The sequence below is a fragment of the Peribacillus sp. FSL H8-0477 genome (assembly GCF_038002765.1).
Classification (GTDB): Bacteria; Bacillota; Bacilli; order Bacillales; family DSM-1321; genus Peribacillus.
The window spans coordinates 2,304,376-2,348,781 of the sequence record NZ_JBBODE010000001.1; the positions used below are offsets into that span (position 1 = coordinate 2,304,376).

At 40.0% G+C, this 44,406-nt stretch carries 39 protein-coding genes, 3 tRNA genes, 3 rRNA genes, 1 other RNA gene and 1 other annotated feature; of the genes, 25 read left to right on the top strand and 21 right to left on the bottom strand.

The annotated features are described in order from the left end of the window. Positions 1–300: 300 nt before the first annotated feature. From rpsR to MHI18_RS11545, 6 genes are all read right to left on the bottom strand, one after another. Positions 301–540: a 30S ribosomal protein S18 gene (rpsR, locus tag MHI18_RS11520; RefSeq protein ID WP_040374706.1), complete on the bottom strand. Its 240-nt coding sequence runs from the start codon at positions 538–540 to the stop codon at positions 301–303. Positions 541–585: 45 nt separating this feature from the next. Next, positions 586–1,128: a single-stranded DNA-binding protein gene (ssb, locus tag MHI18_RS11525; protein WP_340847478.1), complete on the bottom strand. Its 543-nt coding sequence runs from the start codon at positions 1,126–1,128 to the stop codon at positions 586–588. A gap of 53 nt (positions 1,129–1,181) precedes the next feature. Then, positions 1,182–1,469: a 30S ribosomal protein S6 gene (rpsF, locus tag MHI18_RS11530; protein ID WP_040374708.1), complete on the bottom strand. Its 288-nt coding sequence runs from the start codon at positions 1,467–1,469 to the stop codon at positions 1,182–1,184. Between the two features lie 198 nt (positions 1,470–1,667). Continuing rightward, positions 1,668–2,768 carry a redox-regulated ATPase YchF gene (gene ychF / locus MHI18_RS11535; protein WP_340847480.1) on the bottom strand — a complete coding sequence of 367 codons (1,101 nt, stop codon included), beginning with the start codon at positions 2,766–2,768 and terminating at the stop codon, positions 1,668–1,670. A gap of 170 nt (positions 2,769–2,938) precedes the next feature. Then, positions 2,939–3,136 (bottom strand): DUF951 domain-containing protein, encoded by a 198-nt coding sequence (locus MHI18_RS11540; protein WP_040374710.1) that lies wholly within the window; start codon positions 3,134–3,136, stop codon positions 2,939–2,941. Between the two features lie 27 nt (positions 3,137–3,163). After that, a complete protein-coding gene (locus MHI18_RS11545; protein WP_340847482.1) occupies positions 3,164–3,985 on the bottom strand; it encodes a mechanosensitive ion channel family protein in 822 nt (273 codons plus the stop codon). Positions 3,986–4,244: 259 nt separating this feature from the next. Between MHI18_RS11545 and yyaC the strand changes: the two genes are divergently transcribed. Then, complete coding sequence (yyaC, locus tag MHI18_RS11550) at positions 4,245–4,868, top strand: spore protease YyaC (RefSeq protein WP_340847484.1); 624 nt, start codon at positions 4,245–4,247, stop codon at positions 4,866–4,868. Between the two features lie 39 nt (positions 4,869–4,907). On the opposite strand, the gene MHI18_RS11555 is transcribed toward yyaC, so the two are convergent. The 11 genes from MHI18_RS11555 to rpmH form a co-directional block, all read right to left on the bottom strand. After that, complete coding sequence (locus tag MHI18_RS11555) at positions 4,908–5,618, bottom strand: DUF554 domain-containing protein (RefSeq protein WP_340847659.1); 711 nt, start codon at positions 5,616–5,618, stop codon at positions 4,908–4,910. 58 nt (positions 5,619–5,676) lie between these two features. Beyond that, positions 5,677–6,534: a ParB/RepB/Spo0J family partition protein gene (locus tag MHI18_RS11560; protein WP_340847486.1), complete on the bottom strand. Its 858-nt coding sequence runs from the start codon at positions 6,532–6,534 to the stop codon at positions 5,677–5,679. Then, on the bottom strand, positions 6,527–7,288 hold the full coding sequence (locus MHI18_RS11565) for a ParA family protein (RefSeq protein WP_340847487.1): 762 nt from the start codon (positions 7,286–7,288) through the stop codon (positions 6,527–6,529). The genes MHI18_RS11560 and MHI18_RS11565 overlap by 8 nt, the downstream gene beginning before the upstream one ends. Before the next feature lie 204 nt (positions 7,289–7,492). Beyond that, positions 7,493–8,344 carry a nucleoid occlusion protein gene (noc, locus tag MHI18_RS11570; RefSeq protein ID WP_340847488.1) on the bottom strand — a complete coding sequence of 284 codons (852 nt, stop codon included), beginning with the start codon at positions 8,342–8,344 and terminating at the stop codon, positions 7,493–7,495. Between the two features lie 99 nt (positions 8,345–8,443). Next, on the bottom strand, positions 8,444–9,160 hold the full coding sequence (gene rsmG / locus MHI18_RS11575; RefSeq protein ID WP_340847490.1) for a 16S rRNA (guanine(527)-N(7))-methyltransferase RsmG: 717 nt from the start codon (positions 9,158–9,160) through the stop codon (positions 8,444–8,446). Between the two features lie 25 nt (positions 9,161–9,185). After that, positions 9,186–11,072, bottom strand: coding sequence for a tRNA uridine-5-carboxymethylaminomethyl(34) synthesis enzyme MnmG (mnmG, locus tag MHI18_RS11580; RefSeq protein WP_340847492.1), 1,887 nt, complete (start codon positions 11,070–11,072; stop codon positions 9,186–9,188). A gap of 21 nt (positions 11,073–11,093) precedes the next feature. Next, a complete protein-coding gene (gene mnmE / locus MHI18_RS11585; protein ID WP_340847493.1) occupies positions 11,094–12,476 on the bottom strand; it encodes a tRNA uridine-5-carboxymethylaminomethyl(34) synthesis GTPase MnmE in 1,383 nt (460 codons plus the stop codon). Between the two features lie 312 nt (positions 12,477–12,788). Beyond that, a complete protein-coding gene (jag, locus tag MHI18_RS11590; protein WP_340847495.1) occupies positions 12,789–13,415 on the bottom strand; it encodes an RNA-binding cell elongation regulator Jag/EloR in 627 nt (208 codons plus the stop codon). Then, positions 13,412–14,200 (bottom strand): YidC family membrane integrase SpoIIIJ, encoded by a 789-nt coding sequence (gene spoIIIJ, locus MHI18_RS11595; protein WP_340847496.1) that lies wholly within the window; start codon positions 14,198–14,200, stop codon positions 13,412–13,414. The genes jag and spoIIIJ overlap by 4 nt, the downstream gene beginning before the upstream one ends. 166 nt (positions 14,201–14,366) lie before the next feature. Continuing rightward, positions 14,367–14,723, bottom strand: a complete 357-nt coding sequence (gene rnpA, locus MHI18_RS11600) for a ribonuclease P protein component (RefSeq protein WP_340847498.1) — start codon at positions 14,721–14,723, stop codon at positions 14,367–14,369. Between the two features lie 85 nt (positions 14,724–14,808). Next, entirely contained in the window at positions 14,809–14,943 is a 135-nt protein-coding gene (gene rpmH, locus MHI18_RS11605) for a 50S ribosomal protein L34 (protein WP_340847499.1), read from the bottom strand. A 674-nt stretch (positions 14,944–15,617) separates the two neighbouring features. Between rpmH and dnaA the strand changes: the two genes are divergently transcribed. From dnaA to rrf, 13 genes are all read left to right on the top strand, one after another. After that, on the top strand, positions 15,618–16,967 hold the full coding sequence (gene dnaA / locus MHI18_RS11610) for a chromosomal replication initiator protein DnaA (protein WP_040374722.1): 1,350 nt from the start codon (positions 15,618–15,620) through the stop codon (positions 16,965–16,967). 199 nt (positions 16,968–17,166) lie between these two features. Further along, positions 17,167–18,303, top strand: a complete 1,137-nt coding sequence (gene dnaN, locus MHI18_RS11615; protein ID WP_340847500.1) for a DNA polymerase III subunit beta — start codon at positions 17,167–17,169, stop codon at positions 18,301–18,303. Positions 18,304–18,483: 180 nt separating this feature from the next. Further along, entirely contained in the window at positions 18,484–18,702 is a 219-nt protein-coding gene (yaaA, locus tag MHI18_RS11620) for a S4 domain-containing protein YaaA (RefSeq protein ID WP_445669969.1), read from the top strand. Positions 18,703–18,723: 21 nt separating this feature from the next. After that, the gene (gene recF / locus MHI18_RS11625; RefSeq protein ID WP_340847502.1) at positions 18,724–19,842 is read left to right on the top strand and encodes a DNA replication/repair protein RecF; all 1,119 of its coding nucleotides are present in this window, start codon (positions 18,724–18,726) and stop codon (positions 19,840–19,842) included. A 12-nt stretch (positions 19,843–19,854) separates the two neighbouring features. Next, a complete protein-coding gene (gene remB, locus MHI18_RS11630; protein WP_040374725.1) occupies positions 19,855–20,106 on the top strand; it encodes an extracellular matrix regulator RemB in 252 nt (83 codons plus the stop codon). 81 nt (positions 20,107–20,187) lie between these two features. Then, the gene (gyrB, locus tag MHI18_RS11635; protein ID WP_340847506.1) at positions 20,188–22,110 is read left to right on the top strand and encodes a DNA topoisomerase (ATP-hydrolyzing) subunit B; all 1,923 of its coding nucleotides are present in this window, start codon (positions 20,188–20,190) and stop codon (positions 22,108–22,110) included. An 82-nt stretch (positions 22,111–22,192) separates the two neighbouring features. Beyond that, entirely contained in the window at positions 22,193–24,766 is a 2,574-nt protein-coding gene (gene gyrA / locus MHI18_RS11640; protein WP_340847508.1) for a DNA gyrase subunit A, read from the top strand. 117 nt (positions 24,767–24,883) lie between these two features. Next, positions 24,884–25,990, top strand: coding sequence for an HD-GYP domain-containing protein (locus tag MHI18_RS11645; protein WP_340847510.1), 1,107 nt, complete (start codon positions 24,884–24,886; stop codon positions 25,988–25,990). Positions 25,991–26,313: 323 nt separating this feature from the next. After that, positions 26,314–27,860: ribosomal RNA gene (locus tag MHI18_RS11650) — 16S ribosomal RNA — on the top strand. A gap of 72 nt (positions 27,861–27,932) precedes the next feature. Next, positions 27,933–28,009, top strand: a tRNA-Ile gene (locus MHI18_RS11655). Positions 28,010–28,026: 17 nt separating this feature from the next. After that, positions 28,027–28,102: transfer RNA gene (locus MHI18_RS11660), tRNA-Ala, on the top strand. Positions 28,103–28,202: 100 nt separating this feature from the next. Further along, positions 28,203–31,135 (top strand): 23S ribosomal RNA (locus MHI18_RS11665). A gap of 65 nt (positions 31,136–31,200) precedes the next feature. Then, positions 31,201–31,316 (top strand): 5S ribosomal RNA (rrf, locus tag MHI18_RS11670). Together the 16S, 23S and 5S rRNA genes with 2 tRNA genes alongside form the textbook arrangement of a ribosomal RNA operon. A gap of 350 nt (positions 31,317–31,666) precedes the next feature. Here rrf and MHI18_RS11675 read toward each other — a convergent pair. Then, the gene (locus MHI18_RS11675) at positions 31,667–32,614 is read right to left on the bottom strand and encodes a YaaC family protein (protein WP_340847512.1); all 948 of its coding nucleotides are present in this window, start codon (positions 32,612–32,614) and stop codon (positions 31,667–31,669) included. Between the two features lie 115 nt (positions 32,615–32,729). On the opposite strand from MHI18_RS11675, the gene guaB reads away from it, so the two are divergent. The 4 genes from guaB (at position 32,730) to MHI18_RS11695 (ending at position 37,573) form a co-directional block, all read left to right on the top strand. After that, positions 32,730–34,193 carry an IMP dehydrogenase gene (gene guaB / locus MHI18_RS11680; protein WP_340847514.1) on the top strand — a complete coding sequence of 488 codons (1,464 nt, stop codon included), beginning with the start codon at positions 32,730–32,732 and terminating at the stop codon, positions 34,191–34,193. A 176-nt stretch (positions 34,194–34,369) separates the two neighbouring features. Then, entirely contained in the window at positions 34,370–35,698 is a 1,329-nt protein-coding gene (locus tag MHI18_RS11685) for a D-alanyl-D-alanine carboxypeptidase family protein (protein ID WP_340847516.1), read from the top strand. 76 nt (positions 35,699–35,774) lie between these two features. Next, positions 35,775–36,001, top strand: a binding site (T-box leader). Between the two features lie 63 nt (positions 36,002–36,064). Continuing rightward, entirely contained in the window at positions 36,065–37,342 is a 1,278-nt protein-coding gene (gene serS / locus MHI18_RS11690; RefSeq protein WP_340847517.1) for a serine--tRNA ligase, read from the top strand. Between the two features lie 138 nt (positions 37,343–37,480). Further along, positions 37,481–37,573 (top strand) — tRNA-Ser (locus tag MHI18_RS11695). Between the two features lie 129 nt (positions 37,574–37,702). Here the strand turns inward: MHI18_RS11695 and MHI18_RS11700 are convergent. The 3 genes from MHI18_RS11700 to MHI18_RS11710 form a co-directional block, all read right to left on the bottom strand. After that, positions 37,703–38,374: a deoxynucleoside kinase gene (locus MHI18_RS11700; protein WP_340847519.1), complete on the bottom strand. Its 672-nt coding sequence runs from the start codon at positions 38,372–38,374 to the stop codon at positions 37,703–37,705. Further along, a complete protein-coding gene (locus MHI18_RS11705; protein ID WP_340847521.1) occupies positions 38,352–39,011 on the bottom strand; it encodes a deoxynucleoside kinase in 660 nt (219 codons plus the stop codon). The genes MHI18_RS11700 and MHI18_RS11705 overlap by 23 nt, the downstream gene beginning before the upstream one ends. A 191-nt stretch (positions 39,012–39,202) precedes the next feature. Next, complete coding sequence (locus MHI18_RS11710; RefSeq protein ID WP_340847522.1) at positions 39,203–39,742, bottom strand: isochorismatase family cysteine hydrolase; 540 nt, start codon at positions 39,740–39,742, stop codon at positions 39,203–39,205. A gap of 113 nt (positions 39,743–39,855) precedes the next feature. On the opposite strand from MHI18_RS11710, the gene tadA reads away from it, so the two are divergent. The 7 genes from tadA to MHI18_RS11745 all read left to right on the top strand — a co-directional run bounded on the left by tadA (position 39,856) and on the right by MHI18_RS11745 (position 44,161). After that, entirely contained in the window at positions 39,856–40,368 is a 513-nt protein-coding gene (gene tadA / locus MHI18_RS11715; protein ID WP_340847523.1) for a tRNA adenosine(34) deaminase TadA, read from the top strand. A 40-nt stretch (positions 40,369–40,408) separates the two neighbouring features. Beyond that, positions 40,409–40,673: signal recognition particle sRNA large type (gene ffs / locus MHI18_RS11720), an RNA gene on the top strand. Positions 40,674–40,798: 125 nt separating this feature from the next. Next, the gene (gene dnaX, locus MHI18_RS11725) at positions 40,799–42,487 is read left to right on the top strand and encodes a DNA polymerase III subunit gamma/tau (protein ID WP_340847526.1); all 1,689 of its coding nucleotides are present in this window, start codon (positions 40,799–40,801) and stop codon (positions 42,485–42,487) included. Positions 42,488–42,510: 23 nt separating this feature from the next. Then, positions 42,511–42,837 (top strand): YbaB/EbfC family nucleoid-associated protein, encoded by a 327-nt coding sequence (locus tag MHI18_RS11730; protein WP_040374051.1) that lies wholly within the window; start codon positions 42,511–42,513, stop codon positions 42,835–42,837. 137 nt (positions 42,838–42,974) lie between these two features. After that, entirely contained in the window at positions 42,975–43,571 is a 597-nt protein-coding gene (gene recR / locus MHI18_RS11735) for a recombination mediator RecR (RefSeq protein WP_040374037.1), read from the top strand. 21 nt (positions 43,572–43,592) lie between these two features. Continuing rightward, positions 43,593–43,811, top strand: coding sequence for a YaaL family protein (locus MHI18_RS11740; RefSeq protein WP_340847528.1), 219 nt, complete (start codon positions 43,593–43,595; stop codon positions 43,809–43,811). Positions 43,812–43,891: 80 nt separating this feature from the next. Next, a complete protein-coding gene (locus MHI18_RS11745; RefSeq protein ID WP_445669970.1) occupies positions 43,892–44,161 on the top strand; it encodes a pro-sigmaK processing inhibitor BofA family protein in 270 nt (89 codons plus the stop codon). Positions 44,162–44,406 lie beyond the last annotated feature (245 nt).

Consider the following 44,406-nt stretch of genomic DNA (forward strand, 5'->3'; position numbering starts at 1 on the left):
TCCACAACCTCTCCACTATTCAACCAATCTGTCATTACATTGATTACTGTTTCTTCTATTTTATCCTGTAAAACGGCTTCATTTCAATTATTCACTTCTTATAGGGAACTTATCTTCATTATTTCCCTTATTCAGCTTGTTTATTGTATGTATTGGATGGAGGACTATAAAAGCTAGAAGGCTGTCCATAATAGGGCAGCATATTGTTTACTAGTAAAAATAAGATGGAGTTTAAAAGGTATGTAATAAAAAAAGCCCTGTAAGGCTCCTAAAGAGCAAACAGGACTTTAGTTAAATGACTTATTCACCAGTAACATATGGTAGTAATGCCATTGTACGTGAGCGTTTAATAGCAATCGTCAATTTACGTTGATATTTAGCGCTAGTACCCGTTACACGACGTGGTAAAATTTTACCGCGTTCTGAAACGAATTTTTTAAGAAGATCCACATCTTTGTAGTCGATGTGAGTAATTCCGTTTGATGTAAAGTAACAAACCTTTTTACGCTTACCGCGTCCTTTACGTCCACCCATTGCCATAATATATTTCCCTCCCTTATTTAAAAATGCCTTGTTTGTTCAATATCAAAATGGCAGATCATCATCAGAAATATCAATCGTTTTGCCATCATTAGCAAATGGATCGTCATCTACACGAGTGTAGTTGTTATTGCTGCGTTGATTCTGGTTAGTATTTTGACCTTGGCCTTGTCCAAATGGATTATCATAGCTGCTGCTGTTGCCGCCGCTGTTATTGCTCTTTTGATTACCATAAGAACTACTTTCCGTCTTATTGCCTCCGGTACTACCCTTTGGCTCTAAGAATTGAACACTTTCAGCTTGTACTTCAGTAATATACACCCGTTTACCATCTTGACCTTCAAAATTACGTGTTTGGATACGGCCGTCCACACCAGCTAAGCTTCCTTTTTTAAGGAAATTAGCGACGTTTTCTGCCGGTTTACGCCAAATTACACAATTGATGAAATCTGCTTCTCGTTCACCCTGCTGGTTCGTATAAGTACGATTAACCGCCAAAGTGAAGGTTGCCACAGGTACTCCATTAGGTGTATATCGTAATTCAGGATCTTTAGTTAAGCGACCTACTAAAACTACGCGATTCATCATAAGAATCCACCCCTAAGTTTTCCAAAATGGTTAGAAATGTTTATCTATTAAAATTATTTTTCGTCTTTTGTTATCATATGGCGGATAATGTCTTCACTGATTTTAGCTAAACGATCAAATTCTGATGTCGCAGTTGAATCAGCGTTAACTCTTAGAAGCATGTAGTAGCCATCACGGAAATCATTGATTTCGTATGCTAAGCGGCGTTTACCCCACTCTTTTGCTTCAGTAAGTTCCGCACCATTATCAGTAAGGATTGTGTTGAAACGTTCAACTAACGCTTTTTTAGCGTCTTCCTCAATGTTTGGACGGATGATATACATAATTTCGTATTTTCTCATCTCTGTCACCTCCTTTTGGTCTAAGCGGCCCATTGGGCAAGGAGCAATTTTTATAATTACTCACAAGAATAAATTATAGCATAGTGATTTACATTATGCAACGAACTGTCCTAATAATCTCCAATGGGATATAAATGATAACTCGATTTATCTTATCAACAAAAAACATGACCTCTGCCCAATAGCAGAGGTCTGTTTTTACACGTTGAATCGGAAATGAATAACGTCTCCATCTTTAACAATATATTCTTTACCTTCAAGACGCACTTTCCCAACCTCTTTAGCTGCACTGTGGCTTCCTGCAGCAAGCAGGTCCTCATAAGATACGATTTCAGCACGAATAAATCCGCGTTCAAAATCTGTATGGATAATTCCCGCACATTGAGGAGCTTTCATACCTTTACGGAAAGTCCATGCGCGTACTTCTTGTACCCCAGCGGTAAAGTACGTAGCAAGGCCTAATAACTGATAAGAAGCACGAATCAACTGATCCAGTCCAGATTCTTCAATTCCTAACTCAGAAAGGAACATTTCTTTTTCTTCACCTTCGAGCTCAGCAATTTCTTCTTCAATTTTGGCACAAATGACGATAACTTCAGCATTTTCTTTCGCAGCATATTCTCGAACAATTTGTACATATTCATTGTTCGCTGCATCGCTTATTTCATCTTCACTTACATTGGCAACATATAACATCGGTTTAGCTGTTAAAAGGTGCAAGCCCTTTACCACTTTAAGCTGTTCTTCGGTAAACTCTACTGCTCGGGCAGGTTTATCCGCTTCAAGTGCTTCTTTAATCATTACAAGCACTTCATGCTCAATCACGGCTTCTTTATCTTTTTGCTTAGCCAGTTTTCCAACACGATCAATACGCTTATCAACAGATTCTAAGTCAGCAAGAATTAATTCAAGATTAATGACTTCAATATCATCAAGCGGATCCACTTTTCCAGATACATGCGTAATATTATCATCACTGAAACAACGAACAACCTGACAAATAGCGTCTACTTGACGGATATGAGAAAGAAATTTATTACCAAGACCTTCTCCCTGACTTGCGCCTTTTACGATACCAGCAATATCTGTAAATTCAAAAGCAGTTGGAACTGTCTTTTTAGGCTGAACTAGTTCTGTTAACTTTTGAAGACGGTAATCAGGTACCTCTACGATTCCAACATTTGGATCAATGGTACAGAACGGATAGTTAGCTGATTCTGCACCAGCTTGGGTAATTGCATTAAATAATGTAGACTTACCAACGTTTGGCAAACCAACGATTCCTGCAGTTAAAGCCATTTATATTTCACTCCTCTGAATTATCTATCAAGATACAGCATTTTACATTCCGGAAATAGACATAAACCTTTCCCAATTATAGATTTTGCCTGTAGAAAAGTCTAGTCTCTACCCAAAAGGCACCATTGGGAATAAGAGAAATACGTTAGAGCCAAAGAAAAAAGCATGGTCTATTCCTCATGCTTTTTCAACACTTTTTTCATTTTTCGAGAAAACTCGCGCCTTGGCAGCATGACACTATGACCGCAGCCTTCGCATTTAATTCGGATATCCATCCCTAACCGGATAATCTTCCATTGATTATCTCCACATGGATGCGGCTTCTTCATCTGAACAACGTCATTTAATCCATATTCCTTCTCTTCCATGCCTCATCTACCTTTACCTATAGACTTTTAATTACCTGGATTCCATTCATGTTGATCTAAACAATCCTTTACTTCTTTCCGCAGCACCCTGCTGATAGATGATCCCTTATTGGGTAAGGTCTCTGCAGTAATCCTTAAGACAATTTCGGTTGGACTTAGGGTTTCAATCCCAAGGATTTCAGGTGCCTTTACTAATTCATCATATTTAAGAGGCAAGGTACCAAGCATCGCAGCGATAGCATCTTCAGCTGACTTTACATTTCCATCATACGGGAGCGTAACATCGACGACAGCGACACTATTTAACATTGAATAATTGGTAACTTCTAAAATACTTCCATTTGGAATAACATGAAGCTGACCCGTTACATTTTTAATTTTGGTTGTTCGAAGACCAATTTCTAGGACTTCTCCCTCAAAATCTTTCACCTTAATATGATCACCTACAGAGAATTGATCTTCTAAGATGATGAAAAATCCTGTAATAATATCCTTAACTAGACTCTGAGCTCCGAAACCGATCGCCAAACCAACGATTCCTGCTCCAGCCAGTAACCCTTTGATATCAAGTCCACACACTTCTAAAGCCATAATTAAGGCGATAAAATTAACAATATACGTAATAATATTTTGAATCAGCTTTAATAGCGTGGCTTCACGACGTTCGGATACCCTGATTGGACTTTTAGAGCGAACGAGAAAAAATTTTGAAATCACTGCCTTACTTAATCGAATAACTACTCTTGATAAGAAGAAAATGACAAATAACTTTAAAATACCTAAGCTTAAATCCACCCATAATTCTTCATCGAAAAATTCCTTTTTAAGTTTATCTGCAATATAATCCATTCAATCCACCTATTCTGCCTAAAAAAAATAAAAAAGTAGTGTAAAGCTATCTTAACAACAAATAATGGGTTTTTGTATAAAAAATATTTGGGTATATAAGTAAAACCAACAATAATCCTGCTGACTAATACTCCGCAGAAGTTCTATATTTTCTCCAACTATATGCACTTTACTTTTTTTTTGATATTTTCCCCGCAGCATGTATACCCTTTCCTATTTATCCGTATACTGTTAGTACTAGTTAAGAGGAGTGGAAGCGATGAATCTGAAATCGAGTTTTTTTGAAAATAAGAGCAGCTTGAGCAGAATCTTACATGAAGATCTTGACGCATCTAAACAAATATCTAACGAATTGCTCTCATTGCTTCCTGTCCCACCAAGACCGATTGTCATCGCCTGTATCGGAACAGACCGCTCAACTGGAGATTCTTTAGGGCCATTAGTAGGCACCCTGCTTAAAGAAAAAACATCGTCTTCTGAGTTTTTTGTTTACGGGACCCTTGAAGATCCCATTCATGCTATGAATCTTAAAGAACGCTTGAACGATATCCAGCAATCTCATCTTAATCCCTTTATTATTGGCGTAGATGCCTGCTTAGGGAAAGTGAAAAGTGTAGGAATTGTCCAAGTCGGTGCGGGGCCCGTTAAGCCAGGGGCCGGTGTAAATAAAGAATTACCAGCGGTCGGAGATGCCCATATTACAGGGATAGTCAATGTCAGCGGCTTTATGGAATTCATGGTTTTACAAAACACCAGGCTCAATCTTGTCTTAAAAATGGCCAAGACCATTGCAAATGGTATTTATTTTGCCGGCAGTCAAATTCATCAAAAACAAGCGTTCCAACAATTCAATTGGACATTTAATCAGGAAAAAACACCGTAAGAAGGAGAATACTCTCCTTCTTTTTTTTGCAGACGACCCTTATACAGGAATAGCAAAATAGTAGACGATTGAAACCAGTACAATTGTAACTAGGAGACCCGGAAGCAAATTCGCCACTCTTATTTTAGTTAGTCCTAAAAGGTTTAGCCCGATAGCAAAAATCATGATGCCGCCGACTGCAGTCATTTCTCCTATCAATGAGTCCATTAATTTGGAAGGAACCCAGTTATTAATTTGGGTAGCAAATAACGCAATTGCCCCCTGATAAATGACCACAGGAATAGAAGAAAAAATCACACCTATCCCTAGCGTACTAGCCAATATGGTAGACGTAAAGCCATCAATAATTGCCTTCGTATATAAAACATCATGGTCATTCCGAATGCCGCTGTCGAGGGATCCAATAACGGCCATCGCTCCAATGACAAAGATTAATGTTGCTGTGACGAAACCCTGCGAAATAGAGCTGTCACTTCGCTTCATTTTTCCATCAATCCAACTACCTATCATGTTCAGCTTTTCATCTAGATTCAACCATTCTCCTGCCGCCGCACCAATAACTAGACTGAGAATAACAATAAGGTAGGATTCGCTGCTGAATCCCATTTGCAATCCGAGAACAGTAACAGCCAATCCGATAGCGAACATAATGCTTTCTTTCATTCGATCGGGAATATTTTTTAACAATCTTCCCGCTAGTGTGCCTCCAATGATACAAACTCCATTAACTAGTGTACCTAGCAGAACCACTTCCATTCCCCTCTTCTTCCTAAACTATATACAAAAGAAACCATCTATAAAAGATGGTTTATGAGGAAGGAGAATTTTGACCTAATATCTCCATAATTCGTTCTAAATCCTCTTCAGAGAAAAACTCGATTTCAATTTTTCCTTTTTTCTTTGTCTTCTTAATCGTGACCGTCGTTCCAAATCGTTCACGCAGATTTGCTTCTCTTTCCTTTAGAAAAACATCTTTTTTTGGCTTTTGCTTAGGCGTTTCACGTGGAACATCCTGATTTAATAGATGAATATAGGTTTCAAGCTGACGGACATTCATTTGCTCTTTCAGTACTTTATTAATCACTTCATTTAAACTGTTTTTATTCTTTAAAGAGAGAAGCGCCCTGCCGTGACCCATCGATATTTTTCCGGATGAGATAAAAGATTGAATGTCTTCTGGGAGAGCTAGAAGTCGAATGTGATTAGCTACATGGGGCCGGCTTTTTCCAAGTCGTTTTGCTAATTCTTCCTGTGTGCCTCCTAATCTTTCTAATAGAGTTTGATAGGCGACAGCTTCCTCAATAGGATTTAAGTCTTCACGCTGAAGATTTTCTAAGATAGCTAGCTCCATCATTTGCTGCTCGCTCATTTCTCTTACTACAACAGGAACAGTTTTAAATCCAGCTTCCTTTGCTGCTCGATATCGCCTTTCCCCTACAACGATTTCATACCCTCTTATACTTTTTCTTGCAATAATCGGCTGAAGAATTCCATGCTGCATAATCGAATTTTTCAATTCTTCTATCGCCTCAGGACGAAAAACTTTCCTAGGCTGATAAGGATTTGGTCTTATTTCCTTTATTTTAACTGCCTGTACAGTATCATCTTTTCCCGTTTCTAAATTGGGAAACAATGCATTAAGTCCTTTTCCAAGGCCTTTAGCCATTTGCAACCACTTCCTTTGCCAGTTCTAAATAGACCTCTGCTCCCCGTGACTTTGGATCATAGATAATAATCGGTTCACCATGACTCGGTGCTTCACTCAGTCTGACATTCCGTGGAATGATCGTTCGATACACTTTATCCTGAAAGTATTTTTTAACCTCTTCAATGACTTGAATTCCTAAATTCGTGCGGGCATCAAGCATCGTCAGCAGTACGCCTTCAATCCTTAATTCATGATTGAGGTGTTTTTGTACTAGGCGAATCGTGCTTAACAGCTGGCTTAGTCCTTCAAGAGCGTAATATTCACATTGGACGGGAATGACAACAGCATCCGCAGCGGTCAATGCGTTCAATGTTAACAAACCTAGTGATGGCGGGCAATCAATAATGATATAGTCATAATCTTCTTTTACCTCTTCAAGCGCCCTTTTTAAGCGTACTTCCCGGGAAATAGTTGGAACCAATTCAATTTCAGCACCTGCAAGCTGAATGGTGGCTGGGATTATATATAGTTTTTCAACTTTCGTCTCTCTGATGACTTCTGATGCCTCAACGTCATCAACCAATACATCATAAATACATTGTTCCACATCCGCTTTTTCAATTCCTGCCCCGCTTGTCGCATTCCCCTGAGGATCAATGTCTACTAATAATACTTTTTTACCTATGTAAGCTAAACACGCACTTAAGTTAACAGAGGTAGTTGTTTTTCCTACACCGCCCTTTTGATTGGCGATGGCGAGAATCATTCCCACGGTGTCACCTTCTTTCTAAACATAGTATTCTATCAATAATCATTCATTTATAAGTAAAAAATAGTAAAAATTAATATTTATTTTCCAATTCCAGTTTACCATGAAAATGTACATTTCGACTCATTTTCTCGCACTGAAGTGAAGAGGGAAAAGAAGGGTTTCAAAAAAACCCGGTAATCACTGATTACCAGGCATGTAAATCATTTATTTTTTCTTGGGGATTTTGATAGTGAATTGATAATACTCCTCAAATTCTTCTTCTTCAGAATCAAGATTAATCCCATTATCCGTCACCATAGAAAGAGATTGTCGGATTGTATTAACCGCGATTCGCATATCCTTTGAGAATGCTTTCCGTTTAGGCTTAGGTTTTTGCTCGGTACTGAGCAGTCTAACTACCCGCTCCTCGGTCTGTTTAACATTCAAATTGCGTTCAATAATTTCCTCAAGAAGCCTGATTTGTTTTTCAGGGTTTTTCAAAGGAATTAACGATCGAGCATGCCGCTCCGTAATTTGCTTATTGAGCACCGCTTGTTGGACTTCCTGTGGAAGCTTTAACAGCCGGAGCTTATTAGCTACAGTAGACTGTCCTATTCCCAACCGCTGGGCAAGAGCTTCTTGGGTTAATTGATGTAATTCTATAAGTTTCCCATATGCTATTGCTTCTTCAATGGGTGTTAATTCTTCCCGCTGGAGATTTTCTATAAGTGCTACTGAAGCCGTTTCAGTATCATTAAAATCTTTTATAATGGCTGGAGCCGTTTCCCAGCCAAGCTTCTGCATGGCTCTAAAACGCCTCTCACCAGCAATTATTTCGAATTTCCCTGATTCATACTCTCTCACAACAATCGGTTGAATGATGCCATGTGTATGTATCGTCTGAGCTAACTCGGAAAGCTTATCATCATTAAAAACTGTTCTTGGTTGATATCGGTTCGGGACAATGTCGGAGATGGAAAGTTTCATGATTTCATCATTTTTACTAGGTTCTTCCATCTCTTTCTGTTGTTCCTCTTTTTCGCCTAACCCGAAGAATCGCGAAAAAGGATGCTTCATCTTCCTACACCACCTTTACAAAACTCCCACATAACATATTCTCTATAGATTTAATAAAGTCCTTCATACCTCGGTAAAATTGTTCAAGCCGGTTGGTACTTACTCAATCGGCATTTTATTTGGAGTACCGGGTTTACGCGGATATTTCCTAGGTGTTTGCTTCACCTTTTGAATAATAATTATATTTCTTTCACTGTTTTCTTCAGGTAAAAGAAACGGATGAACTTGTTCCAATTTTCCACCCATAGCAGAAATCGCCTTTTTCCCGATATCTATTTCTTCTCCCGCACTAGCCGCCTTCATTGCAATAAATGTGCCGCCTGTCTTTACCAGCGGCAGACATAACTCACTTAGGACAGACATCCTGGCAACAGCTCGAGCCATAACAATATCGTATGCTTCCCGTTGGTCAGCTTTTTGAGCAAACGTTTCAGCACGGTCATGATAAAACGTGGTGTTTGTCAACTGAAGAGAAGCGGCCAGATGCTCGAGAAAAGAAATTCTCTTATTTAACGAATCCACAATAGATACCTGAAGATTTGGGAAACAAATTTTCAGCGGTATACTTGGAAATCCCGCTCCTGCGCCTACATCACAAATTTTATAAGGTTTAGTAAAATCAAAATAAAAGGCGGCGCTGACTGAATCATAAAAATGCTTTAAATACACATCTTCTTTTTCAGTTATGGCCGTTAGATTCATTTTTTCATTCCACTCTACCAAGAGCTCGTAATAGGTTTCAAATTGTTGCAGCTGAAGGGAGGAAAGCTCAATTCCCTTCTCCTTCAACTGTAACGCAAATTGTTCTATTTTCATGAGTTAAACATCCTTTTTAGGTCTTTTATCTTTCAACACGCGCAATTTTCCCTTGTTCTAAATAAACAAGTAATATTGAAACGTCTGCAGGATTAACCCCTGAAATTCTTGATGCCTGAGCGATAGATAGCGGCAGCACTTGTTTAAGCTTTTGACGTGCCTCTGTAGCCAATCCTGAAATGGCGTCATAATCGATATTGACTGGAATCTTTTTGTTTTCCATCTTTTTCAGCCGATCCACTTGCTGAAGGGACTTTTCAATATACCCTTCATATTTAATTTGTATTTCTACCTGTTCAGTTACATCACCATCTAGCTCAATTTCACTTGGTATAAGCTGATTAATATGGCTGTAACTCATTTCTGGACGCTTAAGCAAATCGGAAGCACGAATGCCATCCTTTAACTCACTGCCGCCGCCTTCTGTTACAATTTGCTGTACTTCTTCAGTCGGTTTAATGAAAATCGATTGTAATCTGGTTTTTTCTGCTTCAACCGCTGCTTTTTTTAAGCTGAATGCCTGATAACGTTCTTCTTTAATCAAACCAATTTTATGACCAAATTCTGTTAATCGAAGGTCTGCATTATCATGACGGAGCAATAAACGGTATTCTGCCCGCGATGTTAAAAGTCGATAAGGCTCATTCGTTCCTTTTGTAACAAGATCATCGATTAACACACCAATATACGCGTCTGCACGGCTAAGAATCAACTCTTCTTTTCCAAGCGACTTTAATCCTGCATTGATTCCGGCCATTAACCCTTGACCTGCAGCTTCTTCATAACCTGAAGTTCCGTTAATTTGACCGGCTGTATATAAGTTTTTCAACTTCTTCGTTTCAAGTGTAGGCCACAGCTGTGTTGGCACAATTGAATCATACTCAATCGCATATCCAGCCCTCATCATTTCACTTTTCTCCAGGCCGGGAATAGATCGAAGAATTTTATGTTGAACTTCTTCAGGTAAACTGGTGGATAATCCTTGTACATAGACTTCTTGCGTATTACGTCCTTCTGGTTCCAAGAAAATCTGATGACGCGGCTTATCATTAAATCTAACGATTTTATCTTCAATGGATGGACAATAACGAGGACCGGTTCCTTTTATCATACCTGAATACATGGGAGAACGATGAAGATTATCATCAATAATCTTATGTGTTTCCTCATTTGTATACGTTAACCAGCATGGCAGCTGATCCGTGATAAACTTCGTTGTTTCATAAGAAAAGGCACGATGTTCTTTATCACCTGGTTGAATCTCAGTTTTACTGTAATCAATTGTATGGCTATTAATCCTCGGCGGCGTTCCTGTTTTAAAACGAACCAAGTCAAAACCAAGCTCCTGCAAATGCTCTGAAAGCCTAATGGATGGCTGTTGATTGTTGGGACCGCTTGAATATTTCAAGTCACCAAGAATAATTTCTCCACGCAAGAATGTTCCTGTCGTAATCACGACGGTTTTAGCTCGATAAACGGCACCCGTTTTTGTGATAACACCGGTACAAACATCGTCCTCAACAATCAGCTCCTCGACCATTCCTTGAAGAAGCGTCAAATTCGGTTCATTTTCGATTGTTTTCTTCATTTCCTGCTGATATAAAAATTTATCTGCTTGTGCTCGTAAAGCACGAACAGCTGGACCTTTTGCTGTATTCAGCATTCTCATTTGGATATACGTTTTGTCGATATTTTTTCCCATTTCTCCGCCTAACGCATCAATTTCCCTAACAACAATTCCTTTTGCAGGGCCGCCGACTGACGGATTACATGGCATAAACGCAACCATATCGAGGTTAATCGTAATCATTAACGTCTTAGCACCAACTCTAGCTGCCGCAAGACCAGCTTCACTTCCTGCATGTCCTGCACCAATGACAATTACATCATAACTTCCAGCATCATATTGCATTTTTTTCCCTCCTACTATTTTTTATTTACCTAAACAAAATTGTGAAAAGAGTTGATTGATTAAGCCATCTTGCACGCTTTCGCCAATAATTTCGCCCAGCAGTTCCCATGCTTTGGTAAAATCAATTTGAACTAAGTCTATAGGTATTCCCGCTTCAATCGCTTCAATGGATGATTCTATTGCTTGTAAAGCTTGACCCAATAAAGCAATATGACGCGCGTTCGAGACATACGTAAGATCACCTAATTCCAATGTACCTTTAAAGAACAATGAGGCAATCGCTTCTTCTAAATCATCGATACCTTGATCTTCTAGAAGAGAGGTAGAGACAATTTGTTTCGCACCAATCTGCTTAACCCGATCGAGGTCAATCTTCCTAGGAAGATCTGTTTTGTTAATGATTACAATAACATCCATGCCTTTAACTGCTTCGAATAACAATTCATCTTCATGTGTAAGTTCAGCTGAATTATTTAAAACAAGCAGGATTAAATCCGCTTCCTTCAAAACCGCACGAGAACGCTCTACACCAATTCTCTCAACGATATCTTCCGTTTCACGAATACCGGCTGTGTCAACCAATTTTAATGGAACGCCTCTTACATTTACATACTCTTCAATAACATCTCGTGTCGTACCTGGAATATCGGTAACAATTGCTTTATTTTCATGTACTAGGCTATTAAGCAAAGACGATTTCCCAACGTTTGGTCTCCCAATAATGACGGTTGATAATCCATCACGTAATATCTTACCCTGCTGAGAAGTATTTAGAATTTTTTCTATTTCCGTTTTTACGAAATAGGATTTTTCTAAAAATAAACGGTGAGTCATTTCTTCAACGTCATCATACTCCGGATAATCTATGTTAACCTCGACCTGTGCGAGGGTTTGCAATATTTCTTGTCTTAATCGACGGATAAGCTGTGAAAGCCTTCCCTCCATTTGTCCTAAAGCAACATTCATTGCTTTATCTGTTTTTGCGCGAATTAAATCCATTACGGCTTCTGCCTGCGAAAGGTCAATCCGGCCATTTAAAAAAGCCCGCTTCGTAAATTCACCAGGCTCGGCTAATCTAGCTCCTTGAGAAAGAACCAACTGCAGGACACGATTTACTGAAATAATTCCGCCATGACAGTTGATTTCCACTACATCTTCACGGGTAAAAGTCTTCGGACCCTTCATGATAGAAACCATTACTTCTTCCACTGTCTCTCCCGTTTTAGGATGGACTAAATGGCCATAATGAATCGTATGTGAATCAGCATCTTCTAATCTTTTATTCCCCGGACCACGGTAGATGGAATCAGCAATTTGATAGGCGTCGTCTCCACTGATCCTTACAATGGCAATCGCACCTTCTCCCATTGGCGTAGAAATAGCTGTAATTGTATCAAATTCCATTTGTCTTTCACCTCGGTTTAGTTAGAAGTTCACGACTATCGTCAGGAGCTTACAACCATGTAATTATCTATTTAAAAAAAGCTTAAATTGAATCCTAAATTACTACAATACCATAGTAACACTATGAAAAAAAGCAGATAACCCTTTGGTTATTCTAAGTTATCCACATGTTCCTAAGAGTGCAGCTAGTTCATTTTAACTTATCCACATGTGAATAACAACAGGTCGGAAACTGTTCCCTTTTCAGCGTTTAACAGCAAATGCAGACTGAAATATGAAAAAGGTCCTTCTGCCATTGGCAGAGGGACCTTTTTAGGCTTTATTTTTTGGAGAAATGATTAAATGACGGAAAGGTTCTGTACCACTAGATGTCGTTTTGATTTTCGGATTTTTCAAAAGTGCTGTATGAATAATCTTGCGTTCATATGAAGGCATCGGTTCAAGAGAAACTTCTTTCCCAGACTTATGTACTTTATCTGCCATTCTTTCAGCTAATTGGATCAGCGTATCATTCCGCCTTTGCCGATACCCTTCAGCATCGACAACTATCGTAATATACTGTTTAGAATGTCGATTTGCGACAAGCTGAGTCAAATATTGAAGCGAATTTAATGTTTGGCCTCTTTTGCCGATTAATAAGGCAATTTTTTCACCGGATAAATGAAAGGTAACAACTTTCCCTTCCCTTTTTACCGTAATTTCAGATGGAACATTCATTTTTTCGCTAATATTCTTAAGAAATTGACGGGCTTCTTCGACAGGATCCGGCAGCAACGAAGCATGAACAACTGCTTTTCGTGCACCTATCCAGCCAAAAAACCCTTTTTTACCTTGATCGACCACTTCAATTTCGACTCTATCTCTAGTGGTATTCAATTGAGCTAAAGCAGATGAGACTGCGTCCTCGACAGATTGTCCTGCAGCAGTTACCTGTTTCACTTTTTCTTTGCTCCTCCCGCATTTTCGGCAGCTAATTTTTTCATATCTGGACCTTTGATGACTAATGTTTGAACAATCATAAAGATATTACCGACTACCCAATACAATGAAAGAGCAGCTGGGAAATTAATTGCAAAAATCAAAATCATAACCGGCATGATATAAAGCATCATTGTCATTTGTGCAGCCATTTGCGGATTGGACTGGGTACCAGCCATCGTGATTTTTTGTTGAATGAAGGTCGTAATACCCGCAATAATTGGCAGCAGGTAAATTGGATCTGGATTTCCTAAATCAAACCAAAGGAAACTATGTTTTGCAATTTCTTCGGTACGACTAATCGCATGATAAAACCCAATTAGTATTGGCATTTGGACAATCAACGGGAAACAACCTGCAAGAGGATTAACGTTATATTTTTTAAAGAGCGCCATCGTTTCTTGCTGAAGCTTTTGTTGAGTAGCTGCATCCTTAGAGGCGTACTTATCTTTAAGTTCTTTCATTTCTGGCTGAATAGCCTGCATCGCTTTTGAACTTTTTGTTTGTTTGATCATTAATGGGAGCATTGCAAAACGAATGATCAACGTTACGACTATTAATCCTAATCCGTAACTATTCCCTAATAACTCAGAACACCAAATAATCAGCCTCGATAATGGATAGACAATATATTCATTCCAAAACCCACTGCTGCTCGAATCAATTGGTTTATTGATTTCGGTACAACCAGCTAATAACATCGTGATCGAGGCTAAAGCTAATATTAATATGATCCTTTTCTTCAACCGTAATTTCCTCCAATCTTCAAAACAATCTGATAAAAAAACTCAATTCAGAATCCAGGATGCATAGCGTCCTGGATTCTGATGGTTGTCCCACAAGGGATTCTTATTTAAGAAGCACTCCCAAAAAAGCTTTATCTATGTTTAATCTTTATTAATATAAAGGATATTATCTTTTTTTTGATTGAAACGTTAGAGAATCAGACCGTTTTAACACATGGGTTAAACTGCTTTTCACTTCAGAAAATCCCATATCAGCTGCAGGTTTACGGGCAATTACCACATAATCCTTACCAGTTTGGATATTTTCCTTTAGTTCTAGAAAAGATTGTCTAATATATCTTTTCACTTGATTACGAACAACAGCATTCCCAATTTTTTTGCTAACGGAAAGACCGATTCTAAAATAATCCTGATCCGGCTTTTCAAGGACATAGACAACAAATTGCCTATTAGCGAAGGATTCACCCTTTTTAAAAGCCAGCTGGAATTCATCATTCTTTTTTATTCTTAGCTTTTTTTTCATGCTTTACACCTTCAATAACCTTAATTGGGACAAATTAAGAACCGCTGATTATGAGAAAAAAAGACCACTGAAATTTTTCAGTGATCTATGCAGATAATACTTTTCTGCCTTTGCGGCGACGTGCAGCTATAACTCTACGTCCAGACTTCGAGCTCATACGGCTACGGAAACCATGAACTTTACTATGCTTACGCTTATTTGGTTGATACGTACGTTTCATTTATGACACCTCCCTGAGGAATAACAGTTAAAGACAGTCTAGCTAATTATATAGACCAACCCAGTAAAATGTCAACCTTTCCTTAAAATTAAATCCCGACTCTAAAAATGTTCAGCTAAAATCTTAGGTTGATCATTCTCACCTAACTAAACGAAGAACTGATGTTTATTCTTATTCCAACACCCTGTGGATAGTTTTTCGACACTTTTTTTATTATCCACAGGCTTTTCTAATACCTTTTACACATAGTATTTGGCTGTGGAAAAGTTTTTCCCACAGCCTGTCCAACTTGTGGATAAACTTTTCTAAGCCATTGCAACTAGTGCGAATATCTGATATTATATTTGTGTTTTCACTCTGGATAACTAGCGACGATAAAATAAGTTATCCACAGATTGTTAATAACATGTGGATAGATTTTTCCAGCTGTGGATAATCCATTGTCCACAAACGGTGGATAATGTCGAAAACTGTTTATCTTCCTTATTATATATTTCCTCCTATACCTGTTGATGAATATTTATCCTATTTATTAAAATTAGCTTACTTCCTCCTGTACAATGGTTGTACAGCGAAAAAATGGAGTATGTACCTTTGTCGAGCATGCAAGGCAGAAGTCGATTAATCTGTCCTTTTTATATTTTTTTTTAGAATTTTGTAAAGGAGGGATTGTCTTGGAAAACATCGATAGTTTATGGAACCAATCTCTATCTAAAATGGAAAAGAAGATTAGCAAACCGAGTTTTGAGACGTGGTTAAAATCAACTAAAGCTTATATGCTTCAAGGAGATATATTGACTGTTACCGCTCCAAATGAATTTGCACGAGACTGGCTGGAAGAGCGCTATTCTCATCTTATCTCCGAAGTATTATTAGAATTAACCGGCGAAGAGCTGGAAGTTAAATTTATTATCCCCTCTAACCAGGAAGACGATGAGTTCATTGTTCCTGCACCTGGAAAGAAACGTAAAAAAAATGAGAATGCTCAAAATGACTTTAACCAATCTATGCTGAATACAAAAAATACGTTTGATACATTTGTAATTGGATCTGGAAATCGTTTTGCACATGCTGCTTCACTTGCCGTTGCTGAAGCACCTGCGAAGGCCTATAATCCACTGTTTATCTACGGGGGAGTTGGTCTAGGGAAGACTCACCTTATGCATGCCATTGGTCATTATGTACTTGAGCATAACCCTCGTGCAAAAGTAGTTTATTTATCTTCCGAAAAATTCACGAATGAGTTCATTAACTCCATACGTGACAATAAAGCGGGAGAGTTTCGGGATAAATATCGCAGCGTTGATGTCCTTTTAATCGATGATATTCAATTCTTAGCTGGAAAAGAACAGACGCAGGAAGAATTTTTCCATACGTTTAATGCTCTTCATGAAGAAAGTAAACAAATTGTTATTTCTAGTGATCGCCCGCCAAAAGAAATTCCTACACTGGAAGACCGTCTGCGTTCTAGATTTGAATGGGGTCTGATTACAGATATCACGCCGCCTGATCTAGAAACTCGGATTGCTATCCTTCGTAAAAAAGCAAAAGCTGAAGGATTAGATATCCCTAATGAAGCCATGCTTTATATTGCCAATCAAATTGATTCCAATATTCGTGAACTTGAGGGTGCACTTATTCGTGTTGTTGCGTATTCTTCCTTAATAAATAAAGATATTAATGCCGATTTAGCTGCAGAAGCACTAAAAGATATTATTCCGAGCTCTAAGCCGAGAATTATCACCATCCTAGATATCCAAAAAACGGTTGGTCAGCATTATAGTATTAAACTTGAAGATTTTAAGGCTAAAAAACGAACGAAGACAGTCGCTTTCCCTCGACAAATTGCTATGTACTTATCCAGAGAGCTGACTGACTTCTCACTTCCGAAGATTGGGGATGAATTTGGAGGCCGAGATCATACGACTGTTATTCACGCACACGAAAAAATATCGAAGCTGCTTCAAACTGATTCACAATTGCAAAGACAAGTAAAAGAAATCCAAGAACAGCTCAGGGTATAAGCTCTGGAAATTGTGTATAACTTGCTTGCATTTACACACAGTCTGTCCACATGTGGATAGACTGTTTTTCCTTGGCTTTTCAAGGGTTATCCACATATCCACAGGCCCTACTACTATTACTACTATCTTTTAAATAAAAAATATTATATATATATGCGGTTAAAAATGAAAAAAGTACTCTATTTTAGGAGGATGTAAAATGAAATTTATTATCCAGCGTGATCGTCTTATTCAAAGCGTCAATGAAGTCATGAAAGCTGTAACCTCCCGAACAACTATTCCGATTTTAACTGGGATTAAATTAACAGCGGATTCCGAAGGTTTAACATTGACAGGAAGTGATTCAGATATTTCTATCCAATCATTTATTCCTGTTGAAGAAGATGAACATGAAATTGTTGAAGTAAAAGAAAGTGGCGCTATTGTTCTAAATGCACGCTTTTTCGGTGAAATCATTAAAAAGTTACCTATGGAGACAGTTGAAATTGAAGTTCATAATAATTTTCAAACGACTATTCGCTCAGGTAAAGCTGAATTTAATCTAAATGGCTTAGATGCTGAAGAATATCCGCACCTGCCGCTTATCGAAGAAGAAAATATTATTAAAATACCAGCGGATTTATTGAAATCTTTAATTCGTCAAACCGTGTTTGCAGTGTCCACCTCAGAAACACGTCCCATCTTGACAGGTGTAAAGTTAGAAGTTCAAAACGAAGAGTTAACCTGTATTGCAACAGATAGCCATAGACTAGCAATGAGGAAAGCACCCGTTGAAAGTAAGCTAACGGATGCTACGAGTGTGGTCATTCCAGGGAAAAGTTTAAATGAGCTGAGCAAAATTCTTGATGATAACAACGAAATTATTGAAATGGTTATTACTGAAAATCAAGTACTGTTTAAAGCAAAAAACCTATTGTTCTTCTCAAGATTATTAGAAGGCAACTATCCGGATACATCCCGCTTAATTCCTTCAGAAAGTAAGACAGATGTGATTGTTCATGCAAAGGAATTTTTAAAAGCTATTGATCGTGCCTCTTTATTAGCAAGAGAAGGTCGAAACAATGTTGTCAAACTTTCAACTCTTCCTGGAGGAGTCATTGAAGTTTCTTCTAACACCCCGGAAATTGGTAAAGTGGTGGAAGAAGTACAAGCTGAACTCATTGAAGGTGAAGAATTAAAAATATCATTCAGTGCGAAATTTGTTATGGATGCCTTAAAAGCATTGGAGGGTACGGATATCAAAATTAACTTCACAGGTGCTATGCGCCCATTTGTTATCCGTTCCATTCATGACGATACAATGCTGCAATTAATACTTCCAGTTCGAACTTACTAAGTTAAACCATTAATTTTTTTCCATAGAAAAGGTCTGTTTAACAGGCCTTTTTTCTGTAGGTTACGTTTAAAAACACATTTTTTCCCCTGTTTTTAGTCAAAAAATCGGCAATGCTTTGTCTTAATGTCTTTTTTTTAGTAAAATAAAGTATTAGAGATTACTTTGAAGGTAGTGAAAAGAATGCACATAACTGAAATACAGATCCAAACTGAATACATTACGCTTGGACAATTTTTAAAGCTTGCAGATATTATCCAAAGCGGCGGCATGGCCAAACCCTTCTTAGGTGAAAATGATGTTTTCATCAATGAAGAATTCGACGTCCGTCGGGGCAGAAAATTACGAGAGGGTGACATAATCGATATACCAGACATTGGAATATTCGTCATTACTCGTTAAAGTAAAAGGGAAGTATCGACTATGTATATAGAAAACTTAGCCTTAAGGCACTACCGAAATTATCAAAATCTAGAGCTTTCTTTTGAAAATAAGGTCAACGTGATATTAGGTGAAAATGCACAAGGTAAAACAAATGTCATGGAATCAATTTTTGTCTTAGCTATGGCTAAATCGCATCGGACATCAAATGATAAAGATCTTATTCGTTGGGATGAAGAATATGCTAAAATAGAAGGACGGGTTCGAAAACAAACTACGTCGATTCCTTTAGAATTAACGATTTCCAAAAAAGGTAAAAAAGCAAAATGTAATCATATCGAACAGAAAAAATTAAGTCAGTATGTCGGAAATATGAATGTCGTTATGTTTGCACCGGAGGATCTTCACTTGGTAAAAGGAGCTCCACAGGTCAGACGGCGGTTCATTGATATGGAAATCGGCCAGGTTTCGCCTGTTTATCTTCATGATATGAGTCAATATCATAAAATTCTTATCCAAAGAAATCACTACTTAAAGCTTCTTCAAACACGAAAACAAACGGACACTGCCATGCTTGATGTCTTAACTGAGCAATTCATACATTATGCGGTGAAAATTGTCGAAAGAAGGTATAGGTTTCTGCATTTACTTCAAAATTGGGCTGAACCGATCCATTCTGGAATTTCGAGAAATCTGGAAAAGTTGAAAATCCAGTATAAACCTTCCCTTGATGTATCAGAATCTATGGATTTGACGAAAATGATAGAAGTATTTGAAGATAAATTTTCCAAGGTAAGAATAAGAGAAATTGAACGTGGTGTGACATTGGCAGGACCTCATCGAGATGACTTAGCTTTCTTTGTCAATGGCAGAGATGTTCAAACCTTTGGGTCACAAGGACAGCAGCGAACAACAGCTCTTTCACTTAAGCTTGCTGAAATTGAATTAATACATGCAGAAATTGACGAATATCCAATTCTATTACTAGATGATGTTTTGTCTGAACTGGATGATTATCGCCAATCACATCTGCTTAATACGATTCAAGGAAAAGTACAAACCTTTGTTACCACTACCTCTGTTGATGGAATTGACCATCAAACCTTGCGCGGGGCATCAACCTTTACGGTGCACCAGGGAAACGTCATACAAGTCAAATGATGAGGTGAACTTATGTATCTTCACATTGGTGAGGACATTCTTGTTAAAACCGATGAGGTAATTGCTATTTTAGATAAACAATTGCTTGATTGTTCCCCTTTTACTCATGAGTTTCTTGAGCGAAAAGCAGATAAAATTGTTAATCTAGCTAAGAACTCTATCAAGTCCATCGTGATTACAGATAACCATGTTTATTATTCCCCCCTAGCTTCTGGAACATTAAAAAAAAGATCATTGCAAAAAGCAATTTCATTTGATGAATAGATGGCACAACCAAACAAAAACCAAAAATAAGTTTAGTACGCTAAAATGCCAATAGAAAAGTGTAGGTGATATGGTGTGACAATGGAACAAAAACAAACGGAAGTGGAAAGTTATGATGAGAGTCAGATACAGGTATTAGAAGGACTAGAAGCTGTTCGTAAACGGCCGGGGATGTATATTGGTACCACTTCTTCAAAAGGCCTTCATCATCTTGTATGGGAAATTGTAGATAACAGCATTGACGAAGCGCTTGCAGGTTACTGTTCTGAAATTAAAGTAACCATTGAAAAAGATAACAGCATTACTGTTGTTGATAATGGACGTGGTATCCCAGTAGGTATTCATGAAAAAATGGGACGTCCGGCTGTAGAAGTTATTATGACTGTTCTTCATGCCGGCGGTAAATTCGGCGGTGGAGGGTATAAGGTTTCTGGCGGCTTGCACGGTGTGGGTGCTTCTGTTGTTAATGCCCTTTCAAGTGTATTAGAAGTGTATGTTCATAGAGATGGCCATATTTATTACCAAAAATTTATGCGCGGAGTTCCGCAAGAAGATCTGACCATTATTGGTGATTCAGATCATACAGGTACGACCATTCACTTTATTCCAGACGGACAAATCTTTACTGAAACATTAGAGTTTGAATTTGATACGCTGGCAACTCGAATGAGAGAACTGGCTTTCTTAAACAAAGGCTTGAAACTGATTCTTGAAGATAAGCGTGAAGAAGATAAAACAGCCGAGTATCATTACGAGGGCGGGATTAGCTCATATGTAGAACATTTAAACCGCTCAAAAGTCGTTTTACATGAGGAACCTATTTTCATGGAAGGTGAAAAAGATGGTATTTCCGTGGAAATAGCTCTTCAATACAATGATGGATATATCAGCAATTTATTCTCATTTGCGAATAACATCCATACCTATGAAGGCGGAACACATGAATCCGGATTTAAGACTGCCCTGACCCGAGTTATTAATGACTATGCTCGTAAGAATGGATTACTTAAAGAAGCGGACACAAACTTCTCTGGAGATGACGTTCGTGAAGGCTTAACGGCCATTATTTCTATTAAGCATCCTGATCCGCAGTTTGAAGGCCAAACTAAAACGAAACTCGGAAATTCAGAAGCAAGGACAGTCTCTGACTCCATTCTCTCTGAACGCTTAGATGCGTTTTTATATGAAAATCCTTCTGTTGCAAAAAAAGTAGTTGAAAAAGGGCTTATGGCAACCAGGGCACGTCTTGCAGCGAAAAAAGCTCGTGAATTAACGAGACGGAAGAGTGCTTTAGAGGTTTCTAGTTTACCTGGTAAGCTTGCAGATTGTTCATCTAAGGATCCCTCTATTAGTGAAATCTACATTGTAGAAGGTAACTCCGCAGGAGGATCTGCGAAACAAGGACGGGATCGCCACTTCCAAGCTATTTTGCCGCTTAGAGGGAAAATCTTAAACGTTGAGAAAGCGCGTTTAGACCGTATCCTTCACAATATTGAAATTGGAACGATTATCACCGCTTTAGGAACAGGGATTGGTGAAGAATTCAATATTGAAAAAGCTAGATATCATAAAATTGTCATTATGACAGATGCTGATGTCGATGGTGCACATATTCGGACATTGATGTTAACGTTCTTTTACCGTTATATGCGAAAAATTATTGAATACGGCTATATCTATATCGCTCAGCCGCCCCTCTTTAAAATTCAACAGGGAAAACGGATTGAGTATGCGTATAATGACAAACAGTTGGAGGAAATCCTTGCTGCGCTTCCAGCACAGCCTAAGCCTAACCTACAGCGTTATAAAGGACTAGGTGAAATGAATCCAGAGCAGCTTTGGGAAACGACGATGAATCCAGATACAAGGACCCTGCTTCAGGTCAGCCTAACAGATGCTATTGAAGCGGATGAAACTTTTGAAATGCTAATGGGTGATAAGGTAGAACCTCGTCGTAACTTTATCGAGGAAAATGCAATCTACGTTAAGAATCTTGATGTTTAATTTAGAACAGGATATTCTATCCTGTTCTTTACATAGTGTCCCAAGGACCTAGATTGAGTTTTATAAAAAGGAGGTTGGCTCCATGTCAGAAAATGAACGTTCAAATGTTAAAGATATAAATATAAGTACTGAGATGCGTACATCTTTCTTAGATTATGCAATGAGTGTTATTGTATCCAGGGCTTTGCCTGATGTAAGGGACGGATTAAAGCCAGTGCACCGAAGAATTTTATATGCTATGAATGACCTAGGTATGACTTCTGATAAACCATTTAAGAAATCAGCACGTATTGTTGGTGAAGTTATTGGTAAGTATCATCCGCATGGTGACTCAGCTGTTTATGAAACAATGGTGCGTATGGCACAACCCTTTAACTACCGACATATGCTCGTTGATGGCCACGGGAACTTTGGTTCGGTCGATGGCGATCAGGCAGCAGCGATGCGTTATACGGAAGCGCGATTATCAAAAATATCTATGGAACTACTTCGTGACCTTAATAAAGATACGGTTGATTATCAGGAAAACTACGATGGCTCTGAAAAAGAACCCGTAGTAATGCCTGCACGTTTTCCTAACTTATTAGTGAATGGTTCTTCTGGAATCGCGGTAGGTATGGCCACAAATATTCCTCCCCATAACTTAGGAGAAGTTATTGATGGAGTCCTTGCTTTAAGTAAGGACCCAGAAATCACTATTTCAGAACTCACGGAGATTATTCCAGGACCAGATTTCCCAACGGCAGCTTTGATATTAGGTCGAAGTGGAATTAGAAAAGCCTATGAAACTGGAAAAGGATCCATTCTTCAACGTGCAAAAGTAGAAATTGAAGAAAAAGCAAATGGGAAACAAGTTATTTTGGTTAAGGAAATTCCTTATCAAGTTAATAAAGCACGACTCATAGAAAAAATTGCTGAACTTGCCCGCGATAAGAAAATAGATGGTATCACGGATTTAAGAGATGAATCCGACCGTAATGGAATGCGGATTGTTATGGAAATCCGTAAAGATGCAAATGCCAGTGTTCTCTTAAATAATCTTTATAAACATACAGCGATGCAAACAACGTTTGGTGTGAATCTTCTTGCTTTAGTTAATGGACAGCCTAAAGTGCTTAATCTTAAGGAATGTCTATATCATTATCTTGAGCATCAAAAAGTGGTGATTCGCCGCAGAACAGAATATGAATTACGTAAAGCTGAAGCACGGGCTCATATTCTTGAAGGATTACGGATTGCTCTAGATAACTTGGATGCAGTAATTGCTTTAATTCGTGGTTCACAAACAACTGATATTGCTCGTAACGGATTAATGGAGCAATTTTCCCTGTCTGATAAACAAGCTCAAGCGATTTTAGATATGCGTTTACAACGCTTAACTGGTTTAGAAAGAGAGAAAATTGAAGAAGAATACCAAGCTCTAATGGCACAAATTGCAGAATATAAAGATATTCTTGCTAATGAAGAAAAGCTTCTTGAAATCATTCGCGAGGAACTTCTTGAAATAAAAGAACGCTTTAGTAATCCAAGACGGACAGAAATTATGATGGGTGGATTTGAACACCTTGAAGATGAAGATTTAATTCCTCAAGAAAACATTATCGTGACGTTGACACATAATGGTTATATCAAACGTCTGCCTGTTTCTACATACCGCAGTCAAAAACGCGGGGGCAGAGGAATACAAGGAATGGGAACCAATGAAGATGATTTTGTAGGCCATTTATTAACGACCTCTACTCATGATACATTGCTGTTCTTTACGAATAAGGGGAAAGTTTATCGGGCAAAAGGGTATGAAATTCCTGAATACGGTCGGACTGCTAAAGGCTTGCCATTAATCAATTTAATTGAAATTGAAAAAGGTGAGTGGGTAAATGCAATTATCCCAGTCAAGGAATTCGTTGATGACTGGAGCTTATTCTTTACGACTAAACACGGTATTTCCAAACGTTCACCGTTATCATCCTTTGCTCATATCCGAAACAATGGGTTGATTGCTGTTGGTCTTCGTGAAGAAGATGAATTAATCTCTGTTCGTTTAACTAATGGGGATAAACATATTGCTATTGGTACGAAAGATGGAATGATGATTCGCTTCCATGAAACCGATGTACGCTCAATGGGACGGACAGCAGCTGGCGTTAAAGGAATATCCTTACGTGAGGGCGACGAAGTAATAGGGATGGAAATTCTTGAAGAAAGTGAAGAAGTTCTGATTGTTACCAAGCACGGTTATGGTAAACGGACACCAGCGGAAGAGTATCGTATTCAAACCCGTGGAGGCGTTGGAATTAAAACCTGCAACGTTACGGAAAAGAATGGTGAACTTATTGCTCTTAAAACGGTAAGCGGCCAAGAAGATCTCATGCTGATTACAGCTGCAGGTGTGTTAATCAGAATGGCAGTTGAAGATATTTCAAAAACTGGACGTAATACTCAGGGTGTGAAATTAATTCGTCTTGAGGCATCAGAAAATGAATATGTTTCTACTGTAGCTATGATTGAACGTGAAGAAGAAAAAGATCTAATTGAAGACATTTCTGAAGGGGAGACTGTTTTACCAGTTGAATCAACAGAAACCGAATCTTATGAACAAGATTCTAATCCTGTAGACAGTGAAGAGAATCAGTCAATGGACAAAGATGAAGAGTGAATACAAAAATAAAGAGAGGCTGTCCTTAAATGGACAGCCTCTTTTTATTTTGTATATGATTTAGTTATAAAGAACTATATAAAACAATAGTCAATTTGACCTAAATACAGTAATATTATGGTAATGATTAACACAGAGGTGATGACGATGAGGGTTAAGACTCATTATTTAGTTGAGGGATGTATTCTTAGTAAAGATATTGTTGGCAGAATAGGGAATCCCATTATCAATAAAAAAACGATTTTAAATACTGAGATGTTGGATGTACTTAATGCTTTTCTTGTAAGTGAGGTAAGTGTAGAGAAGATAAAGATCGACGGGCAGCAATACCATCCACGCGAAGTGATTGACGAGGAATCAGAAGAAGATTTAAAAGAAGAACCTTCTTTTATCTCAGACTACTTAAAAGCAGTTCAAACTTATAAACAATACTTTAAAAATTGGCAGGCTGGAAGTAAGGTTGAGGTTGCAAAAATTAGAGAAATTATGATTCCTCTGCTTGAGAAGGCACTTAATAACCCATCCGTCATTTTTTCGCTGCATCATTATTGCACGAAGGAAGATTATTTATATCATCATGCTATCTCAGTTGGCTTAATCAGCGGATACATTGCGCAAAAGAAACGATTTGATCATGGTGACGTTACTCAAATCACATTGGCAGGTTGTTTAGTTGATTGCGGAATGGCCAAAATATCTCCAAGTATTCTTGAAAAGAAAACCGTTTTAACTGCACAAGAGTATGAAGAGGTCCGGAAGCATCCTTTATACAGTCTTCAAATGCTGCAAAGGACAACGATTCTAAAGGAAACAGTCAAATATGCCATTCTGCAACATCATGAAAGGCTGGATGGCAGTGGATATCCGAAAGGAAAATATGGAACAGCTCCACATTCTTTTTCAAGAGTAGTCTCTGTCGCGGATGTGTATCATGCGATGACCTCTGAAAGAAGCTACCGAAAAAAGCAATCGCCATTTAAGGTAATGGAAATGATCCTTCATGATGATTTTGGGAAATTTGATATATCTGTTATTAAGATCCTTCTTGCTGGTATTACAAATTATGCGATAGGCAGTAAAGTTAGATTATCAAATGGTGCGACTGCTGAAATAATATTCATTGATGAAAATGCACAGACTAGACCCTTGGTTAAACTGCTTGATTCCAACGAGTTACTTCACTTAGATAGAAATAGAGAACTGTTTATAGAAGAAATCATGTAAAGAAGATCTGTGTAATGGTATGCAGATTTTCTTTCTTGCTCCAAATTTATGGGAGGTAAAATGGGCTCTGTCTTACTTGTTTATTAAAATAGTAACTATGAAGAAAATAAGTCTTGCAATTCCTTCGTATCCTAGATATAATAACTAAGTCGACAAGGAAGTAAAAAATAAATGTTGACATCGAAACAAGTTAGTATTATACTAACGAAGTCGCTTCAGAAGAAACGGCGAAATAATTGCTCTTTGAAAACTGAACAAAACAAAGCGTCAACGTTTTAAAGAAGTGAGTACACACTATAAAAACAACCGAGCAAGTCAAACATTCTACGGAGAGTTTGATCCTGGCTCAGGATGAACGCTGGCGGCGTGCCTAATACATGCAAGTCGAGCGAATTGTTGAGTTTACTCAACAGTTAGCGGCGGACGGGTGAGTAACACGTGGGCAACCTGCCTATAAGACTGGGATAACTTCGGGAAACCGGAGCTAATACCGGATATGTTCTTTTCTCGCATGAGAGAAGATGGAAAGACGGCGTCTCGCTGTCACTTATAGATGGGCCCGCGGCGCATTAGCTAGTTGGTGAGGTAATGGCTCACCAAGGCAACGATGCGTAGCCGACCTGAGAGGGTGATCGGCCACACTGGGACTGAGACACGGCCCAGACTCCTACGGGAGGCAGCAGTAGGGAATCTTCCGCAATGGACGAAAGTCTGACGGAGCAACGCCGCGTGAACGATGAAGGCTTTCGGGTCGTAAAGTTCTGTTGTTAGGGAAGAACAAGTACCAGAGTAACTGCTGGTACCTTGACGGTACCTAACCAGAAAGCCACGGCTAACTACGTGCCAGCAGCCGCGGTAATACGTAGGTGGCAAGCGTTATCCGGAATTATTGGGCGTAAAGCGCGCGCAGGTGGTTCCTTAAGTCTGATGTGAAAGCCCCCGGCTCAACCGGGGAGGGTCATTGGAAACTGGGGAACTTGAGTGTAGAAGAGGAAAGTGGAATTCCACGTGTAGCGGTGAAATGCGTAGAGATGTGGAGGAACACCAGTGGCGAAGGCGACTTTCTGGTCTATAACTGACACTGAGGCGCGAAAGCGTGGGGAGCAAACAGGATTAGATACCCTGGTAGTCCACGCCGTAAACGATGAGTGCTAAGTGTTAGAGGGTTTCCGCCCTTTAGTGCTGCAGCTAACGCATTAAGCACTCCGCCTGGGGAGTACGGCCGCAAGGCTGAAACTCAAAGGAATTGACGGGGGCCCGCACAAGCGGTGGAGCATGTGGTTTAATTCGAAGCAACGCGAAGAACCTTACCAGGTCTTGACATCCTCTGACACTCCTAGAGATAGGACGTTCCCCTTCGGGGGACAGAGTGACAGGTGGTGCATGGTTGTCGTCAGCTCGTGTCGTGAGATGTTGGGTTAAGTCCCGCAACGAGCGCAACCCTTGATCTTAGTTGCCAGCATTCAGTTGGGCACTCTAAGGTGACTGCCGGTGATAAACCGGAGGAAGGTGGGGATGACGTCAAATCATCATGCCCCTTATGACCTGGGCTACACACGTGCTACAATGGATGGTACAAAGAGCTGCAAACTCGCGAGGGTAAGCGAATCTCATAAAGCCATTCTCAGTTCGGATTGCAGGCTGCAACTCGCCTGCATGAAGCCGGAATCGCTAGTAATCGCGGATCAGCATGCCGCGGTGAATACGTTCCCGGGCCTTGTACACACCGCCCGTCACACCACGAGAGTTTGTAACACCCGAAGTCGGTGAGGTAACCGCAAGGAGCCAGCCGCCTAAGGTGGGACAGATGATTGGGGTGAAGTCGTAACAAGGTAGCCGTATCGGAAGGTGCGGCTGGATCACCTCCTTTCTAAGGAAAATTAACGTGACGCTTTTGTTTTGTTCAGTTTTGAATGAGTAATTCATTCCTTATAGTAGAAAGGGGCCTATAGCTCAGCTGGTTAGAGCGCACGCCTGATAAGCGTGAGGTCGATGGTTCGAGTCCATTTAGGCCCACCATTTCTTACTACCCTAACGGGGCCTTAGCTCAGCTGGGAGAGCGCCTGCCTTGCACGCAGGAGGTCAGCGGTTCGATCCCGCTAGGCTCCACCAATAAAGGTTTATCCTTTATACATTGTTCCTTGAAAACTAGATAATAGATAGAAGGTAAATTTTGCATCAATTTTTAAAACACCGAATGTTTTTTTTAGTAGGTTAAGTTAGAAAGGGCGCACGGTGGATGCCTTGGCACTAGGAGCCGATGAAGGACGGGACTAACACCGATATGCTTTGGGGAGCTGTAAGTAAGCGTTGATCCAGAGATTTCCGAATGGGGAAACCCACTGTTCGTAATGGAACAGTATCTTTACCTGAATACATAGGGTACTGAAGGCAGACCCGGGGAACTGAAACATCTAAGTACCCGGAGGAAGAGAAAGCAATAGCGATTTCCTGAGTAGCGGCGAGCGAAACGGAATCAGCCCAAACCAAGAGGCTTGCCTCTTGGGGTTGTAGGACACTCAATATGGAGTTACAAAGGAACGGGGTAAATGAAGAGGTCTGGAAAGGCCCGTCAAAGAAGGTAAAAACCCTGTAGTTGAAACTTCGTTCCCTCCTGAGTGGATCCTGAGTACGGCGGGACACGAGAAATCCCGTCGGAAACAGGGAGGACCATCTCCCAAGGCTAAATACTCCCTAGTGACCGATAGTGAACCAGTACCGTGAGGGAAAGGTGAAAAGCACCCCGGAAGGGGAGTGAAATAGATCCTGAAACCGTGTGCTTACAAGTAATCAGAGCCCGTTAATGGGTGATGGTGTGCCTTTTGTAGAATGAACCGGCGAGTTACGATCCCATGCGAGGTTAAGTTGAAAAGACGGAGCCGCAGCGAAAGCGAGTCTGAATAGGGCGAATTAGTATGTGGTCGTAGACCCGAAACCAGGTGATCTACCCATGTCCAGGGTGAAGTTCAGGTAACACTGAATGGAGGCCCGAACCCACGCACGTTGAAAAGTGCGGGGATGAGGTGTGGGTAGCGGAGAAATTCCAATCGAACCTGGAGATAGCTGGTTCTCTCCGAAATAGCTTTAGGGCTAGCCTCAAGATGAGAGTATTGGAGGTAGAGCACTGATTGGACTAGGGGCCCCCAACGGGTTACCGAATTCAGTCAAACTCCGAATGCCAAATACTTATTCTTGGGAGTCAGACTGCGAGTGATAAGATCCGTAGTCAAAAGGGAAACAGCCCAGACCACCAGCTAAGGTCCCAAAGTATACGTTAAGTGGAAAAGGATGTGGAGTTGCTTAGACAACCAGGATGTTGGCTCAGAAGCAGCCACCATTTAAAGAGTGCGTAATAGCTCACTGGTCGAGTGACTCCGCGCCGAAAATGTACCGGGGCTAAACGTATCACCGAAGCTGTGGATGGACACCGTAGGGTGTCCGTGGTAGGAGAGCGTTCTAAGGGCGTCGAAGCTAGACCGTAAGGACTGGTGGAGCGCTTAGAAGTGAGAATGCCGGTATGAGTAGCGAAAGAAGGGTGAGAATCCCTTCCACCGAATGCCCAAGGTTTCCTGAGGAAGGCTCGTCCGCTCAGGGTTAGTCGGGACCTAAGCCGAGGCCGAAAGGCGTAGGCGATGGATAACAGGTTGATATTCCTGTACCACCAATTTATCGTTTGAACGATGGGGGGACGCAGGAGGATAGGGTAAGCGCGCTGTTGGATATGCGCGTCTAAGCAGTTAGGCCGGAAACGAGGCAAATCCCGTTTCCATTAAGGCGGAGCTGTGATAGCGAGGGAAATTAAGTACCGAAGTTCCTGATTCCACACTGCCTAGAAAAGCCTCTAGTGAGATAAAGGGTGCCCGTACCGCAAACCGACACAGGTAGGCGAGGAGAGAATCCTAAGGTGTGCGAGAGAACTCTCGTTAAGGAACTCGGCAAAATGACCCCGTAACTTCGGGAGAAGGGGTGCTTTTTAGGGTGAATAGCCCGGAAAAGCCGCAGTGAATAGGCCCAGGCGACTGTTTAGCAAAAACACAGGTCTCTGCGAAGCCGCAAGGCGAAGTATAGGGGCTGACGCCTGCCCGGTGCTGGAAGGTTAAGGGGAGAGGTTAGCGTAAGCGAAGCTTTGAACCGAAGCCCCAGTAAACGGCGGCCGTAACTATAACGGTCCTAAGGTAGCGAAATTCCTTGTCGGGTAAGTTCCGACCCGCACGAAAGGCGTAACGATCTGGGCACTGTCTCAACGAGAGACTCGGTGAAATTATAGTACCTGTGAAGATGCAGGTTACCCGCGACAGGACGGAAAGACCCCGTGGAGCTTTACTGTAACCTGATATTGAATTTTGGTACAGCTTGTACAGGATAGGTAGGAGCCTTTGAAACCGGAGCGCTAGCTTCGGTGGAGGCATTGGTGGGATACTACCCTGGCTGTATTGAAATTCTAACCCGCGCCCCTTATCGGGGTGGGAGACAGTGTCAGGTGGACAGTTTGACTGGGGCGGTCGCCTCCTAAAGAGTAACGGAGGCGCCCAAAGGTTCCCTCAGAATGGTTGGAAATCATTCGTAGAGTGTAAAGGCACAAGGGAGCTTGACTGCGAGACCTACAAGTCGAGCAGGGACGAAAGTCGGGCTTAGTGATCCGGTGGTTCCGCATGGAAGGGCCATCGCTCAACGGATAAAAGCTACCCCGGGGATAACAGGCTTATCTCCCCCAAGAGTCCACATCGACGGGGAGGTTTGGCACCTCGATGTCGGCTCATCGCATCCTGGGGCTGTAGTCGGTCCCAAGGGTTGGGCTGTTCGCCCATTAAAGCGGTACGCGAGCTGGGTTCAGAACGTCGTGAGACAGTTCGGTCCCTATCCGTCGTGGGCGCAGGAAATTTGAGAGGAGCTGTCCTTAGTACGAGAGGACCGGGATGGACGCACCGCTGGTGTACCAGTTGTCTTGCCAAAGGCATAGCTGGGTAGCTACGTGCGGACGGGATAAGTGCTGAAAGCATCTAAGCATGAAGCCCCCCTCAAGATGAGATTTCCCATAGCGTAAGCTAGTAAGATCCCTGAAAGATGATCAGGTAGATAGGTTTGAGGTGGAAGCGTGGTGACACGTGGAGCTGACAAATACTAATCGATCGAGGACTTAACCATTCGTTTTAATTACATGCAAAAACCTTCTTATTATCTAGTTTTGAAGGAACAACGTTCCTTTATAGTCTGGTAATGATGGCGAAGAGGCCACACCCGTTCCCATTCCGAACACGGAAGTTAAGCTCTTCAGCGCCGATGGTAGTTGGGGGTCTCCCCCTGTGAGAGTAGGACATTGCCAGGCAACAGAAAGAAAAGATCAGCTGCATAGCTGGTCTTTTTTTGTGGCGTTTTTTAGAAGTTGAGCAGGAAATATGGTACCCTGAGGGGTATTTATACCTGAAAATAGTGCCCAGACGGGAATACGGAGTCTCTAGACGGGATTATGCAGGGCCTAGACGGGAATAACGTGATCTCAGACGGGAATATATGAAGACCAGACGGGATTATGAAACGGAACAGAATAGCCCCCATGATGAATCCAGAAGTCAGCATGTTTAAATGAGCTCCCTAAAGTCATTTCAAAACCCACCTTTTGTTAGAATAAGCCTCTATTCCATATCGTGCCTAAAATTCTCCTGGCCTCGCTGCAAACTACATTGAAATGTTGGTTAACCATTGCAGAATCAAAAAGGGTATTTTCTCCTGACTGATCTGGACATATTGTACAATAGCTGGGTAGTCATCAGTGGGCACTGTCTTTTGTAACTCGTACCACCATTCTGTTTCATAGCGGCAAATCATGCTTAAGTTATATAAAATGAGGTAATGATTTAAGAGTTCAGGAAAAAGATAACAAGGTGATTGTTTATTTAATGAAAGCATATACGTGTTTTCTATAAGGTTAAAGTGGATAGGAGAATGATGGTTCACAGTAAATGGTTCTTCGGTTACTAAGTTGAGTTTGAGCTTATCTGGCTGAACATCTATTTTTAATTTTGTCTTTGCAGTTAGGTAGTCACCTAACCGAGCACTAGTCATTTGAAAGGTATCTAAAAGAGAAAGAGGAAGTTCAAAGTGGTTTTTCGTTTCTGATAATTTCTCAAATGTCTTTTTGAAATGAATGTGCTGCATTTCCGGAATTTCTCGGATTAGCTGTTCCATTGAGAATTTTTCATGTTCTAATTGTTTCATGTGAAACATTTTCCATGACATATGTGAGAACAAACCATTCTTTTGAGTTTTCACTTCATCTTGTAAAAAAGAATATTGTTGTTTCTTCCGTTTTCGCGTTGTCACCCCATGGGCTAATACTGAGGTGGTGTCAGGATAGTCGGGATCAATGGTAAGCAGACAAGCCTTTATTAATTGCAGACAACCGTAAAATAATAAGATGGGCTGTATGGATAAAGGGGCATTTCTTGCTTGGGTAAAGTAGGTTTGACCATGCTCTAAGTAATAAATAAAAGGGTAACAGTTATTATAGCTCTTTGTTTCTTTATTTATAATCGAAAGTTTTTGATAGCATTTTTGTAAATATTGTTGAGTAGATGTGGAAGAATAGTATCGAGTAAAACCGTTCCAAATAGTAAGATTAGTCAAAAATAAGAACCCCTTTCTAATTAGCAGAAAAATCAAACATTTTAATAACTCCTTGACAGTATATTGTCCAATTGATAACCTACAAATAATATTTTTTTAGCAGGAGGGGAAAAAGATGTGGGAAACTAAGTTTGCAAAAGAAGGTTTAACGTTCGATGATGTATTATTAATCCCAGCGAAATCTGAGGTACTACCCAATGAGGTGAACTTGGAGGTAACATTAGCAGAAAATCTTAGATTAAAACTGCCGATTATCAGTGCAGGGATGGATACCGTTACTGAAGCTGCAATGGCCATTGCTATGGCAAGACAGGGCGGGCTCGGAATCATCCATAAAAATATGTCGATCGAAGCACAAGCTGAACAGGTAGATAAAGTAAAACGTTCAGAAAGCGGCGTCATTACCGATCCCTTTTTCCTAACCCCAGAGCATCAAGTTTTTGATGCAGAGCACTTAATGGGTAAATATCGTATTTCTGGTGTTCCAATTGTTAACAATGAAAAAGAGCGAAAATTGGTCGGAATTATTACAAACCGTGATTTGCGCTTTATTTCTGATTTTTCCCTCCAGATTTCTGAAGTCATGACTGCAGAAGATTTGGTGACTGCTCCTGTTGGAACAAACTTAAAACAAGCTGAAAAGATTCTTCAAAAATATAAAATTGAAAAATTGCCGTTAGTTAATGAGTCAGGTGTATTAAAAGGACTTATTACGATTAAAGATATTGAAAAAGTGCTGGAATTTCCTAATTCTGCAAAAGATAAGCAAGGACGTTTATTAGCTGGCGCTGCCGTGGGCGTGACTAAGGATACATTGAAGCGTGTGGAAATGCTTGTGAAGGCACAGGTAGATGTAGTAGTTATTGATACCGCACATGGTCACTCTAGAGGTGTACAAGATGCTATAAAAGAAATGCGTGCAAGCTTTCCTGAATTAACTATTATAGCCGGAAATGTAGCTACAGGAGCAGCGACAAGAGCCTTGATTGAAGCTGGTGCTGACATTGTTAAAGTAGGAATTGGTCCTGGTTCAATTTGCACCACACGGGTGGTTGCAGGTGTTGGTGTTCCACAGATTACCGCTATTTATGATTGTGCTACGGAAGCACGGAAACTTGGAAAAACAATTATAGCTGATGGTGGTATAAAGTACTCAGGTGATATCGTGAAGGCACTTGCAGCTGGAGGACATGCCGTTATGCTCGGCAGTATGCTTGCAGGGGTTACGGAAAGCCCAGGAGATACCGAAATATTCCAAGGGCGCCGCTTTAAGGTATACCGTGGGATGGGTTCTGTTGCTGCGATGGAGAATGGTTCGAAGGATCGTTATTTCCAAGAAGATAATAAGAAATTTGTCCCTGAAGGTATTGAAGGCAGGTTACCATATAAAGGACCTTTGGCTGATACAGTCTACCAATTAGTCGGTGGTATTCGTTCTGGGATGGGATATTGTGGGTCAGCAGATCTTCACACACTACGTGAGCAGGCACAGTTCATCCGAATGACTGGAGCTGGTCTACGTGAAAGTCATCCGCATGATGTGCAGATTACCAAAGAAGCTCCCAATTACTCTTTATAATTCAAAAAATGATAAATAAAAACTTGTTTATAAGATGAATAAAAAGCTAGGCAGAGGGGAAAGATACTCTGTCTTTTTTTATTATTTTTTTTGTGATAAACTAGACAACGTGTGATTCAAATAACGGAGAGGCTCTTCGTAACATATAGAAGCTATGAAAGTTGGAGGTAAAAAAATTGAAAAAAATCAGCCAGATAACATTGGTTTTTACAATGTTACTAGTTCTCATTGCATCGCAGTTTACCTACAGTCCGCTTAAAGCTGCGGCTGAAGATAATACGCTTGGTTTAAAGGCCGAGGCAGCTATTATCCTTGATGGAAAAAGTGGAAAGATAATCTTCGAAAAAAATGCTGATAAAGTATTGGGTATTGCTTCAATGTCTAAAATGATGACTGAATATATCATTATGGAAGCTATTGAAGATAAGAAAATTAAGTGGGATGATACAGTAAAGATTAACGAATATATACATAATCTTTCTAAGTCTCCAAACCTGTCGAATGTAGGGTTAACACAGGGTGAGGATTACACAGTTAAAGAACTATACAGTGCAATGGCGATTTATTCAGGTAATGCAGCGACAGTAGCATTAGCAGAATTAATTTCAGGAAGCGAAAAGAATTTTGTTAATCTTATGAATAAAAAAGCAAAAGAAATTGGATTGAAAGACTTTAAGTTTGTTAACTCAAGTGGATTGAATAATTCCGATTTATTAGGAAATCATCCTGCTGGGGATGCTAATGAAGAAAACGTAATGACAGCAAGAGATACAGCAACACTTGCTTACCGTTTAATCACGGATTATCCGGAAGTTCTAGACTTTTCAAAGGTATCTAAGTTAGAATTCCGCGACGGAAAAGAATATCCTAATTTCAACTGGATGCTTCCCGGACTAATCTACGAGTATAAAGGTGTAGATGGGTTAAAGACAGGTTCTACTGAATTTGCTGGATATGGACATACAGCTACTGCTATTCGTGACGGGCAGCGTTATGTTACTGTTGTAATGAAGTCCACATCTAAAAGCGAACGTTTTGAAGATAGTATTAAATTAATGGATTATGCATTTAGTAACTTTAATACAGAAAAAATTGTACCCGCTGATTATCAAGTAAAAGGAAAAGAAAAGTTACCTGTAGCAAAAGGGAAAGAAGACAGCGTTAAAATTCAATCGGAAAAAGCAATCGAGCTTACCATTGAAAAAGGACAAAAGAGTAATTACGTACCCAAGCTTGTCATTGATAAGGATAAATTGAATGAAGATGGCAAATTATCGGCACCTATTAAAAAAGGTGATAAGATTGGGTATCTAACAGTCGACTCTAAAGAAGATTCAGATTATGGATTTATAGATAAAAAAGGTGCTAAAACTGTTCAAGTAGACGTGGTTGCTGCTGAATCTGTTGAGAAGGCTAACTGGTTTGTCCTATCCATGCGTGCAGTTGGCGGATTCTTCGGAGATATTTGGGACAGTGCTTCCTCAACCGTTAAGGGCTGGTTTTAATTCTGCTCCTAAGGATGAATAAAAGGGTTGCAACTTGCAAATAATTATAGTACATTATGGAAAACAAATTGATAAAATTAAAACGTTGATAGGAACTAGTAATAGGTGTTTTTTCTAAAGAGAGCCGGTGGTTGGTGTGAATCGGTGTAAGGCACTTATGAATCCCTCCTTGAGCAAAGTATGGAACACCTTAAGCTAAGGTTAGTAATTACTTTCGGCTTTAGCCGTTATCTTTATAAGTGGAAAGTTTATTTATGATACTTTCAACTAGGGTGGCAACGCGGGTTAACTCTCGTCCCTTTTCAGGGGACGGGAGTTTTTTGCGTTCATTTTAAAAATTTGAGTTACTAATAGGAGGAATAAGAGATGTTAGATTTAAAATTTTTACGTAATAACTTTGAACAAGTGAAGCATTCATTACAGCATCGCGGCGAGGATTTGACTGATCTGGGTCGTTTTGAAGAGTTGGATGTCAAACGCCGTACATTGATTGCTGAAACGGAGAAGTTAAAGAGTCGTCGTAATGAAGTATCACAGCAGGTGGCTGTATTAAAACGCGAAAAACAGGATGCAGATCATTTAATTGTCGAAATGAGACAAGTTGGTGATCAAATTAAGAGTTTCGATGAAGAGCTTCGAAGTGTGGAAGAAGATTTAGATAAGCTGTTAATGTCTATTCCTAATATTCCCCATGAAAGTGTGCCTGTTGGAGAAACAGAAGATGATAATGTCGAAATACGTAAATGGGGAGAGGTTCCTGCTTTTGAATTTGAGCCAAAGCCTCACTGGGATGTTGCAACTGAACTTGGAATTCTTGACTTTGAAAGAGCTGCAAAGGTAACGGGCAGTCGTTTTGTTTTTTATAAAGGCCTAGGGGCAAGACTTGAACGTGCCTTGATTAATTTCATGATTGATTTGCATGTTGAAGAACATGGTTATGAGGAAATGCTTCCACCGTATATGGTAAACCGCGCAAGTATGACAGGGACAGGACAGCTTCCGAAATTCGAAGAAGATGCCTTCCGCATTGAAAGTGAAGATTACTTCTTAATTCCAACAGCAGAAGTTCCGGTAACTAATTTCCATCGTGATGAAATTTTAAGTGTAGACAGCTTACCTATCAGCTATGCAGCTTATAGCGCCAGCTTCCGTTCTGAAGCAGGATCTGCGGGGCGTGATACGCGTGGGTTAATCCGTCAGCACCAATTTAATAAAGTGGAGCTTGTGAAATTCGTTAAACCTGAAGATTCTTATGAGGCACTTGAACAATTGACGGGACATGCAGAAAAGGTGCTTCAGCTTCTAGACCTTCCGTATCGTGTCTTGAGAATGTGTACGGCTGATCTTGGGTTTACTGCTGCGATGAAGTACGATATTGAAGTATGGATTCCAAGTTATGAGACATACCGTGAAATTTCTTCTTGTAGTAATTTTGAAGCGTTCCAAGCAAGACGGGCTAATATTCGCTTCCGTCGTGATCCAAAGGGAAAACCGGAGCATGTGCATACGTTAAATGGTTCTGGACTGGCGATTGGACGGACTGTAGCCGCTATCCTTGAGAACTATCAACAAGCAGATGGCAGTGTGAAAGTTCCTGAGGTTCTTGTTCCATATATGCGTGGAGCAAAAGTAATTAAAGGATAAGTGGAAGAGAGGGGGATTTTCCCCTTCTCTTTTAACTATAAACAGGCAGTTTTTTTGTTTAAAAAGTTATTTTAAAAAAACTTTAAAAAGGTTATTGACTTTTGTTTCAAATCCCTGTAATATATAAAATGTTGATACGGAGGAATACCCAAGTCCGGCTGAAGGGATCGGTCTTGAAAACCGACAGGGGTGTCAAAACCCGCGGGGGTTCGAATCCCCCTTCCTCCTCCATACTTATTAAAAACCACAGCGCATAAATTGGATATCGTGAAACCTGTTGCAGAGATGTGGCAGGTTTTTTTAATTTTGTTTTTTCAATATAAAAAAAGCACACCTTTATATGAGGTGTGCTTTTTTACGTTATATTCTTCTTAACCTTTTTGTTTGATCCATATAAGAGGCGATGCGCTCGACAATCGGCTCAATCGAACCTTCGCTGCTTACTAGATCGTAATCATTTATATTCAAACGTAATACTGGACAGGCATTGAATTGATTAATCCATTGTTCGTAGCGTTGGTGCATTTCTGTCCAATAAGCAATAGGAGTCGTTTGTTCCATTGGACGACCACGGTCTTTAATACGGCTTAGGATGTCGTCTAGTGAACCTTCTAAATAAATCACTAAGTCTGGATGAGGGAAGTAAGGTGTTAATACCATAGCATCAAACAAACTTGTATAGGTTTCATAGTCGGTAGGATTCATCGTCCCTTTTTCATAATGCATTTTAGCGAAAATACCGGTGTCTTCATAAATGGAGCGATCTTGGATAAATCCGCCGCCATACTCAAAGATTCTCTTTTGTTCCTTAAAGCGTTCTGCTAAAAAATAAATTTGTAGATGAAAGCTCCAGCGGTCAAAATCATCATAGAACTTATCAAGATAAGGATTAGTGTCGACTTTTTCGAATGAAGTTCTAAATTGTAAAGCATTTGCTAAAGCGTTTGTCATGGTTGATTTACCGACGCCAACCGTGCCAGCAATCGTAATGACAGAGTTAGCGGGTATATCATATTTTTTCCGAAGGTTCATGTGTAAAAACTCCTTTGTGAAGTGCAAATTCAATTTGAGTTACAATTGCCTCTAAATCATCCTTATTCTCAACGAAATCCATTAGGTCGCCATTAAAGCGCAGTACCGGAATATCCGGATGTTGTTTTTCGAAAGTTTCCATAAAGGTTTTATAATCCAGGGATAATTGTTCTAGATAGAGGGGGCTAATGTTTTTTTCGAAATCCCTGCCCCGTTTACCAATACGGTTAAATAAGGTTTCCAGACTTGCATCAAGATAGATCACCATATTTGGCTTGGGCATGTCTTTCGTTAAAATAGTAAAGATCTCTAAGTATTTATCATATTGTTGGTCCTTCAGGGTTCTTTGGGCGAAGATAAGATTTTTGAAGATATGGTAATCGGCTACTACGGATTTCTCTTGAGCTAGATATTTAGCTTGAATATCTTCCAGCTGCTTATAGCGATTACAAAGGAAAAACATTTCTGTTTGAAAGCTCCACTCTTCGATATTATTATAAAATTTTCCGAGAAAAGGATTTTCGTCAACGATTTCCTTTAACAATGAAAATTGAAAATGGTTAGAGAGTGCTTTTGCAAGAGATGTCTTCCCCACACCAATTGGGCCCTCAACGGTAATAAACGGTGTGCTTTTCATTGGATTGTTCCTCCTCCAAAAAAACAACCTGCAAAGCAGATAGGTTCTTGGTTAATTTTTTACATCATAAAGGTCATTCAGATATACCATGAATTATTGTATCATAGACGTTTGACCTAGGCTTAAAAATTAATACAATATACGACAAAAAAAGCTAGGGGCAAATCGCCGCAGCTTGATTGATGGTTCATCTAGTTAGGGTGGTATGGTGAAATATCCGCTTTTAAGACATGTTTCATCATAAGTAAGGCGTATTCGTTATCTTGAGGAGACGCCGAAGCCAAGCCGTTTTGTGGTACTGAAAGGGTATATTCCCGCATATAGGCATCGTTAGCCGTAAATAACACACATATATTTCCGGCTATACCGGTTATCGTTAAGTGTGTCACGTTGAGGTGATGAAGCAGCGTATTTAATGCTGTGCCATAAAAAGCCGAGTACTTTGGTTTAATTAAAAAAAAATCATCCTTATCAGGAGATATCTTATCAATAATATCCGTGTTTTTTTCATTTCGGCAGGTCTTTATGATTTTTTGGAAATCTGCCTGCCATAAATTATAATGGTCATTAACATAGATAATAGGATTGTTATCAGTTTTGAACTGTTGCTTAATCTGTAGTATGGGTTTAATAATAGATGTTGTATGTTGGAGAAGCAAAGAACCATGGGGAAAGGCAAAATCATTTATCATATCTACGATCAGCAATGCACGTTTTGGCTGGTTGGTCATGCGTTAAGCCTCCTAAGTATAGGTGTATAGTACAGGAGTAAAATACAATGGTAAAAGGTAGTGTGGCTCAATGTCCCTTCCTTTACTCGGTCAGTTGCAGGAGGATATTAGTAATGGACGATATATACTTTATGAAGCAAGCGATAGAAGAAGCGATGAAAGCGAAAGAATTAAATGAGGTACCAATTGGAGCTGTTATTGAAATAGGCGGAGAAATTATTTCAAGAGGCCACAATTTACGAGAAACAGACCATAACGCTATCGCACATGCCGAACTGTTGGCAATTGATCGTGCTTGTCAGCGTCTTGGTACCTGGAGATTAGAGGATGCGACTCTCTACGTGACATTAGAGCCGTGTCCAATGTGTGCAGGAGCCATTATACAATCTCGAGTGAAGCGAGTTGTCTTTGGAGCTCATGATCCAAAGGCGGGCTGTGCGGGTACTTTTATGAACTTATTGCAAGATGAACGCTTTAATCATCAAAGTGAAGTAGAAAGTGGAGTTCTTGGAGATGAGTGTGGACGCATACTGACAGATTTTTTCAGGGCTCTTCGTGAACGAAAGAAAACAGAAAAGGCACGTAGAAAGGCAGAAGGCATTTCTAATATAATTGGTAATCAATAAGGTTTGCTTTTTTAGGGTTTGCTTAGTATAATTATATTTGCCGTGCTAGACGGGGAGGTAGCGGTGCCCTGTACTCGCAATCCGCTCCAGCGAGGTTGAATTCCTTCTCGAGGTTTGTAAGCTGTAGGGTCTGCCTTAAGTAAGTGGCGTTGAAGCCTGGGTCCTGCGCAATGAGAATCCATGAACCATGTCAGATCCGGAAGGAAGCAGCATTAAGTGGAAACTCTCATGTGCCGCAGGGCTGCCTGGGCAGAGCTAACTGCTTAAGTAACGCTTATGGCTGCAAATCGACAGAAGGTGCACGGTATTACATAATTCATTCACTCATCCTGCTGGATGAGTTTTTTTTATATCCGGCGATGGATGGTTTAATTCAAGAAAACAGTACGCTATAATAAACATAGATGAAGAAAATGAAGGAGGAGTATCCGTGGGGTACCAAGCATTATACCGCGTATGGCGGCCACAGCAATTTATTGATGTAGTCGGCCAAGAACATGTAACAACAACCTTGCAAAATGCTCTTATACAGCAAAAAGTGTCCCACGCCTACCTATTTTCTGGACCACGTGGAACGGGTAAAACAAGTGCAGCGAAAATTTTAGCGAAAGCTGTTAACTGTGAAGAGGCACCAACGAGTGAACCATGTAATAAATGTGCAGCTTGTCTAGGTATTACGGATGGATCTATTTCAGATGTGATTGAAATTGATGCTGCCTCTAATAATGGAGTCGAAGAAATACGAGATATAAGAGATAAAGTGAAATATACACCGAACGCGGTTACCTTTAAAGTATATATCATTGATGAAGTGCACATGCTTTCTCAAGGAGCTTTTAATGCATTATTAAAAACGCTGGAAGAGCCGCCAAAGCATGTAATCTTTATCCTTGCTACGACTGAACCGCATAAAATTCCTCTGACGATCATTTCCCGCTGTCAGCGCTTCGATTTTAAACGGATTCAACCTCAGGATATTGTCGGAAGAATGTCGCAAATTATAGCAGAGACAGGCACTTCTGTTAATGAACAGGCACTCCATCTTATTGCTAGAGCTGCAGAAGGCGGAATGCGTGATGCATTAAGTCTGCTCGACCAAGCGATTTCCTTTAGCTCAGATGAAGTAACTGTGGAAGATGCCTTGACTGTAACTGGATCTGTATCACAAGCATTTCTTGGCAGACTTGCTAAGGCGATCTATGAAAAGGATGTTGCGGAGGCCCTGCAGGTTTTAGATGAACTATTATCCATGGGGAAAGACCCAACCCGATTTATTGAAGATATGATTTTCTTTTTCCGCGATTTGCTTCTTTATCAAATGGCCCCAGGACTTGCGGGTTCATTTGACCGGGTACTGATTGATCCAGAATTTGAAAACTTAGTTAAGACTATAAATTCAGATCAAATCTATGACATCATCGAGAGTTTTAACAAAACACAGCAGGAAATGAAATGGACCAATCATCCGCGGATTTTTCTTGAAGTGTCTCTGGTGAAGTTATGTCATCGTGAACAGGCAGCTGAGGTTTCTGGTACTCATATTGAACAATTGCAGCATAAAGTGGAGGACCTGGAAAGACAGCTCCAAGAGTTAAAAGAAAAAGGTCTTACAGCAGTGCCTGCGGCAGCTCAACCGACGCAGCAAAAAACGCAGCGGATAAACAAAAAGTCCTATAAAGCGCCAGTAGGAAAAATTCATCTTATTTTAAGAGAAGCTACAAAACCTGACTTAAATAGAGTGAAGAGTAAGTGGGGAGAAGTGCTTGAACAGCTGGGTGTTCAAAATCTAAAATCCCTTGCTGCTTTATTTAATGAAGCGGAACCTGTTGCTGCTTCTTCAGCTGCTTTTGTGTTAAAATTTAAATATGATATACATTGTCAGATGACAATGGAAAATTCTCGTTTCCTTGAAGCAATTGCCTCCATTATGCAACAAGTGACCGGCCATCGATTAGAACTAGCAGGGGTACCTGAAAGTCAATGGGCGCAAATTCGTGAGGAGTTTATCTCCACGCAGCAAATGGATGGTACATCGGAAGTGGAAACGAAAGAAGAAGATCCTTTTATAGCAGAAGCCCGAAAATTAGTCGGTGACGATTTGCTGGAAATTAAAGATTAATAACGGAGGTTATGACAATGGGTATGCGTGGCGGAATGGGTAATATGCAAAATATGATGAAGCAAATGCAAAAAATGCAAAAACAAATGGCTGAGGCTCAAGAAGAGCTTGGCGAAAAGAAAATTGAAGGATCAGCTGGCGGCGGAATGGTGACCGTTGTTGTTACAGGACATAAGGAAATTGTTGAAGTAAACATTAAACCTGAAGTTGTTGATCCAGAAGATATCGAAATGCTGCAGGACCTAGTGTTAGCTGCGACAAATGATGCGTTGAAAAATGCAGACGAGCTGACAAACAAAACAATGGGTCAATTCACTAAAGGGATGAATCTTCCTGGCGGTATGTTTTAAGGATTTGAATCACTGCGCCCGGCCATTTCTGAATGATGTGGCCGGGCATCTCTGTCTTATCAGACTTCAAGCGGTACAAAATTATTATCTGCATGTATGAATGAAATAGGCGTTTTTTATATTAGGAGGAATTCTTCATGCATTATCCTGAACCAATCTCAAAGCTTATCGACAGTTTTATGAAATTACCTGGTATCGGTCCTAAAACAGCTGCTCGTCTTGCTTTTTTTATTTTAGGTATGAAGGAAGATACTGTTTTGGATTTTGCAAAGGCTTTAATTAATGCAAAACGTAATTTGTCTTATTGTTCAATTTGCGGACATATAACAGATCAAGATCCTTGCTACATCTGTGAAGATAAGCGGCGGGATCGAACTACAATCTGTGTCATTCAAGATCCAAAGGATGTAATTGCACTTGAAAAAATGAGGGAATATAACGGTTTATATCACGTTCTTCATGGTAGTATTTCACCTATGGATGGGATAGGACCAGAAGATATTAATATCCCTGATTTATTAAAACGTCTTCAGGATGAGACTGTACAAGAAGTGGTCATCGCAACGAACCCTAATATAGAAGGGGAAGCTACAGCTATGTATATCTCAAGATTATTGAAGCCGTCAGGAATTAAAGTAACAAGAATTGCACATGGTCTGCCTATGGGCGGCGATCTCGAATACGCCGATGAAGTGACCCTGTCTAAGGCTTTAGAGGGTAGAAGAGAAATATAAGGTACAAAGGGGGAATAATGTTTGTTCTTTCGACGAAAAGGTTGGCTTCGTAATGAGTATGACCAAAAACTAATTGAACAACTAGAACTATTAAAGAAAGAGTGGCTGTATCAAAAGTCTATGCTGGAAAAAAGCGTCGATCCCTCACAAGATGCCATTCTGCAGACTAAGCTTGCAGAGATAAAGTACTTTTATCTGTTTAAAGAAGCCAAACAAAGAAGAGTTAGCCTTCGGAGATGATATGACGACATTATTTTGCCTGCTGGTTCTTGAAGATAGATTTTATACATACCTTACTAGTACAAGCTAAGTAAGGAGTGATGTCTTTGCAGCCAATTGTTTTTGTTGGAGTTATCGCCAGTATCATTTTTCTTCTATTAATTGTAGGTGCACCGGTAAAGTCTATTCGCTTCATCGGTCAAGGGTTAATAAAAGTTATTATTGGCGCAGTTTTTTTATTCTTTTTAAATGCTTTAGGGAATCAGGCTGGAATTCATGTTCCAATTAACCTGACTACGTCGGTAATTGCAGGAATTTTAGGAATTCCTGGAGTGGCTGCTTTAGCAGCTATTGATCTTTGGGTATTGTAAGCAGGGGAAGTGACCCCTGTTTTTTTAATGCCTATACGAAGCTTAAGAGAAAGATATTTATAGATAACATTCTATTATTTAAAAATAGGGATTGACCAAATTAACAATGAGTGATAATATAGTGGATGTCGTCAAAAAGACTATTCATTATTCGAAGAGCTGGAAAAAACATTTTAAAAAAGTGTTTGACAGTTAAAAGAATAAATGATATACTAATAAAGTTGTTTCGGAAGAAGCGACAAAAT

What these genes read in the sequence shown, in the direction of transcription:
- rpsR (WP_040374706.1), bottom strand. Translation starts at nt 540, where the DNA reads ATGGCAATGGGTGGACGTAAAGGACGCGGTAAGCGTAAAAAGGTTTGT.
- ssb (WP_340847478.1), bottom strand. Translation starts at nt 1,128, where the DNA reads ATGATGAATCGCGTAGTTTTAGTAGGTCGCTTAACTAAAGATCCTGAA.
- rpsF (WP_040374708.1), bottom strand. Translation starts at nt 1,469, where the DNA reads ATGAGAAAATACGAAATTATGTATATCATCCGTCCAAACATTGAGGAA.
- ychF (WP_340847480.1), bottom strand. Translation starts at nt 2,768, where the DNA reads ATGGCTTTAACTGCAGGAATCGTTGGTTTGCCAAACGTTGGTAAGTCT.
- MHI18_RS11540 (WP_040374710.1), bottom strand. Translation starts at nt 3,136, where the DNA reads ATGGAAGAGAAGGAATATGGATTAAATGACGTTGTTCAGATGAAGAAG.
- MHI18_RS11545 (WP_340847482.1), bottom strand. Translation starts at nt 3,985, where the DNA reads ATGGATTATATTGCAGATAAACTTAAAAAGGAATTTTTCGATGAAGAA.
- yyaC (WP_340847484.1), top strand. Translation starts at nt 4,245, where the DNA reads ATGAATCTGAAATCGAGTTTTTTTGAAAATAAGAGCAGCTTGAGCAGA.
- MHI18_RS11560 (WP_340847486.1), bottom strand. Translation starts at nt 6,534, where the DNA reads ATGGCTAAAGGCCTTGGAAAAGGACTTAATGCATTGTTTCCCAATTTA.
- noc (WP_340847488.1), bottom strand. Translation starts at nt 8,344, where the DNA reads ATGAAGCATCCTTTTTCGCGATTCTTCGGGTTAGGCGAAAAAGAGGAA.
- rsmG (WP_340847490.1), bottom strand. Translation starts at nt 9,160, where the DNA reads ATGAAAATAGAACAATTTGCGTTACAGTTGAAGGAGAAGGGAATTGAG.
- mnmG (WP_340847492.1), bottom strand. Translation starts at nt 11,072, where the DNA reads ATGCAATATGATGCTGGAAGTTATGATGTAATTGTCATTGGTGCAGGA.
- mnmE (WP_340847493.1), bottom strand. Translation starts at nt 12,476, where the DNA reads ATGGAATTTGATACAATTACAGCTATTTCTACGCCAATGGGAGAAGGT.
- rnpA (WP_340847498.1), bottom strand. Translation starts at nt 14,723, where the DNA reads ATGAAAAAAAAGCTAAGAATAAAAAAGAATGATGAATTCCAGCTGGCT.
- rpmH (WP_340847499.1), bottom strand. Translation starts at nt 14,943, where the DNA reads ATGAAACGTACGTATCAACCAAATAAGCGTAAGCATAGTAAAGTTCAT.
- dnaN (WP_340847500.1), top strand. Translation starts at nt 17,167, where the DNA reads ATGAAATTTATTATCCAGCGTGATCGTCTTATTCAAAGCGTCAATGAA.
- yaaA (WP_445669969.1), top strand. Translation starts at nt 18,484, where the DNA reads ATGCACATAACTGAAATACAGATCCAAACTGAATACATTACGCTTGGA.
- recF (WP_340847502.1), top strand. Translation starts at nt 18,724, where the DNA reads ATGTATATAGAAAACTTAGCCTTAAGGCACTACCGAAATTATCAAAAT.
- remB (WP_040374725.1), top strand. Translation starts at nt 19,855, where the DNA reads ATGTATCTTCACATTGGTGAGGACATTCTTGTTAAAACCGATGAGGTA.
- gyrB (WP_340847506.1), top strand. Translation starts at nt 20,188, where the DNA reads ATGGAACAAAAACAAACGGAAGTGGAAAGTTATGATGAGAGTCAGATA.
- gyrA (WP_340847508.1), top strand. Translation starts at nt 22,193, where the DNA reads ATGTCAGAAAATGAACGTTCAAATGTTAAAGATATAAATATAAGTACT.
- MHI18_RS11645 (WP_340847510.1), top strand. Translation starts at nt 24,884, where the DNA reads ATGGTAATGATTAACACAGAGGTGATGACGATGAGGGTTAAGACTCAT.
- guaB (WP_340847514.1), top strand. Translation starts at nt 32,730, where the DNA reads ATGTGGGAAACTAAGTTTGCAAAAGAAGGTTTAACGTTCGATGATGTA.
- serS (WP_340847517.1), top strand. Translation starts at nt 36,065, where the DNA reads ATGTTAGATTTAAAATTTTTACGTAATAACTTTGAACAAGTGAAGCAT.
- MHI18_RS11700 (WP_340847519.1), bottom strand. Translation starts at nt 38,374, where the DNA reads ATGAACCTTCGGAAAAAATATGATATACCCGCTAACTCTGTCATTACG.
- MHI18_RS11705 (WP_340847521.1), bottom strand. Translation starts at nt 39,011, where the DNA reads ATGAAAAGCACACCGTTTATTACCGTTGAGGGCCCAATTGGTGTGGGG.
- MHI18_RS11710 (WP_340847522.1), bottom strand. Translation starts at nt 39,742, where the DNA reads ATGACCAACCAGCCAAAACGTGCATTGCTGATCGTAGATATGATAAAT.
- tadA (WP_340847523.1), top strand. Translation starts at nt 39,856, where the DNA reads ATGGACGATATATACTTTATGAAGCAAGCGATAGAAGAAGCGATGAAA.
- MHI18_RS11730 (WP_040374051.1), top strand. Translation starts at nt 42,511, where the DNA reads ATGCGTGGCGGAATGGGTAATATGCAAAATATGATGAAGCAAATGCAA.
- recR (WP_040374037.1), top strand. Translation starts at nt 42,975, where the DNA reads ATGCATTATCCTGAACCAATCTCAAAGCTTATCGACAGTTTTATGAAA.
- MHI18_RS11745 (WP_445669970.1), top strand. Translation starts at nt 43,892, where the DNA reads ATGTCTTTGCAGCCAATTGTTTTTGTTGGAGTTATCGCCAGTATCATT.